This window comes from Shewanella sp. SM95 (assembly GCF_025653595.1).
GTDB lineage: Bacteria > Pseudomonadota > Gammaproteobacteria > Enterobacterales > Shewanellaceae > Shewanella > Shewanella oncorhynchi.
In genome coordinates this window covers 1-57,671 of sequence record NZ_JAKKSE010000025.1, presented here as the reverse complement: position 1 = coordinate 57,671, position 57,671 = coordinate 1, and the positions used below count along the sequence as shown (strand labels likewise).

Here is a 57,671-nt window from a genome sequence, read left to right as displayed (position 1 = left end):
TGCTGATCTTGTATCGAGGTGACTTCTTCAAAGGAGGAAATGTGGTGGTTGGTTTAGGTCCGAAATGGCAAATTCATTACTTTGCCCATTTAGCACAAATTGAATCAGCCACGGGATTGATTGCCTACCAAGGTGACACTTTGGGTACTGTCGGCGATACGGGTAATGCACAAGGTAAACCGCCCCATTTGCACTATTCCATTTTGAGCTTATTACCTAAACCTTGGCTGATGGATACTTCAACCCAAGGTTATAAAAAGGCCTTTTATCAAAACCCTATCGAGTATTTAACTGCACTATAGGCTTAACGACTTACTTTAATCAGCTTATTGGCAGTCCAATATCAAGCTGAGGTTCTGCGGTTTTTGATGGGATTTCATGCTCAACTGCCGCAGCTAATGCTTCTCTCTCTGCCTTCGCAATATATTTAGGTTTATTGCTAGATTGCAGTTTGGCATTGGCCTTTTTTGCCTTGCTCTTCAAGGTTTGATTAATCTTCTTTTTACGGTTCATCAGAGTACCAATGCGAGATACGGTATAAAGGGGCGCGATTATAGCCTTCCATCAACGCGCCAGACAATCGAAAGCACTAAAGCAAACGCGTGATCCAATCAAATAATCAAACCTGCGACTAAAACATAGGTCTCCTAAATCAAACACAAATGCCAAAAAAGGTAATGCTTTACCGACATGAACTCGCACTATATGCATGGCCTTTACAGTAAAACCTCTCGATACCGAGTGCTGTGTCGCAATTTATTCATACTGTCGTCAAATCATGCAATTTCCTGTATGGCGTGACTAGACAAGCTGTAATTCCTCCCCTAAAATCGCGAATAATAAAAATCGTTATCATTTGCAATACAATTTAATGGAATATTAACCTATGCCAAGGGAGCCGGTGTAACAAACTCATTCGCCCTTAGCAGGAAGTTATATGACATTCAAAACCTCGTTTGTTGCTTTAGCCGTATTGGCAGCGTTAACCCAATCCGCTGCGGCCCAAGATGCCACCGACAACAGTCCAAACAACAAAAATAAAGACATAGAAAAAATCACTGTCACCGCGAGTCGAATGGATAAATCCCCCAGCTCGATCCCCAATACTGTCACTATCATCGACCGCGCCCAATTAGAAGAACAGTTCCGCACCACTAAAGATTTATCGACTATTATCGGTAACTTAGCGCCTAGCTTTTCACCGAGCCGCCAGAAGATGAGTAACACAGGTGAAACCCTGCGTGGTCGTCCGCCATTGATTATGATCGACGGCGTGCCTCAATCGAACCCACTTCGCAGTGGTGGTAGAGAGGGGCAAACTATAGATCCTGCCATGATTGAGCGCATCGAAATCATTCACGGCGCCAATGCCATGCACGGTCTCGGTGCCCAAGGCGGCATCATCAACTACATCACTAAAAAGCCAACAGGCGACAGCGAACAGGTTGCTAGTTTCGATGTCACAGTGCCTGATTCAATGAAATCCAATGGCTTAAGCTTTGGTGCTAGCTATGCGTTTTCTGGCGAGTCAGAATTTATCGACATGATAGGTTCGGTTAGCTACCGCAATAATGGCGTCTATTACGATGCCAATCATAACGTAGTGGGTGTCGACACGACTCAAGGCGAGTCGATGGACAGTCAAAGCAAAGACTTCTTCATCAAGCTTGGCCATAACTTCGATGAGTCTCGCCTTGAATTAATGGTTAACCATTACAATGCAGACAACAATGGCGATTGGATGCCCGTTGCAGGTGACAAGCCCAATGGTGTACCCACAGGTGCAGTTAAAGAAACTCAGCCATGGGAAGCCGCCAACAACCAAGTGACCACCACAAGTTTGACTTACACCCACGCCAACATTGGTGGCCAGCAACTTAGCCTGCAACTCTTTAATCAAGATTTTAAAGCGGTTTATGGCGGTGGCTGTTTCGACAGTTTCTACGATCCATCCTTCGAAGGCAGCGATCAAGTCATCCAATGCGGTATCGGCAGTAAAGGTGAAAGCTTGTACTACGAGCAATCGCGTAACTCTTCGGTTAAATGGGGTTTAAAAAGCGCCTTAATCGCTAAGGATATTGCAGGTTCAGGAATTGATGCGGCCTACGGTGTCGACCTTTTCCGCGACACCACTGAGCAAGATTTAGTAAAAACAGGCTTTTCATGGGTTCCCGAAAGTACCTATGACAACGTTGCGCCATACTTGCAGTTAGATTATGACTTAATTGAAAATTTAACCTTATCGACTGGTGTTCGTTACGAACATGCCGAGTTAAGTGTCGATGACTACAAAACCCTATGGGGTGCAGGCAATAAGCAAATTGCGGGCGGTTCAGCCACCTTCGATGAAACCTTATTTAACGTCGGTATCTCTTATAAAATCACTCCTGACATTCGCGTTTATACCAGCTATAACCAAGGTTTTGGCATGCCGGATATCGGCCGAATTCTGCGTGATGGTAAAAGCTTCCCCGGCGACAATCCCAGCATAGATGGCTCACTGGCGCTCACGCCGATAGTCACAGATAACGTTGAAGTCGGCGCCGATTACCAAGGTAAATACTTAAGCGCCAAGCTAGCTTACTATCGTTCCGCCACTGATTTTGGCTCACGTTTGGCCTTAAATAGTGATGGTTTCTACGACGTGAAGCGCGAAAAGAGTGTGATCGATGGTATTGAAGCCAATGTCACCGCCTACATTACCAGCAATGATGATCTCGGCATGAATATCGCCTTCCAGCAGGGCGAATACGATTCAAATGGTGATAGCCAAGTCGATACCGATCTCGATGGTGCAAATATTTCGCCAAACCGTATCAACCTGTTCTGGACCCATAGCTTCGATAATGAAATGTCGACCCGCGTTCAAGCCAATTACTACATGGACCGCGATTTTAAAAACGCGGCGGGCAACAAGTATGCAGAGTTTGATGGCTACACGACAGTCGATGCTTCCTTCTCCATGCCGCTTTACACTGGCACCCTGAGCCTAGGTTTGCAAAATCTATTTAATAAGGATTATTTCAATTATTACTCACAAACCATGGGTACAAATGATCGTTATTTCAAAGGAATGGGGCGTACTGCAACAATAGGCTACACCTTGCCTTTCTAAGTGAAAGGCCCATTTTGAAACATAAAAAAGCGCAATTACATTGCGCTTTTTTATTGTGTGGAAGTAAGCAAATTATGCCTTGGTCACGACCCAGAGTGCGTGTAATAAACCAGGGAACCAGAACAGTAAACATAACACGATGTTTATTAGCAGATCTTTACCCGCTCCCGCCTTCAAAAATACAGCAACTGGCGGCAATAAAATCGCAATAATGACTAAAAGTAGTTTATTTGTATCCATAACAGAACATCCTCAAAACGGAGATTGTAGGCAAATCAACAAGATCTAACTTCGCAGGAAGACTCAGAATTTGCAAACCTTTTAGTTTGCAAGGCGTAAATAATCCCAGCCGCAGCCTAAATGAAGGCCCTTACCATTCCCTAAAATGAAAAAGGATATTCAACCCATTATCTGTCCAGAGTAGACTAAGATATCCAGTAAACTCCAACCGAAAATCCCTAAAAGCATCTATAGTTAAAGAAAAATATGAAGTAAAAGAATGATATTTGATCCCCAAGCCTTATTACTCATCAAGTTTATTTGCCTGCTTACTAGCACGGCTGCCGTCGCATGGGGACTCATTGCACAACCTTTAAAAATTGCCACTCAAGCCAGTATGCGCTTTTCTCTGGCGAACTTGTTCGTCCTCCTTGGCATCATACTCAACAGCCAACGCACCGAAGCCTCCAGTTACTTTTTTTGGTTCTGCTCGGATATGGCGATTTTGTTTGGCTTCATTCTAGCGCGTTGGGGAACAAAGGCGCTTTTTAGACTCAAGCCCAGCGTAAAATCGGATCTTATTCTTTTAGCACTCACCGCTGGTGTGATGCTCTTGGTTCCACCTAATTTCAGCTCCGAACGCATTTTGGCCATCGTATTCTCAGCCTGCGCCGCGCTCATTTTCGCCATGTTAACTCGAGATAACTATCTTGCCATCAAACGCGATACGGGAAATCGAGTTGCCATCGCTATGGTCATGCCTTTAGTCGCCATGGTGGGTATTTTTATCATTCGTATCTTTATCGCCCTGCTTTCTCCCGAAGAAAGTCCGATGTTTATCGCCATGCACACGCAAGAAGCCATACCTGTGCTTTGGTTCTATGTCTTTCTGGCCCTATTGATCAATATCGTGATGATAGGTAATGCCATGACTCGGCTTGTCAGTAAAATCCGCATGTTAGCGGAGCGGGACCAACTCACAGGCCTGTGGAATCGCCGTGCTATGCATAAGTTTTTAAACAATATCCATCAACGCTGGCTGCGGGATAAAGTACCTTACAGTATGATTTTATTGGATCTTGATCATTTTAAAGATATCAACGATCAATACGGGCACGATGCGGGCGATCTCGCCCTGCTGACGGCGGCGAGACTGTTTGGGTCGGTATTGCGAGAAAATGACGCCCTATGTCGTCACGGTGGAGAGGAGTTTCTGGTGATTTTACCTGCGACCGATGCTCCCGCGGCCAGAGTCGTCGCCGAGAAATTGCATCAAATACTTAAGGACAATTCATTTATCTGGCAAGGTGTTACGATAAAAATTCATGCTAGTTTAGGTTACGCCACTATTTATCAAGGATGCCAACCTGACAAACTACTCATTCAAGCAGACCAAGCTATGTACCGCGCAAAATCTGAAGGCCGAGACCGTATTTGCCAAGCTTGCTAGGCTTTCGCAACATAACGCTGCAAAGATTAATCTCCTTTCGCTGGCCAAGCCAAAGTCTCGGGCTCACGCCATGCAACTAGCGCCTCAGTGACACCTTCAGCGCCAAAATGCTCACCTTGAGTCGGTAAATCCCGATAAGCGTAATCACGCCAACCTGTCACTTCATCACCATAGCGAAAATGCAAGCAATAGGCATGCAGATAACACCGATCCGCTGCCCCACCGCCGTATAAATCATCCCCTAAAATGGGTACACCTAAGCTCGCCAAGGCGACTCTTAATTGATGGGTTTTACCTGAGTGGGGTTTAAGCAAATATAAACGCAATCCCTCGCAAACACTCAAAGAGAAAAACTGCGTAATCGCTGGATTCTCTTTAGTCCGCAGTAACTTAAACATGCTACGACGCGACTTTGCCATGTCACCAATCACCCAGCCTTGCTTCTTCTTCGGCTTGCCTTTCGCGAGGGCGAGGTAATATTTCTGCACTTTATGGGCGGTAAACAGCTCAGTAAATTGCTTGGCGGCGACCGCGCTCTTAGCCAGAATCAACAGACCGGACGTGGGCGTATCGAGTCGATGAACAGCAAAAAGCTTAATCCCTAAATCTTGCTCAGCCTGCGCCACCACGCCTGCAGTCCCATCCTGACTGTGGAAATGCACTTTGGCTGATTTGGAAATAACAATAAAATCAGCCTCATCGGCTATGATTCGATACATGGAGTACTCGGCGTTGTAATGCGGATCATCGACTTAAAACTGAATAGTGACGACTAAGCCAGGATGATTATCCGTGAGATTAATTTTGGCATTGTGCCGTGAGAGAATCGCTTTGACCATAGATAATCCTAAACCAGTGCCCTGTAAATGACGGCTAGGGTCGAGGCGCACTAAGCGTTCGAACACTCTTTCTTTACTCTCGTCTGGAATACCAGGGCCATTATCGCGGATCTGAATTTGTGGGCCTGACTGAATAATCTCAATCCGCGCACCTTGGCCAGAATACTTCATCGCATTATCGACAAGATTATATAAGGCTTGGAATAATAAGTATTTATCCCCAAAAACCTTATGATCTGTCAGTAGCGATAAACTCAAGGTTTGCTCGTTAGATTCAGCCACAGCATCGGCCATATCCAATAAGTCAGTACACAGTTGCGCTAGGCTTAACTCCTGCAAATCGAGTGTCTGCTGACCTTCTTCGATACGCGTGAGCGACAACATGGCATCAAACGTCGCTAAACAATGATCGAGTTCCTCGGTCAAAATGGCGCAACCTTCGCTAATCTCATTGCTCGGCTTACTCGCCAACTCTTCAATACCAATACGGATATGTGACAATGGAGTACGTAAATCATGGGCGATATTATCGGTCGCACCACGCACTGCCATCAGGTTATTTTCGAGAATATCCAGCACATTATTAAACTGCAGCGCCAACATATCGAACTCATCCTGACGCCAACTCAAGGGTAAGCGGGTATCATAATGACCGCGTTCAATCTGTTCACTCAAGCGGTTGTATTGCACTAATCGACGTAAAATCGCCTTAGAAAACAGATAGCCGAGCGCTAAAGTCAACACTACGGTAAGCATGACAGCCGTCGCGGCGGCACTGATAAACTTATCAATTAACGTCGCTAAGTTATCGGTACGGGTCGCAATCAACACAGGGCCGTAGCGGGTCATCACCAGACCGCCAGTAAGAATATGCAGCTTATCTGGGCCACCGGTTAAGATAGGAAAATCCCGCGTTTGCGGCAGCATGGGCATGCCTTCGGGCATAAAGCTCAAGGCACCGACCATATCGTAGCTATTACGCCAAGCGATCAGGGCCGTTTGTGGATCAGCGGCGCGAATTTGAGCGGCAAAACTACGGCGATCAACCGTTAGGGCAAGTTGCTGATAACGTTGGGTCTCTGACTCTAAATATTGAGTCACTTGATACTGCTGCTCAATAATCAGCTGCCGATAGAGGGCAAATAGCAACGCCCCGATGATCACTATCACTAAGGTCGAAAAAACGATTGTGATGCGCCAGGCGCTGCTTTGGTAAGGCTTAATGCCTTTGTCGTAAGCGATAACCCGCTCCCCTCACGGTTTCGATAAGCTCGCCATGGCCTAACTCTTCAAATTTACGGCGTAATTTTGCGATATGCACATCGATGACGTTCGTGCGCGGGTCGAAGTGATAATCCCACACTGCTTCGAACAATAAGGTGCGGCTAATAACTTGATTAGCATGTTCCATCAGATACTTAAGTAACTGGAACTCTTTTGGCTGTAGCATCAACTCCTGCCCGTCTAAAGTGACATTACGGGTCAGTAACTCCATCTTCAAACCACCAACAACGAGATCAGTTGTCACAGGCACAGATTGCCCACGGTGCATCAGTTTTTCAGCGCGGACTAATAACTCGGAGAAAGCAAACGGCTTAGTCATATAGTCGTCGCCACCTGCCCGCAAGCCTTTTACTCGCTCATCAACGTGCGCTAAAGCGGATAAAATCAGCACTGGTGTTTGATTACCCGTTGCCCTTAAGGCGGCCAGCAATTTTAAGCCATCGAGCTGAGGTAACATGCGGTCGAGGATCACGAGATCGTACTGACTACTCGTCGCGAGTGACAGACCTTGATGGCCATCGCTCGCCGTTTCGATATTGTGGCCCTGCTCAAGAAATCCTTTGACGATGTAATCAATCGTCGTCGCATCATCTTCAACTAAAAGTATTTTCATCTGTATGTTGCGCTCCTCAATCTTAAGCACTCGTGTGAGCACTCGATTGACTTAGATATTTCAATCCCACTTGAGTAAAGGTAACGGTCGTAAACTTTCGACATCAAAGGCCAACTTAAACTTACCCGTATCGTCTAGCAGCTTAAGTTCTAAGTAACTGATACCTAAGTCGTGGTCTAACTTTGCTTCGGTTAAGAAGGCTTTATGATCTTTAGTGGCCTTAACGATTAGGCCTGAAAAGGTTTGATCTTTTGCCGCGATCATACGCGTTGCCTCAACCTCACCCAGATCATCGGCGCTTACTTTACTCGCCTTTTGTTTCAGTAACTTACCATCACGGGCACGATATTCAAACCGCGTAATAGAGTTTGCTAAAGGATTAATCAACTCAAATTGATAGACTAATTCACCCTCTTGCTCTTCCATATGAAATTCGGCAATCACACCGGAGAACCCTTTTTCAATCTGCTGCATAACGCTCAACGGCGGTACATAGTCTCCACCCGCAAACATCGAATACATGCTCTGAGCCGCCGTTGCGACACCAGATACCAACATGAATCCTAGCAACCATAGTCTCATGGCCCCTCCATTTAAATCAGCTAAGTTTGTATCTTATGAGACAATCAGTTAGAAGTCGATGGACCTATTGCGCCTGTATGCAATTCCAAGCTAATCCCTCACAATTTACCACTGGATATAGCATCACACTGTGTCAGCGTTAACTCAGGTTCGGCCATCAATTGATCTGAAATCCAACGTCAACAGAACCTAAATCGCTGATAAGCCAAACACTAAATCATTTTGTGGCTAATGTGTTAAGTCTACCTAATACCAGCTTAAACACCGATGGAAACAAGATTAAGCTTTGATCATCTGGGGATTTTTAAACATGACATTTTCAGTGATAACCCTCAATTTCGCCATTTAGAATCAAGAGGATTGAATTTTAGCGGGTATTTTAGTCTATCTGTGTCATTAAAAAGTGGGATTGGCAAATAAATCGCCCTCGACTAAAGTCAGATAACTTAGCATCAGGTAACGGTATTTTTAAATCGGAGCGAAAATGAAACCTGTCATACGATGGATAAGCTTAAGCTTGTTATTAATAGCAGCATTAAGCACTTATGCCTATGGCAGCGCCACCAGTGCATTGGTGTTCATCATCTTAGGCATGCTATTGGAAGGGACATTTTGGATTGGATTACTCGGTATAAAACGTTATTAAATTACGATATCACGCTATTCCAAAATATGAATTTGTTCGGATTTGAGTGCCACCGTAGTTTGCATCCCCTTAGTAAGAGCAAGCTTTTGGGCAAAATGCAGCGAGACTTCAGTGTTAAGTTGTAACGGAGTGCCAGTGACGTAGCAGATAAGCCGAACAGATTCGCCCATCACCAGCATAGCGTCGATCGTGACATCTAATTTATTAAAACTGCGGCATAAACGCCCTTTGGATATCGAATTAAAACGAATACCTTGATTGGGGATAACCCAACGGACTCGACTTCCCACAGGGCGATCTTTGCCATAGTCGCAGGCAATTAGCTGCTCACCAAATTTAAGCCAAGTGAGATTTTTAGTGCTGTCTTGAAATACCACTTCACCATCAAAAATATTTCTTAGCCCCATCTGCCTAGCCACAGCTTCATTTCGTGGCCGCGATAATACCTCGAAAGGTGCACCTTGCTGTAGCATCTTGCCTTGGCTGATCAAAATCATCGAATCAGCCAGCAGCAAGGCTTCATTTAAGTCATGGGTGACCATAATAACTGGGCAAAGTAACTGCTCTTTGAGGCGCGCAAGTTCAAGGTATAAACGCTCGCGAGTTTCCCTGTCCACCGCAGAAAAAGGCTCATCCAGCAACAAAACCGACGGTTCACGGGCAAGCGCTCTGGCAAGCGCAACGCGCTGGCGCTGGCCGCCCGATAAATGCGCCGGTAATCTATCGGGTAATCCCTGTAGATTGACCCGTTCGAGCCAATCTTTCGCGCGTACAATGCGCTCAGATTTAGGGATATGGTCAAGTCCAGCGACTACGTTTTCCAAGGCAGTGAGATTCGGAAATAAGCCAAAATGCTGCGGCATATAACCGATATGGCGTTGCTGCGGGCTTAAGGCGATGCGCGCTTTATCATCAAACCAAGGCCGTTCGCCAAAATGGATTTGGCCCGTATCGGGATGATTTAATCCAGCGATCATCCGTAGCAAGGTCGTTTTGCCACCGCCAGACGGCCCCACCACAGCGAGCACTTCGCCAGCTTTACAACGAAAATCAGCGTTGAGTTTAATGTGTTTATGGTTTTGGATCTGACACTGCAGATCAGCGATGATTTGCGCCACGCTGACCTCCTAAACGCCGTGATAAACTGGTAGTCAGCGCCAAAGCCGTTACCGCAAACAGTAATAACACTAATGACATAGTGCCTGCGGCATTAAAATCGAAGGCTTGCACACTGTCGTAGATAGAAATAGAAATTGTCTTAGTCTCGCCAGCGATATTGCCGCCCATCATCAACACAACGCCAAACTCGCCGAGCACATGGGAGAAACACAACACCAGCGCGGTTAGCACACCCGGCCACACCATAGGCAATTCAATCTTAAGCAATATTTTAAGTCGGCTCATGCCACAACAAGCTGCGGCATCGCGGACATCATTCGGCACAGCTTCAAAGGCCCGCTGGATCGGCTGCACCGCGAAGGGGATATTGACGAACACGGAAGCGATAACCAGACCAGAAAAATGAAACACGAGCTGCTGGCCAGTCAGTTGCTCTATCCATTGTCCGAGCCAACTCTGACTACCGAGCCCCACCAGCAAGTAATAGCCAATCACAGTCGGCGGTAACACTAAGGGCACCATGATCAGCGCTTCGACCCAAGATTTACCGACAAATTGGCGGTAGGCCAAAGCTCGCCCCGCGAGTATCGCAAGGGGGATCAGCACCAATACTGTGATGCTGCTGAGTTTGACCGATAACCACAGCGCCTGCCAATCCATTGGAATCCTTAACTTACTGGCAAACCAAAACCGTATTGAGTGAATACGGCGCGGGCGGCGTCTGACTGTAGATATTGGTAGAAACGCTCGGCGGTTGAGCTAGCCTTAGGCATTAACGCCATACGTTGATTCAGCGGACCATGGAGATCTGAGGGCAGAGCTAAATAATGACCGAGGGCCTGAAACTGCGGCGCAATTGCCAGTGATAAAGGAATAATTCCGCCTTGAGTAGAGCCGCTGATCGCAAACTGCGCCGCTTGGGAGGCGTTTTCGCCTAAGATCAACTTAGTTTGTAGCTCATCCCATAAACCGAGTTTTTTCAATAACTCTCGGGCGCGTTCACCGTAGGGTGCATGGTCAGGATTGGCAATCGCAAAACGCTCTAGCTGACCCGCGGCCATTAATGCTTTTAGGCCATTGAGTTCGATATCTAGTGCGAGCGGTGAATTTTTAGGGGCGACTAAGGCTAAACGGCCAACGGCATACTGCACGCCCTCGCCTTGGGTAAAACCGACTTTGTTCAGCTCGGCAATATAACGCTCATCGGCGCTCAGCAGCATTTCAAACGGCGCACCGTGTTGAATTTGCGCGACAAAATTTCCCGATGAACCATAAGAGACCCGTACTTTGAGACCCGTTTCTGCGGTGAAGTTTTTAACAATGTCATCCAAGGCAAACTTGATATTAGCCGCCGCGGCGATGGCAGGAATCGGCGCATTATCCACTGCGCGACTGGTCGATGGTACAACTGCTAAGCAAAACAGTAATACAAAACCAAGGGAGTGGAAGAAACGGGTCAAACTCTGCATTGGGTCACCTCAGTGCCGTGTTCGCGTTCATGTAGAGCTAGCAAGCTGCCTTGCCACTGCGCGTATTTTTGCTGTAACTAATCTTTGTGTTGCCACAGTTTGGCAGCTTGTTCATCGGCATCTTTCGCCTCAACCCAACTTTTACCTTGCTCGCCCGCTTCTAATTTCCAGAATGGCGCCTTGGTTTTTAGGAAGTCGATTAAGAATTCACAGGCCGCGAAGGCGGCTTTGCGATGGGCGCTGGTTACGCCGATAAATACAATTTGCTCACCTAAGGCCATAGTGCCCACGCGGTGAATCACAGTGACTTTGTTCAGTGGCCAGCGACTGCGCGCCTCGACAACGATTTGTTCTAGCACGGCTTCTGTCATGCCAGGATAGTGCTCTAAGGTTAGGTCTGTCACCGCGGCGCCATCATTAAAATCACGCACTTTACCGACGAAAGTGACTACGGCACCATCGCTATCATCTTGAGCCAACTGCCGATATTCGTCGGTCACACTAAAATCGACTTCTTGCACTCGAACTGCGGGTAATAAGCGCATATTAACCTCCGGTAACGGGTGGGAAAAAGGCGACTTCATCACCATCGTTTACAGGCGTATCCCATTGACTGATGGTCTGATTTACCGCTACCAGCAATTTGTCTGAGGTTAATACTTTAGCCCATTTATCGTCGGTGGCGGCCAGCGTCGCACGTAACGCTTCAGCGGTTTGTGTCTGCTCGCTCGCCTCTAGGCTTAATTTAGCTGTGCCCAATAATTCTCGAACTTGAGCAAAAAACAACACGTTAATCATAATCTTCTCTCGTTTTTGATCCGCTTAACTGACTCACCAATAGCGCGTCAGACTTAAGCTTGGACAGCTTCGCTCACTTGGTAATCTGCCGAGTGGCTAAAGCCTATTCTGTCAGGCTAAACCTTAAAATGTCCCGATTTGCCGCCACGTTTTTCTAGCAAACGGACTTGGGAGATCACCATATCTTTTTGCACGGCTTTGCACATATCGTAGATAGTTAATGCCGCCACTGAGGCCGCAGTTAAGGCTTCCATCTCTACGCCTGTTTTGCCGGATAATTTACACAGACTGGTGATACGCACGCGGTTATGTTCAGGCTGCGCTTCTAAATCGACTTCAACTTTAGTCAGCATTAGTGGATGACATAAAGGGATAAGATCTGAGGTTTTTTTCGCGGCTTGAATACCCGCAATACGAGCAGTGGCAAACACATCACCCTTGTGGTGGCTGCCACTCATGATCATCTCGAGTGTCGTGCTCGCCATCTCGATAAACGCTTCGGCACGGGCTTCACGCTCGGTGACGGCTTTTTCGGTGACATCGACCATATGGGCGTTGCCATCGGCATTAATATGGGTAAATACATTGCTCATTGGAGCGATCCTTTAATTGAGGTCAAAACAGGGTACAAGGGAAATTGAGCTTTTACTCGCGCTAAATTGGCTATAGCCACAGACCTAAAATCAGGTCTAGCCGCCAATAGAGGCAAGATGCTGAGTGACACCGGTGATGCCTTGATGCAAGTAATGGGTGGCTTTCTTCTGGGCTAATTGACCGTGCAAACGCTCAATTAATTCCGCTTGTTGGCTAGAATGCTGCAGCAGATCACGTAAATCGACACCGGATTCGGTGAAGAGGCACAAGTGCAACTTGCCCTTCGCCGATACGCGCAGGCGATTACAGCTGGCACAGAAGTTAGTCGCATAGGGCATGATCAAGCCGATACGGCCCTGATAATCGCTGCGGCTGAAATTTTGGGCTGGACCATCGGAGGCACTTGGCGTATCTAATTGCCAGCCATCTGCCAGTAACTGTGCTTTGATGTCGGCGCCCGCTAGGTGATGGGCTTCAAAATACTCACGACCAAGACCCGTTTCCATCAGCTCGATAAAACGCAGGTCGATTGGCGTGTGTTTAATCCAGTGTAAAAAACGTGGCAAATCTTTATCGTTTAAACCTTTAAGCAGTACGGCGTTGATTTTTACTCGCTCGAAACCTGCTGACAAGGCGGCATCAATCCCCCGCATCACTTCGTCAAACTTATTTTCGCCGGTGATCTGGTAAAACATTTTGGGATCTAAACTATCCACGGACACATTGATACGACGCAAGCCAGCATCGAACCATTCTTTGGCATGCTTTTCGAGTCGATATCCATTAGTGGTCGTCGCAATAGTATGAATGCGCGGGTTATCAGCGACGACACGAATGATGTCGGTAAAGTCTTTACGCAGGGTAGGTTCACCGCCTGTAATGCGGATTTTTTGGGTGCCGACTTGGCTAAATGCGGAGACTAAGTTTTCTATCTCATTGAGAGATAAGAATTTTGGTTTACCTTCAGGATGATAACCATCAGGGAGGCAGTAACTGCATTTGAAGTTACAAACGTCAGTGACTGACATCCGTAAATAGTGAAATTTTCGACCAAAGCTGTCTTGTAATTGAGACATGATCACCTTTCCAAGTGTGGGAGGTGAGAGCATTTCTTATCCCACCCCGGTGGCATTATTACCACGGCTACACCTCCATATCTTTCGACTTAGGCAGGCAAGCTCGGAGAACCGTCGTCGGTGATTATAGGCCGAAAGTACTCACTAGCTATACCCCTAAACAGGTATTTATTAACCTAGATCACGCTAGCGTGAATAATCTGTGACAGTCCTCACCTAAAGATTTGTATTGAATTAGACTAAACAGCAGCTTAATCCACTGTGACCTTATCTTATTTTCAGGTAAGGTGGTGCAAGCAATAAAACGCCCGTTTACAAACTACAACACTCGATAAAAATCGGGGAAACGTGAAGGAAGAGGTGAACTGATGGAACGCGAATCAATGGAATTCGATGTTGTTATCGTCGGTGCTGGTCCAGCTGGCTTGGCCACGGCATGTCGATTAATGCAAATATCACAGGATTCAGGTAAAGAAATTACCGTCTGTGTGGTAGAAAAAGGCTCAGAAGTGGGCGCGCATATTCTGTCAGGCGCAGTGTTCGAGACAAAAGTGCTAGACGAGCTATTCAGCGACTGGCGCGAAAAAGATGCTCCAATAAAAACCGCTGTCACCCACGACGAAATCTACCTACTCAGCTCCGCCACCGACGGCCGAGTGATGCCCAATGCCTTTGTGCCAAAAACCATGCACAACGACGGCAATTTTATTATCAGCGTCGGTAATCTGTCCCGCTGGCTTGCCAATCGCGCAGAAGAACTCGGTGTCGAAATATTCCCCGGCTTTGCCGCCAGTGAACTGCTATTTAACGCCGATAACAGCGTTAAAGGTATTTTGATTGGCGATATGGGAGTGGGTGCCGATGGCGAACCCAAAGACAGCTTTATGCCAGGCATGGAGTTGCATGCTAAATATACCGTTTTCTCCGAGGGTTGCCGCGGCCACTTAGGCAAGCAACTTATCGAAAAATACCATTTAGATAATGGTAAAACACCACAGCATTACGGTTTAGGCTTCAAAGAAATTTGGAAAGTCCCCGCCGAGCAACACGAACAAGGCAAAGTCGTTCACACAGGTGGCTGGCCATTAACCGAGGGCGCATCGGGTGGCGGCTTCCTTTATCACATGGAAGATAACCAGATTGCGGTCGGCCTTATTATTGATTTGAACTACAAAAATCCGCATCTGAGCCCATTTGACGAATTCCAGCGCTATAAAACCCACCCTGTGATTGCTAAGTATTTAACCGGCGGCGAACGCCTTAGTTATGGCGCCCGCGCGATTACTAAAGGCGGCTTAAACTCGCTACCTAAGATGAGTTTTCCTGGCGGTCTTATCATAGGCTGCAACGCGGGTACGTTGAACTTTGCTAAAATCAAAGGCACTCACACTGCGATGAAGAGCGGGATTGTTGCAGCAGAAACCTTAGGTAAAGCCATGATGGCAGGGGTTGAAGGCGGTAAAGATCTCGACTGTTACCAAACCCACCTTGAAGAAAGCTGGCTATACGAAGAATTGCATAAATCCCGCAACTTTGGTCCAGCGATGCACAAATTTGGTACCTATTTAGGCGGCGCATTCAACTATATAGATCAAAACTGGTTTGGCGGAAAGTTCCCTATCACACTGCGTGATGAGCACCCAGACTATGCGCAAATGGCACCTGTGAGCGCTTACAGCAAGATTGATTATCCAAAACCCGATGGCAAGCTTAGCTTCGATAAACTGTCCTCAGTGTATCTATCGAGCACTTATCATGAGGAAGATCAGCCCTGCCATTTACGTCTCAAGGACAGCAGCATTCCACTGGGCATTAACTTGACTCAGTTTAATGAGCCAGCACAGCGTTACTGCCCAGCCGGCGTGTATGAAATCGTCGAAGAGGCGGGTCAACCCAAGTTTGTCATCAATGCGCAAAACTGCATTCATTGCAAAACCTGCGACATTAAAGATCCGAGCCAAAACATCACTTGGGTTACACCGGAAGGTGGTGGTGGTCCAAACTACCCCAACATGTAACATTTGGATGATAAATGTAAATAATGGCGCTCAGTGGAGCGCCTTTTTTTCACCTTTTACACGAATAGTTCACTTTTTTTGCTTGCCCTTACTCGCGACATTGGCCACAATTGCCACACAAAAAAGAGTTCGTTTTCAATCACCATCTCATTTCCATCTATACTCTACATAATTAGATCTACAGCAAGACCAACAGGTTAGGCCAAATAAGTGTTCTATACGCTGTTTTATTCGGCAACCGGCCTAGACTAAGGTTAACTTTTAACATTTCTGTCCGATAATCTTTTACCGTACAAGAGTGCGTTGACCGATAACTCAAAATAGTCCAACACAGGCATATTGATATTTATGATATTTAATAACCTCACCATTAAGCAGAAAATTCTGTTAACAGTGACATTTGCAGTACTGTTGTCGACCATACTCGTCGGCGTATTAAGCCAACGTAGCGCTAAAAATGTCGTACAACAAAGGATGTTAGGCTCGGAATTACCGAGCTTAATGATGCAAATTCGCAATAAGATCGATCTCGACATTTCCACTTTGATGAATGCTGCAGAGCAATTGGCCAGTAGCCGCATGTTACTGCAATGGCTCGAAGACGGTAGACCGCAGGCCCAAGAAACCCAAGTCGTAGCCCAACTCAAAGACATCACTCGTCAATATAAGCTAGCGCAAGCTTCCTACGCAGATAGACAAACTGCCGCCTACTACACTCAGGATGGTTTTTTGCGAGTGCTCACTCCTGCGCAGGATGGCTGGTTTTTTGGTTACCGAGACAGTGGCCAAGAACGTATGTTGAACGTATTTACTGAGGCCAACGGCGAAGTCAAACTCTTCATCAACTACCAACAACCCAATGGTCGCGGCTTAGTCGGGCTCGCTAAATCACTCGATGACATGGTGCGTTTGCTGAGCTCGTTTAAGATTGAAGAAACTGGTTTAGTCTACTTAGTGGATGCTAAAGGTGAGGTAAAACTCCACCCAGATACGAGCCAAATTGGTAAGAGCAGCCTAAGCAACTTATACAAGGATGCGAGTTCAAGCTCATTATTAAACCGCAGTGATTTCAATCTGATCAATACCAAAATCAATGGCGAAAACATGCTGGTTGCCAGTAGTTATATCGCATCTATGGATTGGTACTTGGTCGCACAGGTGCCAGAGGCCGAAGTATTCGCACTATTAACCGAAGCGGCTTATCAGATCTTAATCTGGACGCTAATAATTGCAGCGGGCTTTATTGTACTAGCCATCGTGGTGGCAGGTTCTGTGAGTCGTCCTATTGCCCAAGTTGCCGCCATGTTCCACGACATAGGCGAAGGTGAAGGTGACTTACGCCAACGTCTACCTGTCAATGGTGAAGATGAAATTGCGCAACTCGCCAAGGGATTTAACAGCTTTATCAGCAAGATACAGGATTCGGTCATCGAAGTGGCACAAACCAGCGAACAGCTCGGTTTCTCGGCTAAGGATGTGTCGAATCAGGCACAACAAACCTTAGAAGACAGCCACGAGCAGAAAGATCGCACTATGATGGTGGTAACGGCCATTAATGAAATGGGCGCAACGGTTAACGAAATTGCCAGTAATGCCGCCCAAGCTGCGGTTGCCGCCAGAGATGCAGATACTGAAGCCAGCAGCGGGCAAGTTGTGGTAACCCGTGCCCGCGATACCATTAACCAATTGTCGAAGGACGTTGGCCAAGTGGGTGAAGTGATTGAGTCCCTCGCGACCCACACTAAATCCATCGGTGGTATTTTAGATGTGATCCGCGCTATCTCTGAGCAGACTAACTTGTTAGCACTTAACGCGGCCATTGAAGCAGCACGTGCCGGCGAAGCTGGACGCGGATTTGCTGTCGTGGCCGATGAAGTACGTAACTTAGCCTCACGCACAGCAGCATCGACCAATGAAGTGCAAGGCATGATCGACAAGCTGCAATCGGAAGCCAGCCGCGCGGTTAATGCGATGGCCCAGAGTCGTACCCGCTCCCACGAAGGCGTTGTGGCCGTCGATGAAGCCAGCAAATCGTTAATTGGCATTAGCGATCGCATTGGTCTTATCAGCGACATGAACATTCAAGTTGCTGCGGCAACGGAAGAACAATCCACGGTGGTGGAGGACATAAACCGTAACGTCACTGAAATCAATGACATTACTCAACGTACTGCCAATACTGCACAAGCGGCGGCACAGGCGAGTTTAGCCTTGAATCAACTGTCACACCGCTTAGATACCTTAGTGGCCAAGTTTAAGGTGTAAAATCTTAAAACTTACGCCATAAAAAACGCCTTAGATGTTTCCATCTAAGGCGTTTTTCTTTAACTCGCAGAGGTAATTAATCCATAGCAATAAATTTAATCGTTAATGGATAGCGATACACTTTACCTTCGCTGGCCTTAATAATCGCCAGCACAGTGCACACCAAATCGAATATGCCGAGTATGGCTAAAAAGATGAAACCAATGCCGACCAAAGCTAATACGCCACTGATGATCACATAAATCAACAGGCTCAATTTAAAGTTCAAGCAACTACGGCCACATTGATCAACAAATGCGGACTCTTCACGCTTCATCAGCCAAATGATCAAAGGACCAAGAATAGAGCCCAACGGCACTAAGTATCCAATAAAACTTGAGGCGTATACCAGTAAGCCAAAATCTTTATCACTTTTTGTAACGGGTTCAATCATAGGTCATCCCTGTTTTATCATTTTGAATATAAAGCCTTATTTTCCACTCGGCCCATATAAACGCATTTGCCAATCTTCTACTGTCTGTAATGCTAAGCGGCGTTGTAGGCTATTAACCCAACTCAGCGCTAATCCCTCGCAGGAAGCTAAACGATCATAGGCACTGGCATTAAACGTTGGCGAGAAATAGAGTGACATGGCCTCGGCAACACTGATATCAGTACGACGCTCAACTAATTCAATCCTATCGTTTAACTGAATAATCCCTGGGGTTAAGATTCTATAAAACCAACCACATAATTGGCTTTGCTGCATGGCGAGTGCGAATTCTCTGTGACCAAATTGCAGATTCAATTTAAAACAAGGTGAACGCGGCTGAGTCACTTGCACTTTTACTGCGCCAATTTGCAAGATATCGCCAATATTGACTTGAGTTTCGTTCAGTCCAACTGTGCTAATGTTCTCTCCCATGCTGGGCGCATCTTCGAGCTGGGTGATTAAGTCCCAACGACGATATTGGCCGTAGTGCTCGCGGGGGAAATGATGTAGCACGCGATCAAGGCCGCCATGGTGTTTTGGATCGGCCTGCGCGTCCCCTTCAACATGGTCGATATGCACTAACAGTTGTTGAGCCGCTTGCTTACCATCAATCCCCGTAGCAACACCGGACATTTCTTGAAGATGAGTTCCTAAGTACAATCCAGACAACTTATTAATCAACAACTTTGACATCTGCAACTCCAAATCAATGACCTATCGCGCATTACTGTCAGAGTGTAAACCGCGATACGCCAATAACACAATTAACCCGCGCCATAACCCACAAAGGTAGGCTAAACATTACTGCCAAGAAGAACCGAGTAGAGTCTATGAATGATTTAACACCACTTGATTTCGGCCCGCTTCTTTTGCCTGATACAAGGCCAGGTCGGCACGTTTGATAAGGTCCTCTGCGGGCTCTTGCACTTGATGCTCAGCAACACCAATACTGGCAGTAATAGAAATGTGTAATCCATTCACTTTAATTTCCCGCTGGGAAATGAGGTCACGGATCTGTTCTGCCAGTTCTGCCGCTCGGGATAAATCCATCTCAGGGAGTAAAATTAAAAACTCCTCACCGCCCCAGCGACATAAAATATCCTGTTGTTGTAGTAAACCACGCAGCATATTAGTCATGGTTTTTAATACTAAGTCACCAATCCCATGCCCATAACTGTCGTTCACTTTTTTAAAGTGGTCGATATCCAGCAAGAGTATTGAAATCGGCGATTGTGTCAACTTGGCTTTATCTAACGCCTGCCTAAAGTACTCATCAAACACCTGACGGTTAGCGGCGCCAGTGAGCTTATCGGTAGACGCCATAATTTCTAGTTTGCGCTGATAACGACCTAAGGTCATGTTGGAGATGAATAAAATACCTAGGGTCACCATTAGGCTTAACGCCAAATTACCCCAAAACGTATTTAACAGTTCCCGCTCTTGTGGCGCATCCTCCTGCTCAACAATTAAATACCACTTAAACTCAGGAACTAAGCGACTATTGAGATAAACCGTTTTACCATTTTTCTGATAGCTGAAGGCGGCACTTGGGCTGGTTAAAATACGCGTAGCCAAATTATCAAGCCCTACGTTCGTTTGCAGCGAATCCGTACCGTCATATTGATCGCCATGCAAAGTGACATTACCTTGCCGGTCGGTAAAGAACACTCGGCGGTTATAACGCTTTTGATATAACTCAATTAAGGCTTTAACCTTTTCAACCGCCAACCCCACACCGGTAACACCAATGAATTTTCCTTCAAAATCAAAAACTTTATAGTTAACAAATACGGTTGTCTTACTGCGGTCTGCCGTATCGGCATCAATATTGACCTCATAATGTTCAGATTCAGGTAAAGAACGCACTCGAAAATACCAAGCATCGTCAGGCTCTACATCTTGGATTTTTTTTAAAATGCCCGTGGAATGGTAATAATTTCGACTTTTCTCAGACACAAAAAAGCTAGTGACAGTACCGTATTTTTCTTGGATTTCCTTAAGGTAACGAATGAGTTTTTCGGGCTCTTGCTCATGACTTAAGGTCCAATCCCGAACAAAGGTATCCTGCGCCATCAAGGATGAAATAAAGATGGGTCGTAACAAATCCTGTTGAATTTCTGAATAAATATTGTCACTTGTGAGCGGTAAGGTATTGCTCTCTATTTGTTGGCTCAGTGAATCATGGGCTACTTTGTAACTGATACCGCTAGTCACTAAAAAGGCGACCAAAAGCAAAACAGACAGAAGCCAAATAAATTTATTTTTATCATTCCAAGCGTTATTGCCCATTCTCAACTCCAAAGACTACAGAACACCTTGAGTGGCTTATTATTTTAATTTAACGATAACTATTTTAGTTGAATAAATGTTAACGCAATTGCGCCATGGCCGCACAAGATTTCTGTCGTATTGGCGTTCTACAATGGAATAACTTTATTTTGAGCAAAAAAATGCCTCGTTGGGGAAACGAGGCAAAAACATACTAACCAATAAATGGGAGAAAAGTACAAGAAAACGTTAAGGGACAAGCTATGCGCCACAAGACATACTCTAGCAAGGACGTATGACAAAAAGATGACTCAAACTGCTCGCCCGCAGATTTTCATGCGATTTGCTTCGCCTCTAAATACTGTTTTAGTGCCTCACCCGGAATAGAACTATCAGTTGCCACCGCAAATGCCGCCCAAATCGCCCCTTCTGCCATGGCCTCAGTAATCGACTGGCCGATGCAGAGACTGTGGATCAACCCTGACGCATAGGCATCACCTGCGCCAGTGGTATCAACAACTGTGGCAGGGATAGCGGCAACATGCTGCACTTGATCGTGCGTGTAAACCTTAGCCCCATTGATACCATCGGTGACAATAAAGTAACGCAGACAATCGCCGCCAATGCTTTTGCCATATTCCCAAGATGCGCCATCACAACGCCCCTGAATATCACTCATGGAGGCCAATAAAATATGACAAGGTCTCTGTCTGTCGTCCTTGGCTAATTGCGCGACCACAAGACAATGTTCTAAAGCTGTTTTTGCCCAGCTAACAGAGCCTTCAGCGGAAGTATTAAAATACAGCGCGTCCCATGGCTGCCATTTCGGCGGTACAGATAATTCAAATATGGGTCTTTGTGGCCGAATAATGGTGCGCTCGCCATCTGGCGTCATTACAAGCAGCATTTCGCATGTATTGCCGGCACGGCGCTGCACTAAACGACAATCGAGCCCTTGCGTACTGGCTTCTGCAATGAGCCAATCCCCCATGTCATCACGGCCCACTTGACTCACCAGCGCGACGCTATGCCCTGCCCAGACTAAACCTAATCCGGTATTTGCCCCACCGCCGCCGAGCCTTTGGCCGCCATCTTGATAATGGAAACGTCCACCTGTTTTTAAAGGTTTATCAAGCAGTAAGATCCGATCACAGTTGAGATTGGCAACTAACAGAATATTAGCCATTACAAGGCTCCAAAGGGCAAAAAAGCATCAAGGCCAGAAGATAAAAACAAAGAAATATCAATCTAGAGCAAAATGCTCACAGGCACAATCCAATCATCGAGATAGAAACACTATAAGGATATGGCAGCGCCTTGATGTAAGCATTTGTCCCGAAGAAGACGAGGAAAACAGTTATACATCCATACGGTATAACATAGCTGTTAACTCTAACACTTTGTTTAAAATCGATTTATAGAAAAGATAACGTCTTAGGACAAAATGAAGCGTAACCATTTTGAAGCCGACTCGATTAATTATCAGTAGACATAGTTAAAATGCATGCTGGATACATATATTAAATTTATGAATGGAATCAAACGCTATGCTAATGGAAATATGGGATACCGCCGAAGAAAAATCTGAGCAGCTACGCCGTTATCAGCTCTGTATAGAAGAATTTAATGAATTGAATTTTCACGATGTTTATATTGCAGAAATCAAACAAGAATACCAACAACTTGCTGAACAAGTAAAAGTGCAGTCAACCTCGGATCCCGAGCGCTAACTGCACTTTGCCATCTAGTTACTCACGATAAACCTTCAATTACTTTATTGGCGTCAATGGTGATAAAGACGCAAATTGTACTGCTAATGTCCAATCTGTAATGACCATATCTGAAGGCTGCCAACTGTCATCAACCCACTCATAAACCAAGCCAGGGTTTTCCTCTGCGTTGACTAACAAACGCCGTCCATCTTGCAACACAAGCGTATAATCGAGCCCCTGCGCATCGACACTTTCAATGTCCCCCAAGACATTGTGCTTAATGGCCGAAATAGTTCCGGTTGCCTTAACGGCATCGTTTTCCTTTGCACCGCTGTAAAACTTTAACGCCTCGTTTGCGGCAGTCTTGTGAAAAACAAACTCCTCAGTCACACCCACTACGATCGACGGATCAAGCTCATACCAGGCGGGTATCCATAATGCGTTAATTGTCATCCCGTTATATCCTGCATAATAATTTTACGGACGGGATCATTCTGCCTTAACCCCGACAGAGAAAATACTCTTCAGGGATAAAATAATTTTAATCCCTGTAAGGAGTAGCATCACTAAATTAAGCGCATCACTTTCTTTGTAAGATAATCCCAAACCAGAGGGTCATACCTGAGATGCTTTAAGCTCCAGCACTGATGTTGGACTCAATTGGGCTTTCTGTTAGTTTGTAAAACACTTTGCCTCAAACCGACACATTAAGCTGACAAAGTGATCCTGAGCTCAGTAATCGCGTATAGAGTCACACACGATAGATTAATCTTCCCATGCTTGCACCGCAGGCCGATAAATACGGAGTTTACTTGTCTATGGATAAGCCCATAACGCAACCCCCTCAAACCCTTAAGCTCATTGGTGAAACTGAGGCCGGAAAGCGTCAAGAGCTTAAGCAATACTTTAATCAGACATGGGCTTTATACGAGTCACTGTATGATTTGATCCAAGAAGATAGCGCCTATTACCTCAAAGCCGAGCCGCTGCGCCATCCGTTAATCTTTTACTTTGGCCATACGGCCACTTTCTATATCAACAAACTCAAACTCGGTAAATTTCTCGATGAACGAGTAAACGACAACTTCGAATCCATGTTCGCCATTGGTGTCGATGAGATGTCTTGGGATGATTTGAACGAACAACATTATCCGTGGCCGGATGTGGCAGAGGTGCGCAGCTATCGCCAACAAGTTAATGCTGTCGTCAATCGTGTTATCGATGAAATGCCTCTAGCGTTACCTATCACTCAAAATAGCCCAGCTTGGATCATTTTGATGGGCATTGAACATGAGCGTATTCATTTAGAAACCTCATCGGTGATCATCCGCCAACTGCCGCTGGAATATGTCGCGCCCAACCACCTCTGGCCTGCGTGCCAAGACACCGCCCCTGCCGAGACCAACAGTTTATTGGCTGTAAAAGGGCAAAAAGTGACCTTAGGCAAAACTGAACAAGACCAAACCTACGGCTGGGACAATGAATACGGCCATAAAATATTTAACGTTAACGACTTTAAGGCTGCTAAATTCTTAGTCTCGAATCAAGAGTATCTCGCATTCGTCGAAGCTGGCGGCTATCGCTCACCCCAATTTTGGAATGAAGAAGGCCAAGCTTGGCTTGCCTATACCCAAGCACAAATGCCGCGTTTTTGGCGCTTAAGACAAGATAAATGGTGGCAACGTAACTTAGTGGAAGAAATTCCGCTGCCATTAAACTGGCCTGTTGAAGTGAATCAGCTCGAAGCTAAGGCCTTCTGTAATTGGAAAGCCGAACAAAAGCAAAGCAATATACGTCTATTAACTGAAGCTGAGTGGTACATCTTACGCGAGAATGTGCCCGCCGATGCGCCCGATTGGCATGAAGTGCCGGGCAATATTGCTTTGGCTTATTACGCCTCTTCTTGCCCAGTGAATCGCTTCGAACATAATGGCTTTTTCGATATTGTCGGTAATGTTTGGCAATGGACAGAAACCGCAATCGACGGTTTTGACGGCTTCGCCGTACACCCACTTTACGATGATTTCTCCACCCCAACCTTCGATGGCAAACATAATCTCATCAAAGGCGGCTCGTGGATCTCTACGGGTAATGAGGCAATAGCTTCATCACGCTATGCGTTTCGTCGACATTTTTATCAACACGCGGGCTTTCGCTATGTGGAATCCAGCCAAAATCCAGCTCAAATGGCCGAGGTCAATGTGTACGAAACGGATGAACTGATTTCCCAATACCTTGAATTCCACTATGGCGCCGAATATTTCGGGGTTGCTAACTTCTGCGTCAATGGTGTGCAGCAAGCGCTGAGTGAAATTCAATTGACTCATACAGCTAAAGCCCTCGATATCGGCTGCTCCGTTGGTCGCGCGAGTTTCGAACTGGCAAAAGTATTTGATCATGTTGATGGTATCGACTTCTCGGCGCGCTTTATTCAACAGGCCTATGCGCTGACAGAACAAGGTGAAAAACGTTACACCATACGTACCGAAGGCGACTTACAGGAATTTAAGAGTGCGAGTCTCGCGAAACTGGGATATGAGCTTGAGGCGAAAAAGGTCAACTTTATGCAAGGTGATGCCTGTAATTTAAAGCCCATCTACACAGGTTATGATTTGGTTTATGCCTCAAATCTTATCGACAGGTTGAACGAGCCTAAACACTTTTTAACCAGTATTGCCCAGCGGATTAATCAAGGTGGATACCTTGTGATTGCCTCGCCATACACTTGGCTTGAAGATTATACGCCCAAGGATAAATGGTTAGGTGGCGTTAAAGTCAAAGGAGAGAACTTCACCACCTTAGATGGTTTGACCGAAACCTTGATCGGCCAATTTGAGCTGGTCGCAGTGAAGGAAATTCCCTTCGTGATCCGCGAGACTAAACGTAAATTCCAACATTCCATCTCAGAAATGACAATTTGGCGTAAACGTTAATGCTCACTCATGGGATAACCAACTGAAGTCCTGATAAAAATATCCGCCAGAAATCCATTTTTGGCGGATGTGTAACATCCAGCTCAGTCACATTTACAGCACCAACTAAGGTGAGAACACTGTAAATGCAGCGAAAAATATCTACACCTTAAACTGTGCCGTTGTTAAACCAAGCTGATTTGCTAACCCCAACAGACTCCGCGTACTCGCTGCCACTTGGCTGATAGCCGCACTATTTTCCTCCGCCGCCACGCTTAAGCCAGCAATCCCCTGCGCAATCGTCGCCGAAACTGTTGTTTGTTCTTCCGCAGCGGTTGCGGTTTGAATCATTAATGCCTTTAAGGTTTCTAAGCGCAAAGCAATATCATCCACCGCGGTCTGCATTCCATCGGCATCTTCTGCGGTTTTAGAGGCTTCAGTGGAACAAGTCACACTATGCAACGCCAGCACACCTGACTGTTGCTGAATACCTTTTAACACTTGCCCAATATCCTGAGTTGCTAATTGAACCTTCACCGCTAACTGACGCACCTCATCGGCAACCACAGCAAATCCACGACCATGCTCGCCAGCTCTCGCAGCTTCAATCGCCGCATTAAGAGACAAGAGATTAGTTTGTTCCGCAATCGCATTTATCACAGCCAATACTGAGCCGATTTTCTGACTATCCGCCTCAAGACTGCCCACCTGTTGATGAATAGTTGCAAAACTGCTCAAGGTCACTTTTAAGCTTTTACGAGTACTGGCCAAGTTTTGCGAAAGAATTTCACTCGAATGGGTACAGGCGGACACTTCATCGGAGGATCTCATCGTATTCGTGCTGATTTCAGCTGCGGCATAACTCATTTCTTCAACGGCAGTGGCCAACATATCAGTTTCTTTAGCCTGCATCTGAATACTGCAATCGGCTTGGGTCATGGCGGCAGAGTTTTGTTCGGCGGCTGATTCAAGTTCATGCCCAACGCCCACCAGCTGACTGATAATTTCTTTGAGCTTAGTTTGCATCCGCGCCAACCAACTCATTAGGTGATTATCCGTTTGAACATGCGGTAAATTATGAGTTAAATCGCCAGAGGCGATCATACTGGTCAAGTTACACATGTCCTCAGGCTCACCGCCAAGCGGCTTTAATACAAACCCTGTAACTAACTTAGCGGCAGCGAACGCCAACACTAAGGCTGCTGCACAAACAGATAAGCCGATAAACATCATACGGTAGGCGGGAGCTGCTATTTCACTCACATCAATTTCAGCCATCAAACCCCAACGTAAACCGAGCTCAACGACAGGAGAATAAGCGGATAAAACGGGATTATTGTTATAGTCATTCACTTGCATCACACCCGATTTACCAGCCAGCGCCTCCTTTACCGCCAGCGTATCAACACCATTCTGAGCTACCGTTCCCGCAAACGAAGCCGTAACAGTGCGATTAATGGGATCGAGAAAAGAATCGGAACGCATACGATTATTTGGGCCAATAAGATAAGTTTCACCACTTTGCCCCATACCCTCACGAATTTGCATAACTCTGTTGATGCGATCGATTGATACTTGAGCCACCACCACCAATCTTTGCTGATTGAACTGAATCGACTGGCCAATAAATGCCGCCGGTTGACCGTTTGAAGGCGCGTATGCGGAGAAATCTTGTAGTAATACTGTGCCCGCCGATCCCAATGCCTTATTGAATAACTGTGCTAATCCCGAATCATGGAAGGGTCCAGTACGCAAATTGGTGCCGAAATCAGACTCCTTCGCCACTGTATATAAAACGGTGCCATCGTCACTAATAATAAATAGGTCATAAAAACCGAGGGATTTATTTAATGACTGCAAGGTTTGATCTATGTCAGTAAGAGTATCGAGGCTTTTTTGGCTGGCAATTACGGCGCTGACGGCCTGCAGGTTATCGGAAAAGTCCTGAAACATGCCAACAATCTGCCGTTGCTTGATCTCACGCACAGCCACTAAACGAGACTGAGCCTCGGCAAACAATTCATCCCGAGCAATGTAAGTCACTATTGCGGTAGCAAATATGAGGGGTAATAGGACAATCAATAAACTGATAAGCTGAATTTTACGAGTAAAACCCATGGTGAGACTCCTTGTCGCGCATCGAATTCCATTCCTTCAATCTTTGCAGAATCAAACCTGCCTTAAAACTATAGGAGAAGAATCTCAGCTAAACAAAGCGGTGCCGACTATTTTCATCAAAAGTTCACTAAAATTCCGACAACTCATTATTTTTAAGTAGAAAAATGATTAATAACTTTAAATGACAGCCAAGCCATACCGACCATTTCAAACAAAATGATATAGTGGGAAATAAGCAATAAACCGAACGTTAGCATCAACTTATATTGAATGCGCACATCCATGCGACAAATAATGCATTGAAATTTATTAAATATGCATATAAATTCATCCCAAGCCAATTTATAGAGGATTAATAATGAGTTTACTCGAGCAAGTGTCAGTATCTAAAAAAGCCAACATCTACTTTGATGGCAAAGTGGCTAGCCGTAGCGTATTTTTTGCCGATGGCAGCAAGCAAACCTTAGGTGTTGTATTACCAGGGGAATATGAGTTCTCAACCTCCCAAGGCGAAATCATGGAAGTGACTAGCGGCCGTTTTGAGGTGTTACTTCCAGAAACAACGACTTGGCAAGAATTTAGCGAAGGAACTCAGTTTGAGCTGGCTGCAAATGTTAGCTTTAAAATTCGTAACACAGCCATTGCCGAATATTGCTGTAGCTATCTCTAGTCATCTCGATTAAGTGACAGTGCGATTAATATTTCATATCAATCGTTAATCGAACGCTCACAGTGACGGTTTATCTCAGCACTGTGAGTATGTTGTCCTACCGAACCATTTCACCATTTCACCATTTCACCATTTCACCATTTCACCATTTCACCATCAGAATGCTTTATCCGTCTGACATTTATCAATCTGGCAATTTTATCAACCTGGCTCAAGGCAGCGTAAAACTCACAAGGCAAAGTATACTAAATCGAATGCGTTGATATCGCCGACAAAAACAACACTAGACGACCGGTCTAATTTGACTTATCCTAAACCCCATGAAAATTGAAACTCAATCCACTCGCCAGCACATTCTCGACATCGGCTACAAGCTAATCGTACGCAAAGGCTTTTCCAGCGTCGGCTTATCCCTACTGCTGCAGGCGGCCGAAGTGCCTAAAGGCTCGTTTTATCACTACTTCAAATCCAAAGAACAATTTGGCGAAGCGCTTATTACTGATTATTTTGAAAAATATCAATTAGATTTAGACGCATTATTCAATGACTCAACACTGACAGGCCATCAACGCTTGATGCAATACTGGCAACAATGGTTGCACGTACAAGCCGATGGCTGCGTAGATCAAAAGTGTCTGGTCGTGAAACTCAGCGCCGAAGTGGCCGATTTATCCGAAGCCATGCGTGTTGCCTTACTTAAAGGCTCCGCCGGCATCATAGAGAGGTTAACGACTTGCGTTCAAGTGGGCATAACAGATAGATCAATCGCCCTGCAAGATCCGCAATCAACCGCTGAAATGTTGTATCACATGTGGTTAGGCGCCAGCTTAATGAACAAGTTGGGCCACAGCCCTGCGGCACTCGAACGTGCACTCGTGACGACTAAAGCCATTTTAACGCCTAAAACGGCCCTTTAACCTAATACCGACTCAAAACTAATATTTGCTGATATCGATCAGCCCAGATTTTTAAAGAATACATTTTCACGCCCCGAAATTAGACGACTGGTCTACTAATTTAACGGGCTATTAATTAATGCAGCTCAATTAACGCTGCTCATTTAAAGTAATAATAGGAATAACATCATCCATGCTAAATTTTAACTATTACAACCCGACCCGCATCCGTTTTGGTAAAGACACTATCGCCGAAATTGATTCTCTAGTACCGAGCGATGCTAAAGTGATGATCCTCTTTGGCGGCAGCAGTGCTAGAAAAACAGGCACGTTAGACGAAGTTAAACAATCATTGGGTAATCGTTTCGTTGTCGAGTTCGATGGCATTGAGCCAAACCCAACCTATGAAACCTTAATGAAAGCCGTCGCCCAAGTGCGTGAGCAGAATATCGACTTCCTCCTCGCGGTTGGCGGTGGTTCGGTTATCGATGGCACTAAATTTGTTGCCGCGGCAGCGGTATTTGAAGGCGAACCTTGGGACATTCTCACTAGCTGGGGCGCAAATGTAACTCAAGCTATGCCTTTTGGCTCAGTCTTAACCTTACCTGCGACCGGTTCCGAAATGAACAACGCCAGCGTAGTAACCCGCAAATCACTTCAAGCTAAGCTGCCATTCCGTAATGACTTGGTTTATCCACAATTCTCAATACTTGATCCGACGAAAACCTTCACCCTACCAGAGCGCCAAGTGGCCAACGGTGTTGTCGATGCTTTTGTACATATCACAGAGCAATACCTCACTTACCCAGTTAACGCCGCCGTGCAGGACAGATTTGCCGAAGGTCTTTTACAAACCTTGATTGAGCTTGGTCCACAAGTGCTAGTTCAACCCGAAGATTACGACATTCGCGCTAACTTAATGTGGGTTGCCACTATGGCACTCAACGGCACGATTGGCGTCGGTGTTCCCCACGACTGGGCAACTCATATGATAGGCCATGAACTAACTGCACTTTACGATATCGACCATGCGCGCACATTGGCAATCGTATTGCCAGCCCTGTTGCAATGTACAAAAGAGGCTAAACGCGAAAAGCTACTCCAGTACGCCGACCGTGTGTGGCACATCAACACAGGTACAGATGACGAGCGTATCGACGCCGCTATCGCAAAAACCAAGGCTTTCTTCGAAGCCATGGGCATACCGACACATTTATCTGCCTATGATCTCGATGCCAGCCACGTTGATACTGTAGTGAAACAGCTTGAACTGCATGGCATGGTGGCACTCGGCGAACATGGCAACATTGACCCAACCATGAGCCGTAACATTTTGACCTTAGCCCTATAACGTCAAATGAACTAAACCCAAAGCTCACACGTATTGATGTGAGCAACTTAGGTAAAGGTATGAAAATAAATATATTAATGGTACTCACGTCGCACGATAAACTCGGTGATACGGGTTTAAAAACCGGCTTTTGGCTCGAAGAATTTGCCTCACCTTTTTATGTTTTTAAAGATAAAAGTTTTGACATTACCTTAGCCTCGCCACTGGGCGGTCAACCACCACTCGATCCAAAAAGTGATGAGCCAGACTTTCAGACCGAAGCTACTGCGCGCTTTAGCAAAGATCCTGAGACTCAAGCACTGCTAGCGAATACCACTCGCTTAAGTGAAATCAATGCAGCCGATTATGATGCGGTTTTTTATCCGGGCGGCCACGGTCCACTGTGGGATCTTGCCGAAGATAAACATTCTATCATCTTGATTGAACAGTTTTATCAAGCCAATAAACCCCTAGGGCTCGTATGTCATGCGCCCGCTGCATTGCTGCACCCTAAAACCAGTGATGGCAAGCCATTGGTCGGCGGCAAGCGTGTTACCGGTTTCAGCAACTCTGAAGAAGAAGCCGTGCAACTCACTCATGTCGTGCCATTTTTGGTTGAAGACATGCTGCAGAAAAATGGTGGCAATTATGTCAAAGGTGATGACTGGACAAGCTTTGTCGTCGCAGATGGCCATTTGATCACAGGCCAAAATCCGGGATCATCCGAAGCCGTAGCCGAAACCATAGTTGCGCAATTGAACGCGAGAGGCTAAGCGATAAATACGCGACGCTCAGCTTGAAATGAACAAAGACAGGCGCACAAGTGTGCTAAATGCGTTAAAAAGAGCTGTCGCACCATAATGGTGCGACAGCCAAAATGTACTCTCAGTGTCCAAAGGAAAGCCCATGATCACCTTGCACCATCTCAATAAATCACGCTCTAAACGTATCATCTGGTTGCTAGAGGAACTCGGTCAACCCTATGAAATTAAGAGTTATCAACGTGATAGCCAGACTTTTCTCGCGCCACCCGAACTTAAGCAAATTCATCCGTTAGGCAAATCACCCGTTATCGAAATGGACGGTCAAGTGATAGCCGAATCGGGCGCGATCACCGAATATCTTATTGAAAAATATGCGGCGGATACCTTAGCCCCCGCCAGAGACAGCGCAGACTATGTCAGTTATCTGCAATGGCTACACTTTGCCGAAAGCTCAGCCATGCTGCCTTTGTTACTGCGTATGTTCGTGCAAAAGGACGGTTGTAAAACCAATTTCCTTGAAGGTTATGCCGCGACGGAAGTCAGTAAGATTAGTCATTACTTCAATGATATGTTGGCTGATAAAACCTATCTTGTTGCAGACAAGCTCACGGGTGCGGATATCATGATGTCCTTCGTGGTGGAGCTACTGGCTAACAGTGGCGATCTCGCGAAATTTGAACACATTGAACGCTATGCCACTCAATTATCCCAACATGCCGCTTGGGTCAAAGCGAGTGAGATCGAGAAACAACTCGATGCAAGCCTGTAATTGATGGATCGAATTCGGGCACATGTTAGTGCCCGAGCTTAACCCACTTTAACTAACCCCTGTTTCTGCCTCCCCATTTTCTGTCGACTTTATACCTTCTCAGTGGTGACGTCCTTAACCACTTAGCGCAACAAACACCATGATTTTTGATGTAAAAGAGACTAATCTTGATTAACTCTATCTCAAGGCTACAGGGACTTTAGCATGCGTTCACTCACACTCATCGGCTTAGTGCTATTTAGCATGTTAGCGCAAGCGACTGTTTATAAATGGGTCGATAAAGATGGCAAAGTCCATTACTCCGATGAGCCGCAGCCAAATGCCCAAGTCGTTGAGCTAAAAGATAAGACCTTAAATCAAATTGCCCTTCCTCTGCCCAAAACAGACTTAAACAGCTCAAATCAAGCAATTGAATCTATTAAATATCAAGTCAATATTACCTCTCCGACCGAAGAGGAAACCGTCAGAGATAACAATGGCGATTTCGACGTCGTTGCGACTATCACCCCAGAGCTAAAAAGTCAGTATTTGATGGCCCTCAAGCTCGATGGCAACCCCATAGGTCAGCCACAAATTGGCGGTACCTTCAAACTCAAAAACATCGACCGAGGTGAACATACCTTAGTCGTTGACGCTTTGACTCAAAACGGCAAAGTCTTTGCATCAAGTTCACCAAGAAAGATATTTCTTCATCAAGCAGCTAAGCGTTAATGTCACTATTTGTATAGTAAAAGTTAGTATAAAAACTTTAAATACATGAAGTTAGATTAACTCCTCCTGACTAAACCGTTTGATGAAGACAAGTTGCAGCTTGCACCAGATTGGTGCACCATAGTGGTGCAACCCTATTTCTAGGAACGGTCGATGGATAAAGAGACACTGCTCAATCATTTAGTTACCGCTGTACTTGTCATAGATAAGGATCTCAAGCCTTGTTATGCCAACGCAGCAGCAGAGCAATTATTAGGTGTTGGTAGCCATAGACTCGTAGAACAAACTTTGCCTGAGCACTATCAAATCCTCGGTGTCGACGCCAAGCTATTAATGGATGCAGTAACAGCCGGCCAAGGCTTAACGGTCAATACGGCAGCACTAGTCACGCTCGATGGCCAACATCATACCGTTGATTTAACCCTTATTCCCCTCGATGACGAGGCTGAACTCAGCCTGCTCGAACTGCGCCAAGTTGACCAACAAAGACGCATTCATCAGCAACTGAGTCAAGATGCACAGCAACAAGCGGCGCAGTTTTTGGTGCGCAACTTAGCCCATGAAATCAAGAATCCTTTAGGCGGCCTTCGCGGTGCGGCACAGCTATTATCGCGGGAGCTGGATGATCCGGCGCTGAAGGAATTCACTACGCTCATCATAGAGCAGGCCGATCGGCTGCGTAATTTAGTGGACCGTCTGCTCGGCCCCCAAAGGCCGACACAGCACAGTCTGCACAACATCCATCAAGTGGTGCAAAAGGTCTATAAGTTAGTTGAAATGGCGCTGCCCGCTAACATCCAGCTCAAACGGGATTACGATCCATCCATTCCCGATATCGAGATGGATCCTGACCAAATGCAGCAAGCTGTGCTGAACATTTTACAAAATGCGGTGCAGGCGCTTGAACATACGGGCGGCGAAATTTTGATCCGCACTCGCACTCAACACCAAGTCACCATAGGCTCACAGCGCCACAAGCTAGTGTTAACCCTATCGATTATCGACAACGGCCCCGGTATACCGCCTGAGCTAATGGACACATTATTTTATCCCATGGTGACAAGCCGTGAGCAAGGTTCAGGTTTAGGCCTCTCGATTGCCCATAATATTGCCCGTTTACACTCGGGAAGGATCGATTGCCTCTCCAGCGCAGGGCACACAGAATTTATCATTTCATTACCGATTTTAAGCGCTAAATAATTTCGACAGTACCTACCCATACCGTATGAGGAAGCAAGATGCGAATTAGTGAACAAGTGTGGATCCTCGACGATGACAGCTCGATACGCTGGGTACTCGAAAAGGCACTGCAAGGTGCTAAGCTCAGCACCGCCAGCTTTGCCGCCGCCGAATCCCTGTGGCAGGCATTAGAAATATCGCAACCGCACGTGATAGTGTCGGATATCCGTATGCCCGGCACGGATGGTTTAAGCCTACTCGAACGATTGCAGGTGCATTATCCCCATATTCCCGTGATCATTATGACAGCGCACTCAGACTTAGACAGTGCAGTGAGTGCCTATCAAGCGGGCGCATTTGAGTATCTGCCTAAACCCTTCGACATCGATGAGGCTATCTCTCTGGTTGAGCGCGCACTTACCCATGCCACTGAACAGAGCCCTGCACCCGCGCAAGAAACCCAAGTCAAAACACCCGAAATCATAGGTGAAGCGCCAGCGATGCAGGAAGTGTTTCGCGCCATAGGCAGACTTTCACGCTCATCCATCAGCGTGCTGATCAATGGGCAATCGGGTACGGGAAAAGAGTTAGTGGCAGGTGCGTTACACAAACACAGCCCACGTAAAGACAAGCCATTTATCGCGCTGAACATGGCTGCGATCCCTAAGGATTTAATCGAATCTGAGCTATTCGGCCACGAAAAAGGTGCCTTCACTGGCGCAGCCAATGTGCGCCAAGGTCGCTTCGAACAAGCAAACGGTGGCACGCTCTTTTTAGATGAAATCGGCGATATGCCGTTAGACGTACAAACACGGTTACTCAGAGTGCTCGCCGATGGCCAGTTCTACCGCGTCGGAGGTCATAATGCGGTACAAGTCGATGTGCGTATCATAGCGGCGACCCACCAAGATCTTGAATTATTAGTACAAAAAGGTGGCTTTAGAGAGGACTTGTTCCATCGCCTCAACGTGATCCGTGTGCACTTGCCGCCACTATCACAAAGACGGGAAGACATTCCCCAGCTCGCTACCCATTTTCTCGCCTCTGCAGCAAAGGAAATTGGCGTGGAAACTAAGATCATGACCAAGGAGACTGCGGTAAAACTCTCCCAATTACCTTGGCCCGGTAATGTCCGACAACTCGAAAACACCTGTCGTTGGTTAACCGTAATGGCATCGGGGCAAGAAATTTTACCCCAAGATTTACCGCCAGAATTACTGAAAGACCCTGTGAGTGTCACCCACACGGCGAAAGGCAGCCAAGATTGGCAATCGGCACTGACTGAGTGGATAGACCAAAAACTCTCGGAAGGAAACAGCGATCTGTTAACTGAGGTGCAGCCCGCATTCGAGCGCATACTGCTAGAAACTGCGCTGCGCCATACTCAAGGCCATAAACAGGAAGCGGCGAAACGTTTAGGCTGGGGACGAAATACCTTAACGCGGAAATTAAAAGAACTGTCGATGGATTGAGTAGATAAAATAACGTTCTCATCAAGGCTAACTATACAAACGCATTAACCTTAAGCAACAAAAAAGGGATATTCACATATCCCTTTTTTATATCTAGATTGTGCTAACTAACATGACGACCACTAGCCCAAGCAGAATTAGAACTGATAATGCAGACCCACAGCAAACTGTTTAATATCAGTGTCGATATCTATAGAGTTGTGACGATCTGCTTCTAGATCACCCGTAGTCACATCGTAGCTTACGCGGATATTTAAGTGCTCTGTTACCGCCGCATTAACGCCAACACCATAGGTCCAACCGAAACCGGTGAAGTCTTCATCATCGGAGCCGTCATCAATCACCAGCGCCATAGAAGCGATGCCCACTTTCGCATAAGCAGAGAAGATATCATTGATTTGTGCGGTAAATTTAGGCGTGAAGCTTAATGCGCCTGCACCTATATCAACATCTCTGTCGCCAAGATCTCCAGTGGCGAACAGGTTAGCTTCTAAACCAAACCACTCATTGAAGTTGTAACCACCGTAAATGCCAAAGCCAGTACCCGACTCTGATTCATCTAAAACATCGACAGTCACTTTATTGAGGGCTCCGCCCACATAAAAGCCAGTTGTGTCGGTTGCAGCAGAGACTTGAGTCGCCACAAATGCAGATAATAAAGCAGCGGCAACAATTGATAATTTTTTCATCATAATTCCCTAATGATTTAACGAAAGTATTAAACGGCGTGGATATTACAATAAGCAGATCTGGGGTGTCATCGTTTAAATGAGCAAAATACTAGCCGTACAGCATTTATTCAGCTTGAGTCGAAAACGAAAGCTATAGTTGATATTTATAGAGGGAAATCATTCTCACTTTAGACATTATCTTTTTATATCTAAAATCATTAACGGCTTTAACTTAGCACCCGCAACAATCCTATAAAACTTGCATATAGCCAACGGATGAGGGAACGACGCCTTCTCACATCCAAACATTCGGATACGACAACTCTGCCAGACGCCACACAAGTAATACGTGTACGCCAAAGAAATAATGGCCAGACATGGACTCGATAAGCTTGGTTAGCAATGTCGAGATCAATTTTCTGCGGTAGGTAATAAAGATGTTTACGCAGGACTAACTGACTCCAAGCCCCCGCTATCACAGGAGATACGGTACTATCCGCTTGATTTACTATCGAAGGTTTCTGTTCCATCAGGAGCATGATTTCTGTATTCATAGGAATGCTAATGTCAGAAATCACAGATTCGGCTATCAACTCAAAGCGAGTCGATAGCCTATGATAGCGGCATATCAATCGAGTGGAATGATCCCATCTGTGACTTTGCTTCTGCATCCATGCCATAGCTTGCCCTTAATTTATGTTTCGTTTACATCAGGTTTAACCGGATCTTGGTGAATAATCACCTCAGCATCTTCGAAGGCGGCTTTGACTCTTATCCCTGTTGTATCGGCAATATTGTGGGCTTCATTCAAACTCAAATTGCCATCGAGTTCTAAATGAAATTGAATAAAAACAGTTTTGCCTGCTTGACGAGTGCGTAAATCATGCAGCCCTTGCACCCGTGGATCTTCCATCGCGATTTGCGTGATTTGCTGGCGAGTTTCTTCGTCTAGCTCTCTGTCTAACAAGGCTTGAATTGAGCGATAACCTAAGCCAAAGGCTTGATGACCAATATAAAATGCAATCATTACCGCAAATAAACCGTCAGCCCACCACCAACCGTATTGCGCTAAGACTAGTGCCAACAATACCGCACCATTAAGGAATAAATCTGATTTATAGTGCAGCGAATCAGCTTCAACCACAGTACTTTTTGTCGCCGCTAATGCGCGTTTCTGCAACATGACTAAAGCTAACGTCATCACAATCGCTATGATAGAAACAACTACACCTATGGTGGCATTTTCAACCGGAACAGGTGTTAATAGACGCTCGCCACCATAGAACAGTAATAAAAATGCGGAGCCCATAATAAAGGCGGATTGCGCTAGAGATGCTAACGGCTCAGCCTTACCATGGCCATATCTGTGGTCATGATCCGGCGGCACAAGCGCGTAACGAATGGCAATAAAATTGATAATAGAAGCGAGAGCATCGGCAAAGGAATCCGTCAAAGATGCCAACATACTGGCAGAGCCGGAATAAAGCCAAGCGAACATCTTGATAAGAATAAGGATCAAAGCGGTAGCCACGGAAGCGCGGCTAGCCAGTTTGACCCAAAAATCGTATTGGGAAGTTTGAGTCATAAGGGATCTATCTTGGGAAGCTATGACCCTATTGTATATCAGCTAAGACGCTTAACCGCGAGGTTCTTTACCAGCTTGTGCTTCAAATCGCGCTTTAAACTTAGCTTGCTGCTCTGGTGTCAGCAGATTAAATATTTGATTATGCAGCTTCATACGTTCAATGGCTTGAGTTTGACGCTGCTCTTGCTGCTCACTCATCAGTGCCTTTGCTTGTGTTTCATCAAAACTAGGCGCGGTAATTAAGGCCTGCATCTCAGTGCGATGTGCCAAACGTTCCTCTTTCGTTGGACGATTATCAGCGCGCGTGGCTTTCTGATCGGCAAACAACTTTTTGACGTCAGCTTTCTGGGCATCCGTTAAATCGAGCCCTTCAAACATACGATGCATGCCACCATGGTCCATATGTCGGCCGCCATGTTCCATGCGGTCGCCTTTATGGAATTCAGATTTAGAGAAGTCGCAGCCAGCATCCTTAGGTGCTGCATTAACTGCCGTCGCGAAAACCGCAGAACTCGCTAGAATGGCAAACAGGCTCGCTTTCAAAGGTGATAATGTTTTCATAGTGTTAACCTCGATGGTTCAACTTTAATATGGCAAGTAATAAGACACAGTGACGACCCTTTTAAGCCGAGTCACTTTCGACCCTGCCAGTCTAAACCCCTATATGTAAGTGAGGACGTTGCCTGAGTAAATCACTGTAAAGTTGCGGCAATAACTCTATTCTTTACTTTGGCTTACATTGCTACACAGCAATTGACATCAAAACAGGTATACTCAGCCAAAGCGCTAAAAGTGCCTATGATAAACTGGCACACGAGGCCACATTACAGAGATTAAGGAACAGTATGAGTCGGATATTATTAATCGATGACGATCTGGGTTTATCTGAGCTACTAGGGCAACTGCTCGAGTTAGAAGGGTTTCAATTAACCTTGGCCTACGACGGTAAACAAGGTTTAGATCTGGCACTGACTGCAGATTACGATCTGATCCTACTCGATGTAATGCTACCTAAATTAAACGGTTTTGAAGTGCTACGCGCACTGCGCCAACATAAACAAACCCCAGTATTAATGTTGACCGCCCGCGGCGATGAAATCGATCGCGTAGTTGGGCTTGAGATAGGCGCCGACGATTACCTGCCAAAACCATTTAATGACAGAGAATTAATTGCCCGTATCCGCGCCATTATTCGTCGTTCGAACTTAACAACCCAAGAAATCCATGCCGCGCCCGCCCAAGAGTTTGGCGATCTGCGCTTAGATCCATCGCGCCAAGAAGCTTACTGTAATGAGCAATTAATCATACTCACAGGCACTGAATTCACTCTACTGCACACCCTAGCACTACACGCTGGAGAGTTGATGAACAAGGAAGAGCTAAACGAGAAAGTGCTCGGCAAAAAACTCATGCCCTTCGATCGCAGCTTGGACATGCATTTATCGAATCTACGTAAAAAACTCCCCGAGCGTAGCGATGGTCGGCCAAGGGTGAAAACCATCCGTGGCAAAGGTTATATTTGGCTTCCATAACGGCGGTATCGACTGTGCCTAATCGTTTATTTATCAAATTATTGCTCGGATTTTGGCTTTGCAGCTCGCTAATAATTGCCTTAGTGGGTCTGCTACCATTGCTGCAACAAAATCACGACCGTGCGCCACTGCCACCTCACCTTGAAAAAGTCCTATCGACGATAGCTAAGCGCATTCAAGAAAACCCCGCCCTACTGGAATCCGATTTTCTTCGGCGCTGGGAAAGACACAGAGACATGGAAGGCAAACCTCTGCGGGTCTATCTTGTCAACAGCCAAGGCCAAGTGATCAACACCCATAGGGTGAGTCGCGGTGTACGCAGCTTTATGCTGATGGCAGATGAAGAAAAACAACCGATTAGCCATCAGTTTAAAGATGAGCTGGTGTTTGGTCCCTATCAATTTAATCTGGGCGCTGAAACCTATTCACTTTATGGTCGCCTACCAGATAACCATCCACGGCCTTGGTTCTTCTTCTTCGCCGAAAATAAGTTATTAACCTTAAGCCTAGCGATTTTCCTTTCGGGATTATTATGTGGCTTGCTCGCGTGGCATTTAGGTAAGGCATTAAATTCACTTAAAAAGAGTGCTAATGCCCTCGCAGAGGGCGACTTAAGTCACCGAGTCGATAAGTCCACCACTCAGCGCAACGATGAAATTGGTCAGCTCGCCACGGCTTTTAACAGCATGGCCGACTCCATCGAAGCTATGGTTAATAATCAGCAGCGGCTCATGGGGGATATTTCCCATGAACTACGCACCCCATTGACGCGGCTACAGTTATCCCTTGCCCTCGCCCGTAAAAAAGGTCAGCAGACCACCGAAACGGAACGCATAGGTTATGAAGCTGAGCAACTCGAAAAACTTATCAGTGAATTGTTAGAGCTCTCGCGGGTCAAGCTCAGTACTAACGAAACTAAAGTACATTTAGGCTTGGCCGAATCCCTGAGCCAAGTATTGGACGATGCGGAATTTGAAGCAGAACAGCAAGGTAAAAGCATTACTATCGATATCGATGAAGAAATTGAGTTAGCGCATTTTCCTAAATCACTTTCCCGCGCGATTGAAAACCTGCTGCGTAACGCGATCCGTTATGCCGCAAGCGATATTCACCTGCAGGCGAGTGCGACGGCTGATCAAGTACAAATTACCATAAAAGACGATGGACCTGGCATAGATGCCGCCGAACTCGATGCCATTTTTAAACCTTTCTACCGCCCCGACTCGGCAAGACAGAGAGAAAGTGGCGGCTGGGGACTTGGGCTGGCAATCACTGAAGCGGCGATTACCGCCCACAAAGGTAAGATTAAAGCCGAGAACCGTATACCAACGGGCCTTAAAGTGACGATTACACTGCCGAAATAGCCGATATGAAGAACAAGTACAGGAGGCAGAACTAATTAGTCGTAATTGGCAACACCTCAGTGTTGCCATCGTGTTAAAACGTAGGAAACGGGATTACAGCTTAACTAATACACGTCCAGTGACTTGGCCTTGGATAATTTTATTCGCGAAATCAGGCACCTCTGCCAGTGATATCTGCTGACAAGCTTGCTGATAAAAATGTTCGGGTAGTGCTTTAATCACAGCTTCCCACGCCGCTTTTCGCTTCTCAAATGGACAAGAAACGGAGTCGATTCCCAGTAGGCTAACACCCCGTAAAATAAACGGCATAACGGTTGTAGGTAATGCAAAACCGCCCGCTAAACCACAGATAGCGGCTGCACCACCGTATTGCATTTGCGCTAATGCTTTGGCGAGGATCTTGTTGCCAACGGTATCGACCACACCCGCCCAGCGCTGCGCCTCAAGCGGCTTAGCATCTTGTTCAAGCTCACTGCGATCAATCACTTCTGCGGCGCCAAGCTCCTTCAATAAAGGCGCATTCTGTTCAACTCGACCACTGCAGGCGACCACACGATAGCCAGCATTGGCGAGCAAAGTCACCGCCACAGAACCCACACCACCACTGGCACCTGTGACAAGAATATCCCCACTTTGCGGTGTTATCCCAGCCTGTTGCAGCGCTTGCACGCACAACATAGCCGTAAGCCCGGCCGTACCTATCATCATGGATTTAGCGGCATCACAACCTTGCGGCATGGGCACTAGCCAGTCGGCTTTAACTCGCGCTTTTTGCGCCATACCACCCCAGTGGTTTTCGCCCACGCCCCAGCCCGTCAAAATCACCTGATCGCCAACTTGGTATCTCGCATCAGTCGATTCGCGCACCACGCCCGCAAAATCGATGCCTGGTACCATAGGAAACTGACGAATGATTTTGCCAGCACCAGTAACAGCTAAACCATCTTTATAATTCAGCGAGGAATAGGCGACATCAACCAAGACTTCCCCTTCTGGCAAATCAGCTTCTGTGATTTGTGAAACTTGAGCAAACGTACGTTTATCTTCTTGCGTCAGTAGTAAGGCATCAAACATAAATCGCTCTCCGAAGGCCAAACCGTATTAAACGATATTCAAAAAGTTACCATAAAAGGCATAGACATCATTAACAAGCAGACTTATTGCTAATAGTAAATGCTGAGATCTAAACAGATTAAAGATAATGACCCAGAGTGATCGAGCGCAAGAGATGGCAAGATCTAGCGTCTTTATTGCTTTAAACTCGCCTGCTGTAAAGCGCCGCTTTGACCCCAGTAGCGGGCAAACTCAGTCAAGGTCATTCCGGCATTATTCGTTAGGTTCGCATCGCATTCTTTCGCGTATAGCCGCTTTACGATAGTGAATTCGGCCTTAATCACTGCGCCCATCATTGCCGTATTACCACGCTTATCTTGCAAACAAGCATTAGCACCATGCTCAAGCAATAAATCCGTTGCAGCCTCTTGGCCGTTATAGGCCGCCACCATTAGCGCGGTATAGGTTTGACTATTTCTCTGGTCAATAGGGAAGCCCGCATCGAGAAAATGCTCAAGCACTGTGATATCGCCGGTACGCGCTGCAGCAAAAAAGTAGTCCACCAGCAATTGTACTTGTGCGGTATCGGGCTCGTCCGTTTGACTGACAGTTGTGGGTGTAACCAATGGCGCTTGAAGCGAACCCGCCCCCATTGCCACCGACATACTCAGGGCCACAATAATCAATAATAAGATAGCAATAGTGTGTTTCATCAATGGCTCCCAGCACAGCTAAAATAGAGATTTAAACAATGAGACGTGACAAAATGCCCGCAAGACGCCCTCTTAAACTGGGCAGAAAAGAGCTTGTTTACGTCTTGCGGGACTTACTAGGTTCGGACTGTTAACGCGCAAATCTCTGCGACCAAAACAGTCCTAAAAATAACGACATCAGATTGAACGCTGTTTAACGTCGGCCAGATCACCCTTTACGGCCTTGGTTAAACGCTCACCAAACTCTGGGTCTGCACGATAAAAGTGACTGAGCATCTGATGTTTCACATTGGTATCGTTCACTTTGCCTAAGTCACCGGCCAAGTTAGTGATCAGATCTGCTCTATCTTGCTTGCTCAAGCTGCGATAAAAGACGCCCGCTTGGCTAAAGTTATCCTGCTTGCTAATAGCCGTTTGTTGCACAGTCCCCGTCAGCGCAGTCGTTACCGCACGATAACGATTATCTTCGGCCAAGGCTAAATGTACGCTCGGTTGATAGTTCACATCGGACTGGGTATGCCCCATATTGCCCGCACCTTCTTGGTTGTGGTTTGCCACCGCCACTAAGGGTTTATTAATCGGCAATTGCGACAAATTCGCGCCGAGTCGATACAGCTGAGTATCGGCGTAGGAGAACATACGGCCTTGCAGTAATCTGTCTTCCGAAGGCTCAATCCCAGGGATCAAATTCGATGGCGCAAATGCCGCTTGCTCAGTCTCTTGGAAGAAGTTTGCAGGCATGCGGTTCAGCGTCATAGTGCCCACTTTTTGTTCTGGCACATCTAGCCACACCTTAGTGGCGTCTAGTGGGTTGTAATCAAACTTATTAAGCTCAGTCGGGTCGAGTAATTGAACGTAAAGATCCCACTTAGGATAGTTACCCTTGTTGATCTCACTATAAAGATCATCGGTTAAATGGTTAAAGTTTTGCCCTTGGACTTTAACCACTTCATCGGGACGTAAGCCTTTAACACCTTGCAGACTCTTCCAGTTAAATTTCACGTATTTAACTTGGTTATCTCGATTCACAAATTTGTACGCATGCACACCGAAACCGTCCATTTCACGATAACTGGCAGGTACACCTAAGTTACTGTAAACCTGAGTCAACATATGGGTTGAACCCGCTTCGTGACTGAAAAAATCGAAGAAACGATTCGGATCTTGCATATTAGTCACTGGCGATGGTTTGAGTGAATGCACCATGTCAGGAAACTTGATCGCATCGCGAATGAAGAATACGGGTAAGTTATTACCTACTAAGTCCCAGTTACCTTGGTCCGAATAAAATTTGGTCGCAAACCCACGGGGATCACGCAGCGTTTCTGGTGAACCTTTTGAGTGGATCACGGTAGAAAAGCGCACAAATACGGGTGTCACTTTACCTTTTTGTGCAAAGGGTGCCGCTTGGGTTAGGTTGCTAAAATCGCCACTCGATACAAATTCACCATGGACACCTGTGCCTCTGGCGTGGACGACACGCTCAGGAATACGTTCACGGGCAAAGCGTTGTAGCTTCTGGATAAGCTGCACATCTTGCAATAACACGCTGCCATTACTGCCCGCAGTGGTCGAGTTTTGGTTATCACCCACAGGTGCACCATTGTCACGTGTCAGGGTATTTGTTGGTAAAGTTTGAGCCTGCACATTCAATGTCAGACCCATAGAAATAATTAAAAGGCTTTTAGTAAGATGCATAACAGTTCCTCTTCTATGCATAACGCCAAGCTCTTTTCTGCCTGCCCGCAGTATAGTTCTGAATTTATAATTAAAAGAAAGGATCTTTATCGATTATATGAATCAATAAAACCTATTAGGCATGAATAAGCTACAACAAGACCTCATTTTACCTGACTCCGAAATCTGAGTTTATGGACTAAAATCTCACAGTTTTAGTCCATTGCGAGTTGGTTAGTCATGGGTGTGATAAGCGAGCTTTGCGTTGTTTATTACACTTACTGATAAGCGCCGCGAGCTAATATTAACCCTTAAGTCCCATCTGTTTTAATCGACGATACAAGGCATTACGACTGATCCCCAAACGCTTGGCGCATTGGCTCACATTGCCATCACAGGCTTGGTATGCCTGCAGCACATTGCTATAAATCGCCTCGTGGAGAGAATCCGATTGAACCGCGGTGGCAGTTGGCTGCGCCGCAATGTTGCCACTTGTAACTTTGCCACTCACAACTTTGCCAGCCAGCGGATGTGATGCAGAGTTTTGACCGGTTTTAACCTCTTCACCTAATGGCTGCTCTTCATTTAACAGCTGTGTGTTTAACAGCTGTGTGTTTAACAGCTGTGCATTTAACGGAGCCACTGATAACGGAGCGCCCGCTAATTTTTGTGCAAGATAATCGGGTAAATGCTGCCAAGTTAGGGTGTCATCCCCTTCAGCCATCAAGCAAGCGACTTGCATGAGGTTATCCAGCTCACGCAAATTGCCGGGCCAGTCGTGTTGCATCATCTGTCCTAACAGTTCAGGGCAGATCGCCTGCGGCGCAATGCGATGTTTACGATGCAATTTATGGATAATGCGCTCGATATCCTGCCGCTCCCGCAGCGCAGGCAAACGCACTTGCAAGCCATTTAACCGATAGAATAAATCCTGCCGAAACAGCCCCTGCGCCACTTGTTGCTCTAAATCCATATGGGTCGCGGCAATGATTTGGATATCAACTTTAAAACTTTGATTACTGCCAACGGGCACCACTTCGCGCTCCTGCAATACCCTGAGTAAACGACTCTGTGCCGCCAGCGGCATTTCACCTATTTCATCTAAAAACAAAAAACCGCCGTGGGCTTGGCGAATTTTGCCGATAAATCCAGTGCGGTTTGCTCCAGTAAAAGCGCCTGCCTGATAACCAAAGAGTTCAGATTCGACTAACTCTGCAGGCAATGCCGCACAGTTCACCGCCACTAAGGGCTCGCTGCGACGCACACTCTGGGCGTGGAGCTTTTTAACAAACTGCTCTTTACCGACGCCGGTTTCTCCGAGCACTAACAGCGGAATTTGCTTGGTGATCACCTTATTGGCATGTTGCCATGCGCGCTCAAGTTGAGGATCGCGAAATCGCACGCCCAGTTGAGTGAGCGATTTATTGCTCATCGCTACCCGACTCTTGGCGTTGGGAATATTTAAGGGCTGAGTCTGTAGATGCAAGTCTAAATGCTGATTAAAGCCACCCGCACGGCTCCAATTATCGCCTAAGTACTGCTCGACGGCATCGCCGACCTTAGCATGGTTAAGCAATTGTTTCGCCATGGGATTGCAACCCACAATGCGACCATCGCTGTCGGCAATCACTATGCCCTGCCAACCCGAATTCAGTAAATTTGGCTGCGCCGCTAAATCGATTCGATAATGGCTATCGGGCAAGTGACACAAGAGCGCGGTCTCGACCTGCTGCGCCAAGCTCGACACTAACATCAGCGTCTGCTGAGTGTGTCTTTGCTGCTCACTGGTGATATCTATCACCCCGAGCATCTCACCTTGGGGAGAAAATATCGGGCAGGCGGTGCAACTCATAAAACGATTCTGACGAATAAAATGCTGCTCACCCACTACAGATACTGCTTGCTTGGCTGTGAGTGCCGTCCCTATCGCATTGGTGCCCTTGTGCTGTTCGAGCCAATTCACCCCGATATCCAAAGCCACGTCCGCCAATTTTGTGGAGTAGCGGCTCACGCCCCAGTGCCTAAGCACATAACCCTCGGCATCGGAGAGCAAGAGTCGGCTATTAGAATGCGCCATCAACTGATTGAACAAGGGCAAAGCATGGGATTGCACTAATGCAATGAGCATTTGATATTGCTCATGTTTCTGCTTAAGTTCGCTGGCGTCGAGCCTAAGCTCTTGGGGTAACTGAAATTCTGACAAGCCAGCGCCAATGCTGCGCTGCCACGAATCGGCCAACCACGCCTGTGTCGATGGTAAATGCGGTTTAACTGCCATAGCCGTGCTCCCCCGAGCTGTGTTCCGTTTCGGCACAGTTGCAGTGTGCCGTTCGATGACAAAGTGACCACAGGACACACCTCTCTCCCTGAGTGCCCACACTGTTTCAAATCTGCAAAATTAGCTTTTCATCATACTGTTAGCACAACAAGTGTACAACTCTTGCCAGTTTGGCACCCTCCTTGCGATGCACCTTAGGTATGCAAGTCTCAAGTGTTACGTTAGAGAACACTAAGCTAATCAACAAGAAGGAATGATTCTATGATTTATGCTCAACCCGGAACCGCAGGCGCAATCGTTAACTTCAAAGAAAAATATGCCAACTTTATCGGCGGTAAATGGGTCGCCCCAGTCAATGGCAAATACTTCGACAATCGCTCACCCGTGAATGGCCAAAACTTTTGCCAAATCCCGCGATCCGATGCCCAAGATATTGAATTAGCGCTAGATGCCGCCCACGCAGCGAAAGAAGCATGGGGTAAAACCTCAGTCACCGAACGCTCAAACCTGTTACTGCGCATTGCCGATCGGGTCGAGCAAAATCTCGAATATTTAGCCGTAGCCGAAACCTGGGAAAACGGTAAAGCGGTGCGTGAAACCTTAAACGCCGACTTGCCCTTATTCGTCGATCACTTCCGCTACTTTGCCGGTTGTATCCGCGCACAGGAAGGCAGCGCCGCCGATATCGACGGCAACACAGTCAGCTATCACTTCCCAGAACCTTTGGGCGTAGTCGGCCAGATCATTCCTTGGAACTTCCCGCTCTTGATGGCGGCATGGAAAATCGCTCCAGCGTTAGCTGCGGGTAACTGTGTAGTACTCAAGCCTGCGGAGCAAACACCAGTATCGATTCTGGTATTACTCGAGCTGATTGAAGACCTATTACCCGCGGGCATTCTTAACGTAGTCAACGGCTTTGGCGCGGAGGCGGGACAAGCTCTGGCCACCAGCAAACGCATTGCTAAGCTTGCGTTTACGGGCTCTACAGAAATTGGTTATCACATTTTAAAATGCGCCGCCGAATCCTTAATTCCATCGACCGTTGAGCTTGGCGGCAAATCGCCTAACGTGTTTTTTGCCGATGTGATGGACCATGAAGACGAATATTTAAATAAGGCCGTCGAAGGCATGTTACTGGCCTTCTTTAACCAAGGTGAAGTCTGTACCTGCCCATCTCGGGTGCTAGTCCAAGAATCGATTTTCGATCGCTTTATCGAGAAAGTGCTCGCCCGTGCGCAAACCATTAAGCAAGGCGATCCCTTAGATACCGACACTCAAGTTGGCGCTCAAGCCTCTAAAGAACAGTTCGATAAAATCTTAAGCTACTTAGCCATAGGTAAGGCTGAAGGTGCAGAAGTGCTACTGGGCGGCACACTTTGCCAACTCGATGGCGGCCAAAGCGAAGGTTATTACATCAGCCCGACGATTATGAAAGGCCACAATAAGATGCGTATCTTCCAAGAGGAAATCTTCGGCCCTGTGATTTCGGTCACCACCTTCAAAGATGAAGCCGAAGCCTTAGCGATCGCTAACGATACTGAGTATGGCTTAGGCGCTGGTGTGTGGACGCGGGATATGAACACGGCACAACGTATGGGACGCGGCATTCAAGCGGGCCGCGTTTGGATTAACTGTTACCACGCCTATCCTGCCCATGCCGCTTTTGGCGGATACAAAAAATCCGGTATTGGCCGCGAAACCCATAAGATGATGCTCAACCATTATCAAAATACCAAGAATCTCTTGGTAAGTTACGATGTGAATCCACTGGGTTTCTTCTAAGGGGCTTTGTTAGGAGATTTATCTAAGATACTTTCTATAAAGGACGTCTCTAACCTTCTACAGCAGTTGTTCTTAGCGGTTGCAGCTAAGCGTTGTTGAAAATGGTGTATTAGCAGTGATTGCTGTGCAGAAGTCACATAAATAAGAAAGGGCGATTCGCCCTCTCTTTGTTTCTGCCTCACATATTAATAAATCAAATGGTTACACAAAAAGCACTTACAGAAACATACCACCTGAGGCTTCGATACGCTGGGCATTAATCCAAGCAGCCGCAGGCGATAGCAAGGCACTAATCGCGCCGCCGATGTCATCCGGTAAACCCACACGTCCTAACGCAGTTTGCTGCGCTAAAAACTGATTCATCTGTTCATTATCCCGTACAGCACCGCCGCCAAAATCTGTTTCAATCGCCCCAGGGGCAAGCACATTGACCCGAATACCCCTCGGGCCTAACTCCTTCGCCCAATACTTAGTCATAGTTTCGACCGCGCCCTTCATAGTGGCATACGCGCCAAATCCGGGAATCGCAAAACGTGTTAAGCCGGTGGAAATATTGACAATGCTTCCCCCATCAATCAGCTGCGGCAATAAGGTTTGCGTCAAAAAGAACGGTCCTTTGACGTGGATGTTCATCAAGGTATCGAACTGTTCAATACTGGTTTCCGCCATAGGCACATGAATCCCGATACCAGCATTGTTAATCAAATAGTTAAACGACTCCCGCTGCCAAGTCTGGGCTAATACAGTGCTCACTTGAGTGGCAAACTCGGCAAATGAGCCGCTATCGCTCACATCCAGCTGCAGTGCTACCGCTTTGCGTCCCAGCCATTCAATCTCGGCAACCACTTCAGCGGCCGCTGCAGCATTCGTTTGATAGGTCAGGATAATATCTATTCCCTGAGCCGCTAATTTCAGGGCCGTGTTTTTACCTAAACCGCGGCTAGCGCCAGTAATAAGTGCAATTGGAGTCGTATTCATGGTCAGTCCTTATAATCGTCGCTGGAAGTGAAACCTAAGCCTTGAGGCCTAATTAACTGCACACAGCTTATTACTTGCAATTAACGAGATAAACACACTATAAATGCTAAGACTGTTAGCCAATAAAGGACAATCGCCGTGCAAGATAGACTGCAAGCCATGCAAATTTTTATGCGGGTCGCTGAATTACAAAGCTTTACCCAAGCAAGCGTCAGCTTAGGTCTATCGAAAACCCATGTGTCGAATGTGGTGGCGCAGTTCGAAACCTTTCTAGGTGCGCGCTTGTTACAACGCACCACGCGGACGGTACGCTTAACCCAAGATGGTCAGAGCTGTTACGAGCGCTGTAAAAGCTTACTGGCGGAATTTCAAGAATTAGAAAGCCTGTTCCAACTACAAGCCGAGCAAGTGTCGGGACGGCTCAGAGTCGATATGTCGACGGGCATTGCCCGCAACTTAGTGCTCCCAAAACTGGCTGAATTTATTGAGCAATATCCGCATATCGAGCTTGAACTGAGCAGCACAGATCGTAAGGTGGATGTCATTGCCGAAGGGTTCGATTGTGTGATTAGGGTCGGCAGTGTGCAGCAAGAAGGATTAATAGCGAAAAAGCTGGGGCATTTTAAGATGCAGAACTGTGTCAGCCCAGCCTACATTGCCAAATACGGTAGACCCGAAAGCCTTGAAGATTTGACCCAACACAACCACAAACTCGTCCATTACGTAAGCCAATTAGGTGGCACTGACTCAGGCTTTGAATATCAAGATCCCCACACTCATCAAGCGAACCTTACTATCCAACTGCCTAAATTGATTACGGTCAATAATGCCGATGCCTATGGCTCAGCCTGCTTGGCGGGGTTGGGGATCATTCAAGTGCCCAGCATAGGGGTGGCTAAGTATTTACACACTGGCGAGTTGGTCGAGATCCTGCCAAATTACCCTGCGCCGCCCATGCCTGTAAGCTTGCTCTACCCACACAGGCGGCACTTATCCAAACGCCTGCAAGTCTTTATGGCATGGTTAAATCAGCAGATGACGCCGTTTTTAATCCCACATTAAAGGGACTTTTCGATGGCTGCTAAACGCTGATCCAATTCGGCCATAGCGGCGGCCGTTTGCGGATCGCTTTGGGGATCAACAACTTCAATCAGCTTAAGTTTCGGCCGAGTTGTTAACCAAGAGCTGCCCGCAGTAATGACTAAATCCAGCACAAACTGACCGTAATAGTGCAGTCGCAAGCGGTTATCGGCTATGGGCCAGTGTGAGTGCAGTAAAAATGAATCATACATTTGCGCCAAAGATGTCGTCGCAATGAGCTTAAACGCTTCATCAAGCAGGCTAAACTCGGTTGATTCTTCGAAGGGACAATCAAAAGAAGTGATGACCAGATACCCCGAGGTTTTATTGGGTAAAACGCAGCGATATTGGCCTTCAATCACTCGACCAGCAATAAAGGTATGAGTATGTTGGCCATTGAAATACAAAGGCATTTTCAGTGGATTAGGCTCAAGTCCATCAGTACGTGCTGTTAGCAGTGAAAATGCCGTTATCGGTTGCATCCTTTACCCCACTTATCTCGCCTGTCCGCGAAAACACACGTCGCGTGGCTCTTGCGGATTCAAATCACTAGGACTGGGGGCTTTTCCAATAGCAGCCCAATAAGATCAAGTAACCGACAAAATATGCCACGAGATCGAGTGGATCAAAATGGCTACCTATCACTATCCGCGCCAAGCGATTTCCGCCCAAGCCTAGCTTGTCGACTAAACCCCAATACTGGCCAAACTCGATAGCAAAGGCAAACAGCAATACCGCAAACGCCAGCCAAGGAGTTTGAAATAAGCGCTTAATGCCCTCGTCTTTACTATTGGCGACCGAATTGACTGCTAGAGGAACGACAGCCCGCACCATGCAAAACAGTAAGATCACCACCAATACATCGCCCACAAAACCACGAATAAAACCCGCAGGCGCATATAAAGCGATTAAGACTTCAGTCAAAAATAATAAAACCGCATAAATAAAAAAGGATTTACGACTCGGATTGCGGCTGATGAAAGCGCGAATAACGGCGGTAGACATAGATAAGTTAGTCCCTTCACTCGGTTGAGGTGGCAGAATTTACCGTAATACCAAGAGGTTAACAAGCGAGCCTTCGTTGATATTTAAGGCTCGTCACCCAGGCAAGCGCGCCACTTAACGCCACCAATTCACTAAATGTTCGCCCCTCAAAATTTAAGCGAGGTTTAAGTTTGGGTTAAGTAGCCTACACCTAAACCCACTTAGGAGCGTCACACCATGTCATCAAACACACTGCAAACCATCAAAGTCTGGGACCTGTTGATCCGCATATTCCATTGGTCTCTCGTCGGCTTTTTCACCTTAGCCTACCTCACTGAAGGCGAAGACGAGTGGATGACCATCCACAGTTACGCAGGTTACAGCGTCTTAATTTTACTGGTGTTTCGTCTGCTGTGGGGCGTGATTGGTACCCACTATGCGCGCTTTAGCAACTTTATCACTCGCCCTAAAGAAGTGCTGGTGTACCTCAAAGGGCTCATCACAGGCAAAGCCAAAGACTACATAGGCCATAACCCCGCTGGAGCAATGATGATAGTGGCCTTGATTGCCAGCATCGCCATCACGGGATTCTCAGGCATGGCACTGTACGCCACCGACGGACACGGCCCATTAGCCACAAGCTTTTTCGCCACTTGGCCCGAAGGCGCCATAAAAGAAGTCCATGAATTCTTTGCCAACTTCACAGTGTTCCTTGTGGTCATCCATGTTGGCGGCGTCATCGTCAGCAGCCTGCTACACAAAGAAAACTTAGTCAGAGCCATGGTCACGGGCAAGAAACAACGCCCAGTGGAACAAGAAGATTAATCCATTAGCCATTTTGCTTAGCAACAAGACATCCAGCCCAAAAGGAATGCCCTATGAACAGTTTCACCAGACACACGAATAAAAGTCGCCTTGCTATCGTCGCGATTTCCACCTTGCTGCTGACTAGCCTCAGCGTTAGCGCCGCCAACAGTAAAGTGCAAAGCCTGCCACTGAGCGCCGAGCGTATTGGCACGCAGCTGCAAAGTTATCAAGCCCAAGGCGCTGGACCCTTTACCGCAGCCGCAGGACAAAAGCTTTGGTTACAGGACATGGACGGTCGTAGCTGCGCCAGTTGCCATACCGCCAAAGTCACCGACATGGGGATGCACCAAAACACCCGTAAACCCATTGACCCAATGGCGCCGTCGATTACCGCAGATCGGTTAACCGACTCAGCCAAAATCGAGAAATGGTTTACCCGTAACTGTAACTGGACCTTTAAACGCGACTGCACGCCACAGGAAAAAGGCGATGCCTTACTCTGGTTAAGCCTGCAATAACCACCAAATTTCGACCTTATAACTCATTCAATTAGATCAATTAATTTCAATACCTTCCACAGAAGGTAACGGCACAAAAAGGAAGATGTCATGACTAAACAAGCACACCCTATTAGCTGGTTCTTAGGTTCATCACTCACAGCTGCGGCATTAGCCATTGGCGTTATCGGTGTCAGCCTAACCTTAACTGGCACAGGCTATGCAAACGATGGCCGCGAGCTCACCCGCGCCATTCCACAGAATGCGGAATATACGGCAGAATGTGGCAGCTGCCACATGGCTTATCCCGCGAACTTACTACCCGCCGACAAGTGGCGCGCCATTACCGCAAATCTTGATAATCACTTTGGTGACAACGCCAGTCTAGATCCTCAAGTCACTGCTAGAATTGAGGAATATCTGGTTCAACATGCGGCGCAAAATGGTAAGGTGATGAAAAACAGCACGCCACTGCTCGCGGGAATGGGGCCGCAGAAGATCACAGAACAGGCATTTTTTATTCGCAAACACGATGAGATCCCAAGGCGTATGGTGCAAGATAACCCCAAAGTCGGCTCATTCAGTCAATGCAGCAATTGTCACAACCTCGCAGAGAAGGGCATATTCGATGAAGATACCGTTAATATTCCTGGCTTTGGCCGTTGGGATGATTAGCAGTCCAAGCTGCAATGCCCACGACGATGATCTTTCCAGCAAGGTGGTCGAGTGGGTTAAGGAGGGCAAGGTTTTGCCCTTCGACACCATAATGCAACGCTATGAATCAAGGCTAAAGGGACGATTGCTCGATCTCGAAGTCGAGCAAAAACATGGAAGGATCATCTACGAGCTCGAAATCCTTCGTGACGATGGCATAGTGTATGAAATCAAGATTGACGCCAAAACCGGCGAGTGGCTAAAGGAAAAGGTCGACTGATGCGTTTGCTATTGATTGAAGATGATACCGATCTGGTCGCGCGCCTCATTCCCGCCCTTAACAAGGCGGGTTATACCGTCGAGCACGCCGATAACGGTATTGATGGTGCCTTTTTAGGCGAAGAAGAAAACTTCGAAGCCGTGATCCTCGATCTCGGTTTACCCGGCAAACCCGGTCTACAAGTCCTCGGCCAATGGCGACAAAAAGGCTTAGCCATGCCAGTGCTGATCCTCACCGCCCGCGATGCTTGGCACGAGCGAGTCGATGGCCTCAAGGCGGGTGCCGATGATTACCTCGGCAAGCCTTTTCACATCGAAGAACTACTCGCAAGGCTCGAAGTGTTGATCCGCCGCCACTTTGGCCGCGCCGACAATGTGTTGCAGCATGCAGGCGTCTCCCTCGATGTCGACAAACAAGCCGTCACTAATGTTGATGGTGCAGTGATAGAACTGACTAAGATTGAATATCGTCTGCTGCATTACTTAATGGTCAATCCCAGCAAAATCGTCTCTAAGTCAGAGCTCAGTGAACGCATTTACGAAGAAGATCAAATCAAAGACAGCAATGTCATCGAAGTGTACGTCAACCGCCTGCGCCAGCGCTTAGGCAAGGATTATATCGAAACCCGCCGCGGCCAAGGTTATCGACTCAAGGAGTAAAGGCGTGTATTCACTCAAGGGTTATCTGACGCGCAATCTGCTGATCACGCTCACCTTTGCCATGGTGCTGTTACTGTATTTTCTATACCAAGGCATCCAAGTATTAACCCAAGACTTTGTCGCTTCGCGTCTACAACACGATGCCGACAGCCTGATCTCCGCCCTGAATCATAATCCCGATGGCACATGGGCGCTCACCACCGACCGTTTACCCAATGTGTACCACAGGGTTAATTCTGGGCATTATTTTGCAATTCAAATCGGCGAGCAAACTCTGCGCTCACGCTCCCTATTCGACCATAACGTAAACATGCTTAAGCTGACCGCTGGTGAACAACGCCAAGCCACTGAGTTTGTCGGCAAAGAACATTGGCTGATGTTCAGTCAGGCCGTTATCAAAGATGACCAATTAGTTACTCTGTGGGTGACAGAAGACATCAGCGAGCTCGAACAAACCCAAGTGCAATTTTTAGCCTTTGCCAGCGCAGCCGTGTTGCTCACGATTGTTATTCTATTAATGGCGCAGTATCAGCTACTGAAACGCGGCTTTAAACCCTTAGAGCAGATGCCAGAAGCCATACGGCAGATGCGCACCCAAGGGCAAGAAATCAATCCTGACCAAGTGCCAAGCGAGATAGTCCCACTGATCGAAGAGATAGATCGCTTAGTCAATCAATTGGGCCAAAGAGTACAACGCTCCCGTAATGCCTTGGGTAACTTGGCCCACGAAATGAAACGTCCGTTACAAGGGCTGCAGTCCTACCTAGAAAGCCTTCCGCCTGAACAGCGAAGTGAGGGCAGTAAAGTGCTCGCAAACCTGCACCACATCATCGAGAGAGAGCTTAAGCGCACTAAGATTGTCGGCCTGTCCACTCCAGGGCGTTATACTGTGCTCGATGACGACCTAGCGCCACTGATTCAAGTGATGCAGCGCATTTACCCAGACCGCATTATTCATAGCCATTACACGAGCGGCTTAGTGATGCCGTTTGATCGGGATGACTTACTCGAACTCTTAGGCAACTTGCTGGATAATGCCTGCAAGCATGGCCGCAAGAACATTGAGATCCGTATTAGTCAGCAGGACGTGCCAACCACAGGCTATGGGATAGAAGTGAGTGATGATGGCGAAGGCGTCTCCGATGCCGCGCTGTCCGTTATCATTGAGCGCGGCATTCGGCTAGATGAAAGCATCCAGGGCCATGGTTTAGGATTATCTATCTGCAAAGATATCGTCGACAGTTATCAAGGCGAACTCAGTTTTAGCCATGCGAAACAAGGCGGACTTAAAGCCAGCATATTTCTGCCGCTCCCGAGTTAAGCGGTATACTCACTCGGCCTGTGCCCACTGAGTTCATGCAAGCCAATAGAGGGTATAATTTGCCCATTCAAATCCCTTTCACCAATCAGTCTAGAGATTTATATGAAAGTTATCGACCTAAAATCTGCCCCGCAACACATTCCACAATTGGCGGAGTGGCATCATCAAGCATGGGCACATTTGAGTTCTGCGGATGCTTCAGTCACTACATTGATTGAGGAAATGAACGAGTATTTAACTGACGCAGCTATTCCTAAGATGTTTATCTGCGAACAGGCAAATCAAGTAATGGGGTCATCGTCATTAATCGCCGCCGATATGGACAGCCGAACCGACTTAAGTCCTTGGCTCGCCAATGTGTATGTGAATGCAAACCATCGAAATAAAGGATTAGGTAAGTTGCTCGTCAATGCCGTCATTGAGCATGCTAGAGCAATTGGTTTACAGAAAATCTATTTGTTTACTGCAGATAAAGCCGATTTTTATCGAGCGCTGGGTTGGTCAATGATTTCACGTGAAGATTATAAGGGCGAGATGGTCACGATAATGGAGTATGAATTGAGTCAGCAAAGTTACTAAGTTAAGAGAGCAAGCTCCACGACGGACGTCGTGAAGCTGTACATGCGGGCTAAATATCTAAATGTGATATCCAATACTTAGCGACAAGCCAATGGCTTTAGTCAATTTCTATATCCACGCCGAAACGATTGGATAGTTGGCGTTGCTCGTGCAGAATTTCAATTCGGCGGCGAGTGTCTTGGGTCAACTTGTCTTTGAGGCGCAAACCACTGGTAATGGCGGCTTTTTTTGCTTTCTTGCTCTTCATCGGTAAATCAGTTGTCGTTGCATCCGTAGGACTCTCGACGGCTTGAGATTCGATAGACATAGCTAACTCCTTTAATTAGAACCTTAAATAGGCTCTTCCAGTAAATCCCTGTTCAAAACGAACAAACAGGTCATCTTTATAATGAGTCAATTCGCCATTCACTATTTAAGTAATAGATAATTTGGCGACTCATAAACTTACGGCCCATATCATTTACCTAAGCCAACAAAATTAAATCACATGCTAACAGGATAAAAATAATCGAGACGTAAGGTCGAAATGAAAAACTGAGTATTGATTGACTTCATCAGCGTAACAGAACCCTAACGAGTCCTAAATTTCCAGCGACAAAGCGGCATAACATAGGTAGAGAAAGAACAGGTGGTAATGCAGAAAGGTTGGTAAGCTCAAGCGGCAAAGCGCTGCTGCGCAACAATTAGGCTACGCAACAGTACTACATCTAGCCTAGATTTACGACTTATATGGCATAGCGCCGAGGTAATCTTTCTTGCCAATTTCAACACCGTTGTGGCGCAAAATCGCGTAGGCTGTTGTTACATGGAAGTAAATGTTCGGAATAGCATGCTCAATGGCAAACTCATAACCTGTAAGATATTTTCCTTCCCATCGTGGTTGTGAGACATGGATCGTGGCCGCATTAGCAAAATCATCCGCTTTAAACGTTGCTAAATAATCCAAAACTGAGCTAATACGCGCTTGCAACTCTGCCAGCGTCGTCTCGCTATCATCATGCTTTGGCACTGTATCTAAGTTATCAGTCAAACGTGCTACGCCAATTTTGGCAGTATCGCAGGCAATTTGAACTTGGCGAATAAGATTGAATTGATCCGGCGCTAAACGTGAGTTTAAAAGAACCGCCATATCAACTTTCTTGAGGTTTGCGAAGCATTCGCCTTTTTCAAGAATAACGCTTAAATTTTTCAGCATCTTGCTAAATTGTACAACCGTTAAATCATAAAGCATGGCATAGACCTCATTGATGGACGCTACAAAACTGCAGCACTTAAGACGATCTTGGGGCAAATTACTCAATTTCAATCATTCTTGGAATTTAAGTATCTGCTTAATAATAAATACTTCAATATAAACGATATTAAGTCAATTAGGACAAGAAAAAGATAGACGTTACCTGTAGGGATAGAGCGTCAGCTACAAGCTAAGAGATTAAAATTATCTCGGACTGATCCGAATAACAATAACGTACACTCGTAGGAATTGGGATGGCCGGCTATGACGATAACCATTTGAGCGATAGCATCACTGGGACGGATTATCCGCGACGCCATAACGAAAAAAGCCTCATCTTTCGATGAGGCTTATCTCTTAATGTTGGCGGAGCGGACGGGACTCGAACCCGCGACCCCCGGCGTGACAGGCCGGTATTCTAACCAACTGAACTACCGCTCCTTTAGCTTAACGTCTACACGTTAACCTAAATTAGGCGCTTGGCGATGACCTACTCTCACATGGGGAGACCCCACACTACCATCGGCGCGTTTGCGTTTCACTTCTGAGTTCGGGATGGGATCAGGTGGTTCCACAAGGCTAT

At 46.7% G+C, this 57,671-nt stretch carries 59 protein-coding genes, 1 tRNA gene, 1 rRNA gene and 1 riboswitch (1 of these 62 running past the window's edge); of the genes, 27 read left to right on the top strand and 34 right to left on the bottom strand.

All coding sequences use genetic code 11. From position 1 onward, the window contains the following. Positions 1-302 carry the 3' portion of a M23 family metallopeptidase gene (locus tag L5M29_RS20260; protein ID WP_168826445.1) on the top strand. 211 nt of this gene lie to the left of the window's left edge, so only the last 302 of its 513 coding nucleotides appear in the window; its start codon lies off the left edge, out of view; its stop codon occupies positions 300-302. 19 nt (positions 303-321) lie between these two features. Here L5M29_RS20260 and L5M29_RS20255 read toward each other — a convergent pair whose 3' ends face one another. Then, the gene (locus tag L5M29_RS20255) at positions 322-513 is read right to left on the bottom strand and encodes a DUF2986 domain-containing protein (protein WP_219234725.1); all 192 of its coding nucleotides are present in this window, start codon (positions 511-513) and stop codon (positions 322-324) included. A 424-nt stretch (positions 514-937) separates the two neighbouring features. Here L5M29_RS20255 and L5M29_RS20250 point away from each other — a divergent pair, with 424 nt between their 5' ends. Then, a complete protein-coding gene (locus tag L5M29_RS20250) occupies positions 938-3,115 on the top strand; it encodes a TonB-dependent receptor (protein WP_219251330.1) in 2,178 nt (725 codons plus the stop codon). Positions 3,116-3,187: 72 nt separating this feature from the next. Here L5M29_RS20250 and L5M29_RS20245 read toward each other — a convergent pair whose 3' ends face one another. Further along, positions 3,188-3,355: a YqaE/Pmp3 family membrane protein gene (locus L5M29_RS20245; protein WP_006079767.1), complete on the bottom strand. Its 168-nt coding sequence runs from the start codon at positions 3,353-3,355 to the stop codon at positions 3,188-3,190. 259 nt (positions 3,356-3,614) lie between these two features. Here L5M29_RS20245 and L5M29_RS20240 point away from each other — a divergent pair, with 259 nt between their 5' ends. Then, complete coding sequence (locus tag L5M29_RS20240) at positions 3,615-4,784, top strand: GGDEF domain-containing protein (protein ID WP_263169708.1); 1,170 nt, start codon at positions 3,615-3,617, stop codon at positions 4,782-4,784. A 26-nt stretch (positions 4,785-4,810) separates the two neighbouring features. On the opposite strand, the gene L5M29_RS20235 is transcribed toward L5M29_RS20240, so the two are convergent. The 4 genes from L5M29_RS20235 to L5M29_RS20220 are packed head-to-tail and all read right to left on the bottom strand — an operon-like array spanning position 4,811 to position 8,102. After that, entirely contained in the window at positions 4,811-5,503 is a 693-nt protein-coding gene (locus L5M29_RS20235; protein ID WP_263169707.1) for a TIGR01621 family pseudouridine synthase, read from the bottom strand. A 33-nt stretch (positions 5,504-5,536) separates the two neighbouring features. Next, entirely contained in the window at positions 5,537-6,793 is a 1,257-nt protein-coding gene (locus L5M29_RS20230) for a sensor histidine kinase (protein WP_105251097.1), read from the bottom strand. 49 nt (positions 6,794-6,842) lie between these two features. Then, positions 6,843-7,520 (bottom strand): response regulator transcription factor, encoded by a 678-nt coding sequence (locus L5M29_RS20225; RefSeq protein ID WP_006079763.1) that lies wholly within the window; start codon positions 7,518-7,520, stop codon positions 6,843-6,845. 60 nt (positions 7,521-7,580) lie between these two features. Continuing rightward, positions 7,581-8,102 carry a hypothetical protein gene (locus L5M29_RS20220; RefSeq protein ID WP_263169705.1) on the bottom strand — a complete coding sequence of 174 codons (522 nt, stop codon included), beginning with the start codon at positions 8,100-8,102 and terminating at the stop codon, positions 7,581-7,583. A gap of 484 nt (positions 8,103-8,586) precedes the next feature. On the opposite strand from L5M29_RS20220, the gene L5M29_RS20215 reads away from it, so the two are divergent. Further along, the gene (locus tag L5M29_RS20215; protein WP_263169703.1) at positions 8,587-8,748 is read left to right on the top strand and encodes a hypothetical protein; all 162 of its coding nucleotides are present in this window, start codon (positions 8,587-8,589) and stop codon (positions 8,746-8,748) included. Between the two features lie 14 nt (positions 8,749-8,762). Here the strand turns inward: L5M29_RS20215 and L5M29_RS20210 are convergent, their stop codons facing one another. The 7 genes from L5M29_RS20210 to moaA form a co-directional block, all read right to left on the bottom strand. Beyond that, positions 8,763-9,866, bottom strand: a complete 1,104-nt coding sequence (locus L5M29_RS20210) for an ABC transporter ATP-binding protein (protein ID WP_263169701.1) — start codon at positions 9,864-9,866, stop codon at positions 8,763-8,765. Beyond that, entirely contained in the window at positions 9,847-10,527 is a 681-nt protein-coding gene (gene modB, locus L5M29_RS20205) for a molybdate ABC transporter permease subunit (protein WP_011845539.1), read from the bottom strand. Before modB ends, L5M29_RS20210 begins: the two co-directional genes overlap by 20 nt. 8 nt (positions 10,528-10,535) lie before the next feature. After that, entirely contained in the window at positions 10,536-11,336 is an 801-nt protein-coding gene (gene modA, locus L5M29_RS20200; protein ID WP_263169698.1) for a molybdate ABC transporter substrate-binding protein, read from the bottom strand. Positions 11,337-11,413: 77 nt separating this feature from the next. Beyond that, entirely contained in the window at positions 11,414-11,881 is a 468-nt protein-coding gene (gene moaE, locus L5M29_RS20195; protein WP_006079757.1) for a molybdopterin synthase catalytic subunit MoaE, read from the bottom strand. 1 nt (position 11,882) lies between these two features. Then, entirely contained in the window at positions 11,883-12,134 is a 252-nt protein-coding gene (gene moaD / locus L5M29_RS20190; protein WP_006079756.1) for a molybdopterin synthase sulfur carrier subunit, read from the bottom strand. A gap of 116 nt (positions 12,135-12,250) precedes the next feature. Beyond that, complete coding sequence (moaC, locus tag L5M29_RS20185) at positions 12,251-12,727, bottom strand: cyclic pyranopterin monophosphate synthase MoaC (protein WP_006079755.1); 477 nt, start codon at positions 12,725-12,727, stop codon at positions 12,251-12,253. A 96-nt stretch (positions 12,728-12,823) separates the two neighbouring features. Beyond that, positions 12,824-13,804 (bottom strand): GTP 3',8-cyclase MoaA, encoded by a 981-nt coding sequence (moaA, locus tag L5M29_RS20180; protein ID WP_263169696.1) that lies wholly within the window; start codon positions 13,802-13,804, stop codon positions 12,824-12,826. Further along, positions 13,792-13,925, bottom strand: a riboswitch (molybdenum cofactor riboswitch). It overlaps the preceding gene by 13 nt. A gap of 247 nt (positions 13,926-14,172) precedes the next feature. Here moaA and L5M29_RS20175 point away from each other — a divergent pair. Further along, on the top strand, positions 14,173-15,822 hold the full coding sequence (locus L5M29_RS20175; RefSeq protein WP_105251081.1) for an electron transfer flavoprotein-ubiquinone oxidoreductase: 1,650 nt from the start codon (positions 14,173-14,175) through the stop codon (positions 15,820-15,822). Between the two features lie 348 nt (positions 15,823-16,170). Further along, positions 16,171-18,087 carry a methyl-accepting chemotaxis protein gene (locus tag L5M29_RS20170; protein ID WP_212600241.1) on the top strand — a complete coding sequence of 639 codons (1,917 nt, stop codon included), beginning with the start codon at positions 16,171-16,173 and terminating at the stop codon, positions 18,085-18,087. 76 nt (positions 18,088-18,163) lie between these two features. Here the strand turns inward: L5M29_RS20170 and L5M29_RS20165 are convergent, their stop codons facing one another. The 4 genes from L5M29_RS20165 to L5M29_RS20150 form a co-directional block, all read right to left on the bottom strand. Then, a complete protein-coding gene (locus L5M29_RS20165; RefSeq protein ID WP_105251079.1) occupies positions 18,164-18,520 on the bottom strand; it encodes a DUF4870 domain-containing protein in 357 nt (118 codons plus the stop codon). Positions 18,521-18,556: 36 nt separating this feature from the next. Further along, positions 18,557-19,252, bottom strand: a complete 696-nt coding sequence (locus L5M29_RS20160; RefSeq protein ID WP_198572493.1) for an MOSC domain-containing protein — start codon at positions 19,250-19,252, stop codon at positions 18,557-18,559. Between the two features lie 135 nt (positions 19,253-19,387). Then, the gene (locus L5M29_RS20155) at positions 19,388-20,848 is read right to left on the bottom strand and encodes a diguanylate cyclase (protein ID WP_263169694.1); all 1,461 of its coding nucleotides are present in this window, start codon (positions 20,846-20,848) and stop codon (positions 19,388-19,390) included. Positions 20,849-21,161: 313 nt separating this feature from the next. Then, the gene (locus L5M29_RS20150) at positions 21,162-22,013 is read right to left on the bottom strand and encodes a PfkB family carbohydrate kinase (RefSeq protein ID WP_212600239.1); all 852 of its coding nucleotides are present in this window, start codon (positions 22,011-22,013) and stop codon (positions 21,162-21,164) included. A gap of 361 nt (positions 22,014-22,374) precedes the next feature. On the opposite strand from L5M29_RS20150, the gene L5M29_RS20145 reads away from it, so the two are divergent. Continuing rightward, positions 22,375-22,557 (top strand): hypothetical protein, encoded by a 183-nt coding sequence (locus L5M29_RS20145; protein WP_105251075.1) that lies wholly within the window; start codon positions 22,375-22,377, stop codon positions 22,555-22,557. 39 nt (positions 22,558-22,596) lie between these two features. Here the strand turns inward: L5M29_RS20145 and L5M29_RS20140 are convergent, their stop codons facing one another. Continuing rightward, positions 22,597-22,992, bottom strand: coding sequence for a hypothetical protein (locus L5M29_RS20140; protein ID WP_105251074.1), 396 nt, complete (start codon positions 22,990-22,992; stop codon positions 22,597-22,599). Between the two features lie 365 nt (positions 22,993-23,357). Between L5M29_RS20140 and ovoA the strand changes: the two genes are divergently transcribed. Then, the gene (ovoA, locus tag L5M29_RS20135; protein WP_263169690.1) at positions 23,358-25,472 is read left to right on the top strand and encodes a 5-histidylcysteine sulfoxide synthase; all 2,115 of its coding nucleotides are present in this window, start codon (positions 23,358-23,360) and stop codon (positions 25,470-25,472) included. Positions 25,473-25,613: 141 nt separating this feature from the next. On the opposite strand, the gene L5M29_RS20130 is transcribed toward ovoA, so the two are convergent. Beyond that, entirely contained in the window at positions 25,614-27,569 is a 1,956-nt protein-coding gene (locus tag L5M29_RS20130; protein WP_263169687.1) for a methyl-accepting chemotaxis protein, read from the bottom strand. A 358-nt stretch (positions 27,570-27,927) separates the two neighbouring features. On the opposite strand from L5M29_RS20130, the gene L5M29_RS20125 reads away from it, so the two are divergent. The 8 genes from L5M29_RS20125 to glnG all read left to right on the top strand — a co-directional run bounded on the left by L5M29_RS20125 (position 27,928) and on the right by glnG (position 35,360). Further along, positions 27,928-28,239 (top strand): pyrimidine/purine nucleoside phosphorylase, encoded by a 312-nt coding sequence (locus L5M29_RS20125; RefSeq protein WP_063884943.1) that lies wholly within the window; start codon positions 27,928-27,930, stop codon positions 28,237-28,239. 320 nt (positions 28,240-28,559) lie between these two features. Further along, positions 28,560-29,156, top strand: coding sequence for a TetR/AcrR family transcriptional regulator (locus L5M29_RS20120; RefSeq protein ID WP_212600236.1), 597 nt, complete (start codon positions 28,560-28,562; stop codon positions 29,154-29,156). 172 nt (positions 29,157-29,328) lie between these two features. Continuing rightward, positions 29,329-30,486: an iron-containing alcohol dehydrogenase gene (locus tag L5M29_RS20115; RefSeq protein WP_263169686.1), complete on the top strand. Its 1,158-nt coding sequence runs from the start codon at positions 29,329-29,331 to the stop codon at positions 30,484-30,486. A 59-nt stretch (positions 30,487-30,545) separates the two neighbouring features. Next, a complete protein-coding gene (locus L5M29_RS20110; protein WP_263169685.1) occupies positions 30,546-31,238 on the top strand; it encodes a type 1 glutamine amidotransferase domain-containing protein in 693 nt (230 codons plus the stop codon). 133 nt (positions 31,239-31,371) lie between these two features. After that, positions 31,372-31,998, top strand: coding sequence for a glutathione S-transferase family protein (locus L5M29_RS20105; RefSeq protein WP_131525136.1), 627 nt, complete (start codon positions 31,372-31,374; stop codon positions 31,996-31,998). Positions 31,999-32,202: 204 nt separating this feature from the next. Further along, positions 32,203-32,709 (top strand): DUF4124 domain-containing protein, encoded by a 507-nt coding sequence (locus L5M29_RS20100; protein ID WP_263140863.1) that lies wholly within the window; start codon positions 32,203-32,205, stop codon positions 32,707-32,709. Positions 32,710-32,862: 153 nt separating this feature from the next. Then, on the top strand, positions 32,863-33,909 hold the full coding sequence (glnL, locus tag L5M29_RS20095) for a nitrogen regulation protein NR(II) (RefSeq protein ID WP_105251067.1): 1,047 nt from the start codon (positions 32,863-32,865) through the stop codon (positions 33,907-33,909). A 38-nt stretch (positions 33,910-33,947) separates the two neighbouring features. Next, entirely contained in the window at positions 33,948-35,360 is a 1,413-nt protein-coding gene (gene glnG, locus L5M29_RS20090) for a nitrogen regulation protein NR(I) (RefSeq protein WP_198572483.1), read from the top strand. A gap of 137 nt (positions 35,361-35,497) precedes the next feature. Here glnG and L5M29_RS20085 read toward each other — a convergent pair whose 3' ends face one another. The 4 genes from L5M29_RS20085 to L5M29_RS20070 form a co-directional block, all read right to left on the bottom strand. Further along, complete coding sequence (locus L5M29_RS20085; protein ID WP_263169682.1) at positions 35,498-36,049, bottom strand: porin family protein; 552 nt, start codon at positions 36,047-36,049, stop codon at positions 35,498-35,500. Between the two features lie 209 nt (positions 36,050-36,258). After that, positions 36,259-36,711 (bottom strand): hypothetical protein, encoded by a 453-nt coding sequence (locus L5M29_RS20080; RefSeq protein WP_263169679.1) that lies wholly within the window; start codon positions 36,709-36,711, stop codon positions 36,259-36,261. 14 nt (positions 36,712-36,725) lie between these two features. Beyond that, a complete protein-coding gene (locus tag L5M29_RS20075; RefSeq protein ID WP_219251314.1) occupies positions 36,726-37,616 on the bottom strand; it encodes a cation diffusion facilitator family transporter in 891 nt (296 codons plus the stop codon). A 51-nt stretch (positions 37,617-37,667) separates the two neighbouring features. Continuing rightward, positions 37,668-38,177 carry a Spy/CpxP family protein refolding chaperone gene (locus tag L5M29_RS20070; RefSeq protein ID WP_263169678.1) on the bottom strand — a complete coding sequence of 170 codons (510 nt, stop codon included), beginning with the start codon at positions 38,175-38,177 and terminating at the stop codon, positions 37,668-37,670. 284 nt (positions 38,178-38,461) lie between these two features. Here L5M29_RS20070 and L5M29_RS20065 point away from each other — a divergent pair, with 284 nt between their 5' ends. After that, positions 38,462-39,148 carry a response regulator gene (locus L5M29_RS20065; RefSeq protein WP_105251061.1) on the top strand — a complete coding sequence of 229 codons (687 nt, stop codon included), beginning with the start codon at positions 38,462-38,464 and terminating at the stop codon, positions 39,146-39,148. 14 nt (positions 39,149-39,162) lie between these two features. Then, positions 39,163-40,512 carry an ATP-binding protein gene (locus L5M29_RS20060; RefSeq protein ID WP_113941371.1) on the top strand — a complete coding sequence of 450 codons (1,350 nt, stop codon included), beginning with the start codon at positions 39,163-39,165 and terminating at the stop codon, positions 40,510-40,512. 93 nt (positions 40,513-40,605) lie between these two features. On the opposite strand, the gene L5M29_RS20055 is transcribed toward L5M29_RS20060, so the two are convergent. The 4 genes from L5M29_RS20055 to L5M29_RS20040 all read right to left on the bottom strand — a co-directional run bounded on the left by L5M29_RS20055 (position 40,606) and on the right by L5M29_RS20040 (position 46,233). Beyond that, positions 40,606-41,586, bottom strand: coding sequence for an MDR family oxidoreductase (locus L5M29_RS20055; RefSeq protein ID WP_263164923.1), 981 nt, complete (start codon positions 41,584-41,586; stop codon positions 40,606-40,608). Positions 41,587-41,759: 173 nt separating this feature from the next. Continuing rightward, the gene (locus L5M29_RS20050) at positions 41,760-42,278 is read right to left on the bottom strand and encodes an ankyrin repeat domain-containing protein (protein ID WP_263169675.1); all 519 of its coding nucleotides are present in this window, start codon (positions 42,276-42,278) and stop codon (positions 41,760-41,762) included. A 177-nt stretch (positions 42,279-42,455) separates the two neighbouring features. After that, positions 42,456-43,976 carry a catalase gene (locus tag L5M29_RS20045; protein ID WP_113941374.1) on the bottom strand — a complete coding sequence of 507 codons (1,521 nt, stop codon included), beginning with the start codon at positions 43,974-43,976 and terminating at the stop codon, positions 42,456-42,458. A 283-nt stretch (positions 43,977-44,259) separates the two neighbouring features. Further along, positions 44,260-46,233: a sigma-54-dependent Fis family transcriptional regulator gene (locus tag L5M29_RS20040; RefSeq protein ID WP_263169673.1), complete on the bottom strand. Its 1,974-nt coding sequence runs from the start codon at positions 46,231-46,233 to the stop codon at positions 44,260-44,262. Positions 46,234-46,494: 261 nt separating this feature from the next. On the opposite strand from L5M29_RS20040, the gene L5M29_RS20035 reads away from it, so the two are divergent. Beyond that, positions 46,495-48,015 carry an aldehyde dehydrogenase family protein gene (locus L5M29_RS20035; RefSeq protein WP_006079725.1) on the top strand — a complete coding sequence of 507 codons (1,521 nt, stop codon included), beginning with the start codon at positions 46,495-46,497 and terminating at the stop codon, positions 48,013-48,015. Between the two features lie 216 nt (positions 48,016-48,231). On the opposite strand, the gene L5M29_RS20030 is transcribed toward L5M29_RS20035, so the two are convergent. After that, positions 48,232-48,993, bottom strand: a complete 762-nt coding sequence (locus L5M29_RS20030; protein ID WP_263169670.1) for an SDR family NAD(P)-dependent oxidoreductase — start codon at positions 48,991-48,993, stop codon at positions 48,232-48,234. Between the two features lie 138 nt (positions 48,994-49,131). On the opposite strand from L5M29_RS20030, the gene L5M29_RS20025 reads away from it, so the two are divergent. Then, positions 49,132-50,055 carry a LysR family transcriptional regulator gene (locus tag L5M29_RS20025; protein WP_263169667.1) on the top strand — a complete coding sequence of 308 codons (924 nt, stop codon included), beginning with the start codon at positions 49,132-49,134 and terminating at the stop codon, positions 50,053-50,055. On the opposite strand, the gene L5M29_RS20020 is transcribed toward L5M29_RS20025, so the two are convergent. Then, a complete protein-coding gene (locus tag L5M29_RS20020; protein ID WP_263169663.1) occupies positions 50,052-50,555 on the bottom strand; it encodes a hypothetical protein in 504 nt (167 codons plus the stop codon). The two genes, L5M29_RS20025 and L5M29_RS20020, sit on opposite strands and share 4 nt — an antisense overlap. 67 nt (positions 50,556-50,622) lie before the next feature. Further along, on the bottom strand, positions 50,623-51,078 hold the full coding sequence (locus L5M29_RS20015) for a DUF2809 domain-containing protein (protein WP_107949738.1): 456 nt from the start codon (positions 51,076-51,078) through the stop codon (positions 50,623-50,625). A gap of 216 nt (positions 51,079-51,294) precedes the next feature. Between L5M29_RS20015 and L5M29_RS20010 the strand changes: the two genes are divergently transcribed. The 7 genes from L5M29_RS20010 to L5M29_RS19980 all read left to right on the top strand — a co-directional run bounded on the left by L5M29_RS20010 (position 51,295) and on the right by L5M29_RS19980 (position 55,854). Further along, positions 51,295-51,882, top strand: coding sequence for a cytochrome b/b6 domain-containing protein (locus L5M29_RS20010; RefSeq protein ID WP_263169661.1), 588 nt, complete (start codon positions 51,295-51,297; stop codon positions 51,880-51,882). A 53-nt stretch (positions 51,883-51,935) separates the two neighbouring features. After that, positions 51,936-52,382 (top strand): DUF1924 domain-containing protein, encoded by a 447-nt coding sequence (locus L5M29_RS20005; protein WP_259524463.1) that lies wholly within the window; start codon positions 51,936-51,938, stop codon positions 52,380-52,382. A gap of 90 nt (positions 52,383-52,472) precedes the next feature. Further along, positions 52,473-53,036: a diheme cytochrome c gene (locus L5M29_RS20000; protein ID WP_263169658.1), complete on the top strand. Its 564-nt coding sequence runs from the start codon at positions 52,473-52,475 to the stop codon at positions 53,034-53,036. After that, complete coding sequence (locus L5M29_RS19995; protein WP_105251051.1) at positions 53,029-53,295, top strand: PepSY domain-containing protein; 267 nt, start codon at positions 53,029-53,031, stop codon at positions 53,293-53,295. The genes L5M29_RS20000 and L5M29_RS19995 overlap by 8 nt, the downstream gene beginning before the upstream one ends. After that, on the top strand, positions 53,295-53,954 hold the full coding sequence (locus L5M29_RS19990) for a response regulator transcription factor (RefSeq protein WP_011787606.1): 660 nt from the start codon (positions 53,295-53,297) through the stop codon (positions 53,952-53,954). Before L5M29_RS19995 ends, L5M29_RS19990 begins: the two co-directional genes overlap by 1 nt. Positions 53,955-53,958: 4 nt before the next feature. After that, positions 53,959-55,275, top strand: coding sequence for a sensor histidine kinase (locus L5M29_RS19985; RefSeq protein WP_263169656.1), 1,317 nt, complete (start codon positions 53,959-53,961; stop codon positions 55,273-55,275). Positions 55,276-55,377: 102 nt separating this feature from the next. After that, positions 55,378-55,854 (top strand): GNAT family N-acetyltransferase, encoded by a 477-nt coding sequence (locus tag L5M29_RS19980; protein WP_263169654.1) that lies wholly within the window; start codon positions 55,378-55,380, stop codon positions 55,852-55,854. 97 nt (positions 55,855-55,951) lie between these two features. On the opposite strand, the gene L5M29_RS19975 is transcribed toward L5M29_RS19980, so the two are convergent. The 4 genes from L5M29_RS19975 to rrf form a co-directional block, all read right to left on the bottom strand. Next, the gene (locus L5M29_RS19975) at positions 55,952-56,161 is read right to left on the bottom strand and encodes a hypothetical protein (protein WP_105251048.1); all 210 of its coding nucleotides are present in this window, start codon (positions 56,159-56,161) and stop codon (positions 55,952-55,954) included. 411 nt (positions 56,162-56,572) lie between these two features. After that, entirely contained in the window at positions 56,573-57,085 is a 513-nt protein-coding gene (locus tag L5M29_RS19970; protein WP_063885021.1) for a DUF1993 family protein, read from the bottom strand. A gap of 367 nt (positions 57,086-57,452) precedes the next feature. Continuing rightward, positions 57,453-57,529 (bottom strand) — tRNA-Asp (locus L5M29_RS19965). 36 nt (positions 57,530-57,565) lie between these two features. Further along, a 5S ribosomal RNA gene (gene rrf, locus L5M29_RS19960) occupies positions 57,566-57,671 on the bottom strand; the annotation flags it as partial.

Bases quoted from the DNA above. Each gene is read 5' to 3' on its own strand.
- L5M29_RS20020 (WP_263169663.1), bottom strand. From the start codon at position 50,555: ATGCAACCGATAACGGCATTTTCACTGCTAACAGCACGTACTGATGGA.
- L5M29_RS20220 (WP_263169705.1), bottom strand. From the start codon at position 8,102: ATGAGACTATGGTTGCTAGGATTCATGTTGGTATCTGGTGTCGCAACG.
- L5M29_RS20085 (WP_263169682.1), bottom strand. From the start codon at position 36,049: ATGAAAAAATTATCAATTGTTGCCGCTGCTTTATTATCTGCATTTGTG.
- L5M29_RS20110 (WP_263169685.1), top strand. From the start codon at position 30,546: ATGAAAATAAATATATTAATGGTACTCACGTCGCACGATAAACTCGGT.
- L5M29_RS20070 (WP_263169678.1), bottom strand. From the start codon at position 38,177: ATGAAAACATTATCACCTTTGAAAGCGAGCCTGTTTGCCATTCTAGCG.
- ovoA (WP_263169690.1), top strand. From the start codon at position 23,358: ATGGATAAGCCCATAACGCAACCCCCTCAAACCCTTAAGCTCATTGGT.
- L5M29_RS20130 (WP_263169687.1), bottom strand. From the start codon at position 27,569: ATGGGTTTTACTCGTAAAATTCAGCTTATCAGTTTATTGATTGTCCTA.
- L5M29_RS20080 (WP_263169679.1), bottom strand. From the start codon at position 36,711: ATGGCATGGATGCAGAAGCAAAGTCACAGATGGGATCATTCCACTCGA.
- L5M29_RS19980 (WP_263169654.1), top strand. From the start codon at position 55,378: ATGAAAGTTATCGACCTAAAATCTGCCCCGCAACACATTCCACAATTG.
- L5M29_RS20115 (WP_263169686.1), top strand. From the start codon at position 29,329: ATGCTAAATTTTAACTATTACAACCCGACCCGCATCCGTTTTGGTAAA.
- L5M29_RS20170 (WP_212600241.1), top strand. From the start codon at position 16,171: ATGATATTTAATAACCTCACCATTAAGCAGAAAATTCTGTTAACAGTG.
- moaA (WP_263169696.1), bottom strand. From the start codon at position 13,804: ATGTCTCAATTACAAGACAGCTTTGGTCGAAAATTTCACTATTTACGG.
- L5M29_RS20250 (WP_219251330.1), top strand. From the start codon at position 938: ATGACATTCAAAACCTCGTTTGTTGCTTTAGCCGTATTGGCAGCGTTA.
- L5M29_RS20035 (WP_006079725.1), top strand. From the start codon at position 46,495: ATGATTTATGCTCAACCCGGAACCGCAGGCGCAATCGTTAACTTCAAA.
- L5M29_RS20045 (WP_113941374.1), bottom strand. From the start codon at position 43,976: ATGCATCTTACTAAAAGCCTTTTAATTATTTCTATGGGTCTGACATTG.
- L5M29_RS19970 (WP_063885021.1), bottom strand. From the start codon at position 57,085: ATGCTTTATGATTTAACGGTTGTACAATTTAGCAAGATGCTGAAAAAT.
- L5M29_RS20165 (WP_105251079.1), bottom strand. From the start codon at position 18,520: ATGATTGAACCCGTTACAAAAAGTGATAAAGATTTTGGCTTACTGGTA.
- L5M29_RS20030 (WP_263169670.1), bottom strand. From the start codon at position 48,993: ATGAATACGACTCCAATTGCACTTATTACTGGCGCTAGCCGCGGTTTA.
- L5M29_RS20105 (WP_131525136.1), top strand. From the start codon at position 31,372: ATGATCACCTTGCACCATCTCAATAAATCACGCTCTAAACGTATCATC.
- L5M29_RS20160 (WP_198572493.1), bottom strand. From the start codon at position 19,252: ATGTCAAAGTTGTTGATTAATAAGTTGTCTGGATTGTACTTAGGAACT.
- glnL (WP_105251067.1), top strand. From the start codon at position 32,863: ATGGATAAAGAGACACTGCTCAATCATTTAGTTACCGCTGTACTTGTC.
- L5M29_RS20075 (WP_219251314.1), bottom strand. From the start codon at position 37,616: ATGACTCAAACTTCCCAATACGATTTTTGGGTCAAACTGGCTAGCCGC.
- L5M29_RS20145 (WP_105251075.1), top strand. From the start codon at position 22,375: ATGCTAATGGAAATATGGGATACCGCCGAAGAAAAATCTGAGCAGCTA.
- L5M29_RS19975 (WP_105251048.1), bottom strand. From the start codon at position 56,161: ATGTCTATCGAATCTCAAGCCGTCGAGAGTCCTACGGATGCAACGACA.
- moaE (WP_006079757.1), bottom strand. From the start codon at position 11,881: ATGCGCTTATTACCCGCAGTTCGAGTGCAAGAAGTCGATTTTAGTGTG.
- L5M29_RS20055 (WP_263164923.1), bottom strand. From the start codon at position 41,586: ATGTTTGATGCCTTACTACTGACGCAAGAAGATAAACGTACGTTTGCT.
- L5M29_RS20240 (WP_263169708.1), top strand. From the start codon at position 3,615: ATGATATTTGATCCCCAAGCCTTATTACTCATCAAGTTTATTTGCCTG.
- L5M29_RS20245 (WP_006079767.1), bottom strand. From the start codon at position 3,355: ATGGATACAAATAAACTACTTTTAGTCATTATTGCGATTTTATTGCCG.
- L5M29_RS20120 (WP_212600236.1), top strand. From the start codon at position 28,560: ATGAAAATTGAAACTCAATCCACTCGCCAGCACATTCTCGACATCGGC.
- L5M29_RS20150 (WP_212600239.1), bottom strand. From the start codon at position 22,013: ATGGCTAATATTCTGTTAGTTGCCAATCTCAACTGTGATCGGATCTTA.
- L5M29_RS19995 (WP_105251051.1), top strand. From the start codon at position 53,029: ATGATTAGCAGTCCAAGCTGCAATGCCCACGACGATGATCTTTCCAGC.
- modB (WP_011845539.1), bottom strand. From the start codon at position 10,527: ATGGATTGGCAGGCGCTGTGGTTATCGGTCAAACTCAGCAGCATCACA.
- L5M29_RS20140 (WP_105251074.1), bottom strand. From the start codon at position 22,992: ATGACAATTAACGCATTATGGATACCCGCCTGGTATGAGCTTGATCCG.
- L5M29_RS19990 (WP_011787606.1), top strand. From the start codon at position 53,295: ATGCGTTTGCTATTGATTGAAGATGATACCGATCTGGTCGCGCGCCTC.
- L5M29_RS20175 (WP_105251081.1), top strand. From the start codon at position 14,173: ATGGAACGCGAATCAATGGAATTCGATGTTGTTATCGTCGGTGCTGGT.
- L5M29_RS20015 (WP_107949738.1), bottom strand. From the start codon at position 51,078: ATGTCTACCGCCGTTATTCGCGCTTTCATCAGCCGCAATCCGAGTCGT.
- L5M29_RS20040 (WP_263169673.1), bottom strand. From the start codon at position 46,233: ATGGCAGTTAAACCGCATTTACCATCGACACAGGCGTGGTTGGCCGAT.
- L5M29_RS20125 (WP_063884943.1), top strand. From the start codon at position 27,928: ATGAGTTTACTCGAGCAAGTGTCAGTATCTAAAAAAGCCAACATCTAC.
- L5M29_RS20000 (WP_263169658.1), top strand. From the start codon at position 52,473: ATGACTAAACAAGCACACCCTATTAGCTGGTTCTTAGGTTCATCACTC.
- L5M29_RS20235 (WP_263169707.1), bottom strand. From the start codon at position 5,503: ATGTATCGAATCATAGCCGATGAGGCTGATTTTATTGTTATTTCCAAA.
- modA (WP_263169698.1), bottom strand. From the start codon at position 11,336: ATGCAGAGTTTGACCCGTTTCTTCCACTCCCTTGGTTTTGTATTACTG.
- glnG (WP_198572483.1), top strand. From the start codon at position 33,948: ATGCGAATTAGTGAACAAGTGTGGATCCTCGACGATGACAGCTCGATA.
- L5M29_RS20100 (WP_263140863.1), top strand. From the start codon at position 32,203: ATGCGTTCACTCACACTCATCGGCTTAGTGCTATTTAGCATGTTAGCG.
- L5M29_RS20215 (WP_263169703.1), top strand. From the start codon at position 8,587: ATGAAACCTGTCATACGATGGATAAGCTTAAGCTTGTTATTAATAGCA.
- moaD (WP_006079756.1), bottom strand. From the start codon at position 12,134: ATGATTAACGTGTTGTTTTTTGCTCAAGTTCGAGAATTATTGGGCACA.
- L5M29_RS20065 (WP_105251061.1), top strand. From the start codon at position 38,462: ATGAGTCGGATATTATTAATCGATGACGATCTGGGTTTATCTGAGCTA.
- L5M29_RS20005 (WP_259524463.1), top strand. From the start codon at position 51,936: ATGAACAGTTTCACCAGACACACGAATAAAAGTCGCCTTGCTATCGTC.
- L5M29_RS20050 (WP_263169675.1), bottom strand. From the start codon at position 42,278: ATGAAACACACTATTGCTATCTTATTATTGATTATTGTGGCCCTGAGT.
- L5M29_RS20010 (WP_263169661.1), top strand. From the start codon at position 51,295: ATGTCATCAAACACACTGCAAACCATCAAAGTCTGGGACCTGTTGATC.
- L5M29_RS20225 (WP_006079763.1), bottom strand. From the start codon at position 7,520: ATGAAAATACTTTTAGTTGAAGATGATGCGACGACGATTGATTACATC.
- moaC (WP_006079755.1), bottom strand. From the start codon at position 12,727: ATGAGCAATGTATTTACCCATATTAATGCCGATGGCAACGCCCATATG.
- L5M29_RS20155 (WP_263169694.1), bottom strand. From the start codon at position 20,848: ATGGGCAATAACGCTTGGAATGATAAAAATAAATTTATTTGGCTTCTG.
- L5M29_RS20255 (WP_219234725.1), bottom strand. From the start codon at position 513: ATGAACCGTAAAAAGAAGATTAATCAAACCTTGAAGAGCAAGGCAAAA.